59 protein-coding genes and 3 pseudogenes (2 of these 62 running past the window's edge) are annotated in these 54,746 nt (G+C 71.4%); 31 read left to right on the top strand and 31 right to left on the bottom strand.

The features are described from left to right. Positions 1–168, top strand: partial view of a dephospho-CoA kinase gene (coaE, locus tag AC0HI0_RS24290; protein WP_480934373.1) — the 3' end only. 993 nt of this gene lie to the left of the window's left edge; the window shows 168 of its 1,161 coding nt (coding positions 994–1,161); the start codon falls outside the window, past its left edge; it ends in the stop codon at positions 166–168. Here the strand turns inward: coaE and AC0HI0_RS24285 are convergent. Next, positions 144–587, bottom strand: a complete 444-nt coding sequence (locus AC0HI0_RS24285; protein ID WP_480925801.1) for a ribonuclease FAU-1 family protein — start codon at positions 585–587, stop codon at positions 144–146. The genes coaE and AC0HI0_RS24285 overlap by 25 nt on opposite strands. 212 nt (positions 588–799) lie before the next feature. Further along, entirely contained in the window at positions 800–1,312 is a 513-nt protein-coding gene (locus AC0HI0_RS24280) for a ribonuclease FAU-1 family protein (RefSeq protein ID WP_480925800.1), read from the bottom strand. Positions 1,313–1,422: 110 nt separating this feature from the next. Between AC0HI0_RS24280 and AC0HI0_RS24275 the strand changes: the two genes are divergently transcribed. From AC0HI0_RS24275 to AC0HI0_RS24265, 3 genes are all read left to right on the top strand, one after another. Continuing rightward, a complete protein-coding gene (locus AC0HI0_RS24275; RefSeq protein ID WP_480925799.1) occupies positions 1,423–2,766 on the top strand; it encodes a DUF5685 family protein in 1,344 nt (447 codons plus the stop codon). A 226-nt stretch (positions 2,767–2,992) separates the two neighbouring features. Then, positions 2,993–5,149: an excinuclease ABC subunit UvrB gene (gene uvrB, locus AC0HI0_RS24270; protein WP_480925798.1), complete on the top strand. Its 2,157-nt coding sequence runs from the start codon at positions 2,993–2,995 to the stop codon at positions 5,147–5,149. 129 nt (positions 5,150–5,278) lie between these two features. Further along, positions 5,279–5,629 (top strand): MmcQ/YjbR family DNA-binding protein, encoded by a 351-nt coding sequence (locus tag AC0HI0_RS24265; protein ID WP_480925797.1) that lies wholly within the window; start codon positions 5,279–5,281, stop codon positions 5,627–5,629. A gap of 87 nt (positions 5,630–5,716) precedes the next feature. Here AC0HI0_RS24265 and AC0HI0_RS24260 read toward each other — a convergent pair whose 3' ends face one another. Continuing rightward, positions 5,717–6,106, bottom strand: coding sequence for a VOC family protein (locus tag AC0HI0_RS24260; RefSeq protein WP_480925796.1), 390 nt, complete (start codon positions 6,104–6,106; stop codon positions 5,717–5,719). Between the two features lie 10 nt (positions 6,107–6,116). Beyond that, complete coding sequence (locus AC0HI0_RS24255; protein WP_480925795.1) at positions 6,117–7,043, bottom strand: NADP-dependent oxidoreductase; 927 nt, start codon at positions 7,041–7,043, stop codon at positions 6,117–6,119. 66 nt (positions 7,044–7,109) lie between these two features. On the opposite strand from AC0HI0_RS24255, the gene AC0HI0_RS24250 reads away from it, so the two are divergent. After that, positions 7,110–7,505: a winged helix-turn-helix transcriptional regulator gene (locus AC0HI0_RS24250; protein ID WP_480925794.1), complete on the top strand. Its 396-nt coding sequence runs from the start codon at positions 7,110–7,112 to the stop codon at positions 7,503–7,505. 9 nt (positions 7,506–7,514) lie between these two features. Here AC0HI0_RS24250 and AC0HI0_RS24245 read toward each other — a convergent pair whose 3' ends face one another. Beyond that, the gene (locus tag AC0HI0_RS24245) at positions 7,515–8,453 is read right to left on the bottom strand and encodes an ABC transporter permease (RefSeq protein WP_480925793.1); all 939 of its coding nucleotides are present in this window, start codon (positions 8,451–8,453) and stop codon (positions 7,515–7,517) included. A gap of 55 nt (positions 8,454–8,508) precedes the next feature. Then, a complete protein-coding gene (locus tag AC0HI0_RS24240; RefSeq protein ID WP_480925792.1) occupies positions 8,509–11,346 on the bottom strand; it encodes an alpha/beta fold hydrolase in 2,838 nt (945 codons plus the stop codon). 299 nt (positions 11,347–11,645) lie between these two features. Here AC0HI0_RS24240 and AC0HI0_RS24235 point away from each other — a divergent pair, with 299 nt between their 5' ends. From AC0HI0_RS24235 to AC0HI0_RS24215, 5 genes are all read left to right on the top strand, one after another. After that, entirely contained in the window at positions 11,646–12,638 is a 993-nt protein-coding gene (locus tag AC0HI0_RS24235) for a TerC family protein (protein WP_480925791.1), read from the top strand. A gap of 227 nt (positions 12,639–12,865) precedes the next feature. Next, positions 12,866–14,770: a S9 family peptidase gene (locus AC0HI0_RS24230; protein ID WP_480925790.1), complete on the top strand. Its 1,905-nt coding sequence runs from the start codon at positions 12,866–12,868 to the stop codon at positions 14,768–14,770. Between the two features lie 142 nt (positions 14,771–14,912). Further along, positions 14,913–15,626, top strand: a complete 714-nt coding sequence (locus AC0HI0_RS24225) for a Crp/Fnr family transcriptional regulator (protein WP_480925789.1) — start codon at positions 14,913–14,915, stop codon at positions 15,624–15,626. Between the two features lie 56 nt (positions 15,627–15,682). Further along, on the top strand, positions 15,683–16,273 hold the full coding sequence (locus AC0HI0_RS24220) for a hypothetical protein (RefSeq protein ID WP_480925788.1): 591 nt from the start codon (positions 15,683–15,685) through the stop codon (positions 16,271–16,273). 70 nt (positions 16,274–16,343) lie between these two features. Continuing rightward, entirely contained in the window at positions 16,344–16,901 is a 558-nt protein-coding gene (locus AC0HI0_RS24215; protein ID WP_480925787.1) for an N-acetyltransferase family protein, read from the top strand. Positions 16,902–16,939: 38 nt separating this feature from the next. Here the strand turns inward: AC0HI0_RS24215 and AC0HI0_RS24210 are convergent. The 3 genes and pseudogenes from AC0HI0_RS24210 to AC0HI0_RS24200 all read right to left on the bottom strand — a co-directional run bounded on the left by AC0HI0_RS24210 (position 16,940) and on the right by AC0HI0_RS24200 (position 18,966). Beyond that, a pseudogene (locus tag AC0HI0_RS24210) lies at positions 16,940–17,526 on the bottom strand (transposase). Positions 17,527–17,696: 170 nt separating this feature from the next. Then, complete coding sequence (locus AC0HI0_RS24205) at positions 17,697–18,353, bottom strand: RES family NAD+ phosphorylase (protein ID WP_480925786.1); 657 nt, start codon at positions 18,351–18,353, stop codon at positions 17,697–17,699. A gap of 28 nt (positions 18,354–18,381) precedes the next feature. Further along, positions 18,382–18,966, bottom strand: a complete 585-nt coding sequence (locus AC0HI0_RS24200; protein WP_480925785.1) for a DNA-binding protein — start codon at positions 18,964–18,966, stop codon at positions 18,382–18,384. Between the two features lie 190 nt (positions 18,967–19,156). Here AC0HI0_RS24200 and AC0HI0_RS24195 point away from each other — a divergent pair, with 190 nt between their 5' ends. Then, entirely contained in the window at positions 19,157–20,350 is a 1,194-nt protein-coding gene (locus AC0HI0_RS24195; protein ID WP_480925784.1) for a glycosyltransferase 87 family protein, read from the top strand. Here AC0HI0_RS24195 and AC0HI0_RS24190 read toward each other — a convergent pair. The 3 genes from AC0HI0_RS24190 to AC0HI0_RS24180 all read right to left on the bottom strand — a co-directional run bounded on the left by AC0HI0_RS24190 (position 20,337) and on the right by AC0HI0_RS24180 (position 22,271). Then, positions 20,337–21,164 (bottom strand): hypothetical protein, encoded by an 828-nt coding sequence (locus tag AC0HI0_RS24190; RefSeq protein ID WP_480925783.1) that lies wholly within the window; start codon positions 21,162–21,164, stop codon positions 20,337–20,339. The genes AC0HI0_RS24195 and AC0HI0_RS24190 overlap by 14 nt on opposite strands. A 110-nt stretch (positions 21,165–21,274) precedes the next feature. After that, complete coding sequence (locus AC0HI0_RS24185) at positions 21,275–21,814, bottom strand: YbaB/EbfC family nucleoid-associated protein (RefSeq protein ID WP_480925782.1); 540 nt, start codon at positions 21,812–21,814, stop codon at positions 21,275–21,277. A gap of 88 nt (positions 21,815–21,902) precedes the next feature. Then, positions 21,903–22,271 (bottom strand): FKBP-type peptidyl-prolyl cis-trans isomerase, encoded by a 369-nt coding sequence (locus AC0HI0_RS24180; RefSeq protein WP_480925781.1) that lies wholly within the window; start codon positions 22,269–22,271, stop codon positions 21,903–21,905. 118 nt (positions 22,272–22,389) lie between these two features. On the opposite strand from AC0HI0_RS24180, the gene AC0HI0_RS24175 reads away from it, so the two are divergent. Beyond that, the gene (locus AC0HI0_RS24175; protein WP_480925780.1) at positions 22,390–24,306 is read left to right on the top strand and encodes a beta-propeller domain-containing protein; all 1,917 of its coding nucleotides are present in this window, start codon (positions 22,390–22,392) and stop codon (positions 24,304–24,306) included. On the opposite strand, the gene AC0HI0_RS24170 is transcribed toward AC0HI0_RS24175, so the two are convergent. The 6 genes from AC0HI0_RS24170 to AC0HI0_RS24145 form a co-directional block, all read right to left on the bottom strand. Then, positions 24,299–25,051 carry an EI24 domain-containing protein gene (locus AC0HI0_RS24170; protein ID WP_480934372.1) on the bottom strand — a complete coding sequence of 251 codons (753 nt, stop codon included), beginning with the start codon at positions 25,049–25,051 and terminating at the stop codon, positions 24,299–24,301. The genes AC0HI0_RS24175 and AC0HI0_RS24170 overlap by 8 nt on opposite strands. A 63-nt stretch (positions 25,052–25,114) precedes the next feature. After that, entirely contained in the window at positions 25,115–25,744 is a 630-nt protein-coding gene (locus tag AC0HI0_RS24165; RefSeq protein ID WP_480925779.1) for a Pr6Pr family membrane protein, read from the bottom strand. Between the two features lie 94 nt (positions 25,745–25,838). Then, entirely contained in the window at positions 25,839–26,021 is a 183-nt protein-coding gene (locus AC0HI0_RS24160) for a hypothetical protein (RefSeq protein WP_480925778.1), read from the bottom strand. A 115-nt stretch (positions 26,022–26,136) separates the two neighbouring features. Continuing rightward, on the bottom strand, positions 26,137–26,595 hold the full coding sequence (locus AC0HI0_RS24155; RefSeq protein ID WP_480925777.1) for a DUF309 domain-containing protein: 459 nt from the start codon (positions 26,593–26,595) through the stop codon (positions 26,137–26,139). Positions 26,596–26,631: 36 nt separating this feature from the next. Beyond that, positions 26,632–27,039 carry a VOC family protein gene (locus AC0HI0_RS24150; RefSeq protein WP_480925776.1) on the bottom strand — a complete coding sequence of 136 codons (408 nt, stop codon included), beginning with the start codon at positions 27,037–27,039 and terminating at the stop codon, positions 26,632–26,634. A gap of 22 nt (positions 27,040–27,061) precedes the next feature. Further along, a complete protein-coding gene (locus AC0HI0_RS24145; RefSeq protein WP_480925775.1) occupies positions 27,062–27,469 on the bottom strand; it encodes a helix-turn-helix domain-containing protein in 408 nt (135 codons plus the stop codon). Positions 27,470–27,501: 32 nt separating this feature from the next. Between AC0HI0_RS24145 and AC0HI0_RS24140 the strand changes: the two genes are divergently transcribed. Together AC0HI0_RS24140 and AC0HI0_RS24135 are read left to right on the top strand one after the other, a co-directional pair. Next, positions 27,502–28,545, top strand: coding sequence for a DNA polymerase IV (locus AC0HI0_RS24140; protein WP_480925774.1), 1,044 nt, complete (start codon positions 27,502–27,504; stop codon positions 28,543–28,545). 126 nt (positions 28,546–28,671) lie between these two features. Next, on the top strand, positions 28,672–30,282 hold the full coding sequence (locus AC0HI0_RS24135) for a choice-of-anchor A family protein (protein ID WP_480925773.1): 1,611 nt from the start codon (positions 28,672–28,674) through the stop codon (positions 30,280–30,282). Between the two features lie 155 nt (positions 30,283–30,437). On the opposite strand, the gene AC0HI0_RS24130 is transcribed toward AC0HI0_RS24135, so the two are convergent. Further along, complete coding sequence (locus AC0HI0_RS24130; protein WP_480925772.1) at positions 30,438–31,148, bottom strand: S1 family peptidase; 711 nt, start codon at positions 31,146–31,148, stop codon at positions 30,438–30,440. Between the two features lie 315 nt (positions 31,149–31,463). Here AC0HI0_RS24130 and AC0HI0_RS24125 point away from each other — a divergent pair, with 315 nt between their 5' ends. After that, positions 31,464–32,297, top strand: a complete 834-nt coding sequence (locus tag AC0HI0_RS24125) for an ADP-ribosylglycohydrolase family protein (protein WP_480925771.1) — start codon at positions 31,464–31,466, stop codon at positions 32,295–32,297. Here AC0HI0_RS24125 and AC0HI0_RS24120 read toward each other — a convergent pair. Further along, positions 32,264–33,133 carry an SRPBCC family protein gene (locus AC0HI0_RS24120; RefSeq protein ID WP_480925770.1) on the bottom strand — a complete coding sequence of 290 codons (870 nt, stop codon included), beginning with the start codon at positions 33,131–33,133 and terminating at the stop codon, positions 32,264–32,266. The two genes, AC0HI0_RS24125 and AC0HI0_RS24120, sit on opposite strands and share 34 nt — an antisense overlap. Then, the gene (locus tag AC0HI0_RS24115) at positions 33,130–33,438 is read right to left on the bottom strand and encodes an ArsR/SmtB family transcription factor (RefSeq protein WP_480925769.1); all 309 of its coding nucleotides are present in this window, start codon (positions 33,436–33,438) and stop codon (positions 33,130–33,132) included. Before AC0HI0_RS24115 ends, AC0HI0_RS24120 begins: the two co-directional genes overlap by 4 nt. 133 nt (positions 33,439–33,571) lie before the next feature. Here AC0HI0_RS24115 and AC0HI0_RS24110 point away from each other — a divergent pair, with 133 nt between their 5' ends. Both AC0HI0_RS24110 and AC0HI0_RS24105 read left to right on the top strand, forming a co-directional pair. Then, complete coding sequence (locus AC0HI0_RS24110) at positions 33,572–34,705, top strand: aminotransferase-like domain-containing protein (protein ID WP_480925768.1); 1,134 nt, start codon at positions 33,572–33,574, stop codon at positions 34,703–34,705. Positions 34,706–34,798: 93 nt separating this feature from the next. After that, positions 34,799–35,404, top strand: coding sequence for a response regulator transcription factor (locus AC0HI0_RS24105; RefSeq protein ID WP_480925767.1), 606 nt, complete (start codon positions 34,799–34,801; stop codon positions 35,402–35,404). Between the two features lie 12 nt (positions 35,405–35,416). Here the strand turns inward: AC0HI0_RS24105 and rnhA are convergent, their stop codons facing one another. Beyond that, positions 35,417–35,869 (bottom strand): ribonuclease HI, encoded by a 453-nt coding sequence (gene rnhA, locus AC0HI0_RS24100; RefSeq protein WP_480934371.1) that lies wholly within the window; start codon positions 35,867–35,869, stop codon positions 35,417–35,419. 8 nt (positions 35,870–35,877) lie between these two features. Then, positions 35,878–36,282, bottom strand: a complete 405-nt coding sequence (locus AC0HI0_RS24095; RefSeq protein ID WP_480925766.1) for a DUF1801 domain-containing protein — start codon at positions 36,280–36,282, stop codon at positions 35,878–35,880. A 106-nt stretch (positions 36,283–36,388) separates the two neighbouring features. Here AC0HI0_RS24095 and AC0HI0_RS24090 point away from each other — a divergent pair, with 106 nt between their 5' ends. After that, complete coding sequence (locus AC0HI0_RS24090; protein WP_480925765.1) at positions 36,389–37,981, top strand: methyltransferase domain-containing protein; 1,593 nt, start codon at positions 36,389–36,391, stop codon at positions 37,979–37,981. 24 nt (positions 37,982–38,005) lie between these two features. On the opposite strand, the gene AC0HI0_RS24085 is transcribed toward AC0HI0_RS24090, so the two are convergent. Further along, entirely contained in the window at positions 38,006–38,857 is an 852-nt protein-coding gene (locus tag AC0HI0_RS24085) for a dihydrodipicolinate synthase family protein (protein ID WP_480925764.1), read from the bottom strand. A 71-nt stretch (positions 38,858–38,928) separates the two neighbouring features. On the opposite strand from AC0HI0_RS24085, the gene AC0HI0_RS24080 reads away from it, so the two are divergent. After that, the gene (locus tag AC0HI0_RS24080; protein ID WP_480925763.1) at positions 38,929–39,810 is read left to right on the top strand and encodes a LysR family transcriptional regulator; all 882 of its coding nucleotides are present in this window, start codon (positions 38,929–38,931) and stop codon (positions 39,808–39,810) included. 18 nt (positions 39,811–39,828) lie between these two features. Here AC0HI0_RS24080 and AC0HI0_RS24075 read toward each other — a convergent pair whose 3' ends face one another. Next, positions 39,829–39,954: a hypothetical protein gene (locus AC0HI0_RS24075; protein ID WP_480925762.1), complete on the bottom strand. Its 126-nt coding sequence runs from the start codon at positions 39,952–39,954 to the stop codon at positions 39,829–39,831. A 101-nt stretch (positions 39,955–40,055) separates the two neighbouring features. Between AC0HI0_RS24075 and AC0HI0_RS24070 the strand changes: the two genes are divergently transcribed. From AC0HI0_RS24070 to AC0HI0_RS24055, 4 genes are read left to right on the top strand one after another with little or no spacing between them, the layout of a single operon-like run. Continuing rightward, positions 40,056–40,325 carry a hypothetical protein gene (locus AC0HI0_RS24070; protein WP_480925761.1) on the top strand — a complete coding sequence of 90 codons (270 nt, stop codon included), beginning with the start codon at positions 40,056–40,058 and terminating at the stop codon, positions 40,323–40,325. A gap of 11 nt (positions 40,326–40,336) precedes the next feature. Beyond that, positions 40,337–41,143 carry a sensor histidine kinase gene (locus tag AC0HI0_RS24065; RefSeq protein WP_480925760.1) on the top strand — a complete coding sequence of 269 codons (807 nt, stop codon included), beginning with the start codon at positions 40,337–40,339 and terminating at the stop codon, positions 41,141–41,143. After that, entirely contained in the window at positions 41,140–41,580 is a 441-nt protein-coding gene (locus tag AC0HI0_RS24060) for a response regulator transcription factor (RefSeq protein WP_480925759.1), read from the top strand. The genes AC0HI0_RS24065 and AC0HI0_RS24060 overlap by 4 nt, the downstream gene beginning before the upstream one ends. A gap of 58 nt (positions 41,581–41,638) precedes the next feature. Continuing rightward, positions 41,639–42,160: an O-acetyl-ADP-ribose deacetylase gene (locus tag AC0HI0_RS24055; protein ID WP_480925758.1), complete on the top strand. Its 522-nt coding sequence runs from the start codon at positions 41,639–41,641 to the stop codon at positions 42,158–42,160. Positions 42,161–42,166: 6 nt separating this feature from the next. Here the strand turns inward: AC0HI0_RS24055 and AC0HI0_RS24050 are convergent, their stop codons facing one another. Further along, complete coding sequence (locus AC0HI0_RS24050) at positions 42,167–43,510, bottom strand: MFS transporter (protein WP_480925757.1); 1,344 nt, start codon at positions 43,508–43,510, stop codon at positions 42,167–42,169. Between the two features lie 323 nt (positions 43,511–43,833). On the opposite strand from AC0HI0_RS24050, the gene AC0HI0_RS24045 reads away from it, so the two are divergent. Next, complete coding sequence (locus AC0HI0_RS24045; RefSeq protein WP_480925756.1) at positions 43,834–45,123, top strand: hypothetical protein; 1,290 nt, start codon at positions 43,834–43,836, stop codon at positions 45,121–45,123. Positions 45,124–45,138: 15 nt separating this feature from the next. Here AC0HI0_RS24045 and AC0HI0_RS24040 read toward each other — a convergent pair whose 3' ends face one another. Together AC0HI0_RS24040 and AC0HI0_RS24035 are read right to left on the bottom strand one after the other, a co-directional pair. Next, positions 45,139–45,288, bottom strand: coding sequence for a hypothetical protein (locus tag AC0HI0_RS24040; protein ID WP_480934559.1), 150 nt, complete (start codon positions 45,286–45,288; stop codon positions 45,139–45,141). 98 nt (positions 45,289–45,386) lie between these two features. After that, positions 45,387–45,464 (bottom strand): annotated as a pseudogene (locus AC0HI0_RS24035) (hypothetical protein); the annotation flags it as partial. A 77-nt stretch (positions 45,465–45,541) separates the two neighbouring features. Here AC0HI0_RS24035 and AC0HI0_RS24030 point away from each other — a divergent pair. Next, positions 45,542–46,144, top strand: coding sequence for a DUF7711 family protein (locus AC0HI0_RS24030; protein WP_480925755.1), 603 nt, complete (start codon positions 45,542–45,544; stop codon positions 46,142–46,144). Positions 46,145–46,298: 154 nt separating this feature from the next. Here the strand turns inward: AC0HI0_RS24030 and AC0HI0_RS24025 are convergent, their stop codons facing one another. Then, positions 46,299–46,724: a GNAT family N-acetyltransferase gene (locus AC0HI0_RS24025; protein ID WP_480925754.1), complete on the bottom strand. Its 426-nt coding sequence runs from the start codon at positions 46,722–46,724 to the stop codon at positions 46,299–46,301. A 535-nt stretch (positions 46,725–47,259) separates the two neighbouring features. On the opposite strand from AC0HI0_RS24025, the gene AC0HI0_RS24020 reads away from it, so the two are divergent. Both AC0HI0_RS24020 and AC0HI0_RS24015 read left to right on the top strand, forming a co-directional pair. Further along, entirely contained in the window at positions 47,260–47,442 is a 183-nt protein-coding gene (locus tag AC0HI0_RS24020) for a hypothetical protein (protein WP_480925753.1), read from the top strand. Beyond that, the gene (locus AC0HI0_RS24015; RefSeq protein ID WP_480925752.1) at positions 47,435–47,839 is read left to right on the top strand and encodes a PIN domain-containing protein; all 405 of its coding nucleotides are present in this window, start codon (positions 47,435–47,437) and stop codon (positions 47,837–47,839) included. The genes AC0HI0_RS24020 and AC0HI0_RS24015 overlap by 8 nt, the downstream gene beginning before the upstream one ends. A gap of 31 nt (positions 47,840–47,870) precedes the next feature. Here the strand turns inward: AC0HI0_RS24015 and AC0HI0_RS24010 are convergent. Beyond that, positions 47,871–48,062, bottom strand: a pseudogene (locus AC0HI0_RS24010) (MBL fold metallo-hydrolase); the annotation flags it as partial. 33 nt (positions 48,063–48,095) lie between these two features. Between AC0HI0_RS24010 and AC0HI0_RS24005 the strand changes: the two are divergent. Next, complete coding sequence (locus tag AC0HI0_RS24005) at positions 48,096–49,580, top strand: recombinase family protein (protein WP_480925751.1); 1,485 nt, start codon at positions 48,096–48,098, stop codon at positions 49,578–49,580. A gap of 253 nt (positions 49,581–49,833) precedes the next feature. Next, positions 49,834–51,774, top strand: a complete 1,941-nt coding sequence (locus AC0HI0_RS24000) for an ATP-binding protein (RefSeq protein WP_480925750.1) — start codon at positions 49,834–49,836, stop codon at positions 51,772–51,774. A gap of 20 nt (positions 51,775–51,794) precedes the next feature. On the opposite strand, the gene AC0HI0_RS23995 is transcribed toward AC0HI0_RS24000, so the two are convergent. After that, positions 51,795–52,298: a flavoprotein gene (locus AC0HI0_RS23995; RefSeq protein WP_480925749.1), complete on the bottom strand. Its 504-nt coding sequence runs from the start codon at positions 52,296–52,298 to the stop codon at positions 51,795–51,797. A 528-nt stretch (positions 52,299–52,826) separates the two neighbouring features. Here AC0HI0_RS23995 and AC0HI0_RS23990 point away from each other — a divergent pair. Further along, positions 52,827–53,066, top strand: a complete 240-nt coding sequence (locus tag AC0HI0_RS23990) for a hypothetical protein (RefSeq protein ID WP_480925748.1) — start codon at positions 52,827–52,829, stop codon at positions 53,064–53,066. Positions 53,067–53,386: 320 nt separating this feature from the next. Further along, positions 53,387–54,746 carry the 5' portion of an ATP-binding protein gene (locus AC0HI0_RS23985; RefSeq protein ID WP_480925747.1) on the top strand. It continues 491 nt past the right edge of the window, so only the first 1,360 of its 1,851 coding nucleotides appear in the window; its start codon is at positions 53,387–53,389; its stop codon lies off the right edge, out of view.

Here is a 54,746-nt window from a genome sequence, read left to right as displayed (position 1 = left end):
GACTGGCTTCGGGTGGACGCGGTCGCACGGCAGGAGTACGAGGACCTCAAGGTGGAACTCGCGAGCAGGCACACCGACGGGATCGCGTACGGGGACGACAAGGAGCCGTGGATGGAGGCCGCCACGGCTCGGATGGACGCCTTCTACAAGGACGGCCAGACGTCGTAGATGCCCCGGTGGGTCAGCCATGCGCCGAGGTCGTGGCGGTGCAGGCTGACCTCCTCCAACGTGCGGTGCACGGTGCGCAGCGCCTGGTCGGCGTCGTCCGGGTTGAGCACGCGGCCCGCGACGGCGGCGGCGAACTCCTCGGAGCGGACGATGCGGGCCGTCGTGCCGCCGGGCACGGCCAGGCCCAGGAGCAGGTCGGTCGTGCGCCACGAGCGCCCGTCGCGCAGTACGCGCACGGCGGACAGCACGCTCGGGCCGCTGCGCGCGTGCCTCGACCGAGGGCGGTTGTGGGTGAGGCGCAGGCCGAGGTCCGGCATCAACCAGGTGACCTCGGAGTCGGAGAACGGGTCTTCCGGCGTGGGGCATTCCAGGCGCAGTCCCCAGCTCTCCACCCGGCAGGTCGTCAGATGTCGGGACATTCCCGACGAGTAGCTCCGAACTGCGCTGACGGTGTCGACAACGTCGACCAACTGAGGTGTGATGACCGCTCCCACGCGACCCGAGGGTAGCCGTAAGTGTGCGGCCGGTAACACTGCGGGTCGATTCGTTACATCACGGTCTGTAGGTGTATAGGTCTCGTTCCGGTGAACGGGCTCGGATGGCGGTTGACCAGCGGGTGTTACCGTCTGTATTAGGCGTGACGCCAGGTCGTGACGGTCCCCTGCGACGCCAGCCAGCGGACGACGTCGTGCCCGTGCGCGGCGATGCCCGCGACGGCGTTGTAGGCGGTTTCCAGCGCCCACTGCGCGCGGTGTGGCTGGATCAGGTTCTTGCCCATGGCGGCGAGCAGTTCGTCCGTGTCCAACACCGTCACGCTGCGGCCTGTGCGCACGATCAGGTCGAGGTACAGGTCCACGGTCTTCCACACGGACCCGCTGGAGGTGATCTCCACGATGTCCACGTAGAGGTCGTAGTCGCGCTCGTGCCCAGGGTGCCAGGACTGACGTGTGACGCGTAGTCCGTGTGACGGGAGCAGCCACGACTCGAAGTGGGACAGCTGCGGGTGGCCCGGCACGGGGCGGAACATGTAGAGCCCGTGCTGGGTCAGCCGGTACTCGTCGACGCCGCGCAGGTGCCCCTTGGGGTCCGTGTTGCTCTTGGCGTCCAGGTCGAAGTACTCGATCTTCGGCGGGTGGATGTGCATTTGTGAGGTCCCTGCCGCGCTCAGCGTCACGTCGCGCACTTTAGGCACGACGGGCCGCCGAACACCCGATTCTGTCACCCGAAAGTATGATGATCCCTTACTCTTCCGCCATGTTCGGGATCATCCGGCCGTGCCGCAACCGCCTGGGCGCGGACCTGCGCGAATCGTGGCTGGCACACCTCTGTGGACTGTGCCTGGCGCTGCGTGACGACCACGGGCACCTCGCCCGCGTGGTCACGAACTACGACGGGCTGGTCATCTCGGCCCTCGTGGAGGCTCAGACGGCCCGATCCCGGCGTTCGGCGGGTCCGTGCGCGCTGCGCGGCATGAAGTCCGCCGACGTGGCCGTGGGCGCGGGTGCCCGTTTGGCCGCGACGGTGTCGCTCGTGCTCGCGTCGGCGAAGGTCGGCGACCACGTGGACGACCGCGACGGCGCGTTCTCCCGTGCGCCGGTGCGCGGGGTGGGGCGCCAGGTGGCGCGGCGGTGGGCCCGTCAGGCCGCCGAGACCGGGGCCGACCTGGGGTTCGACACGGCGGTGCTGGTCGACGCGGTGCAGCGGCAGGCGTCGGTCGAGGAGGCCGCCGGGCTCGGCAGCTCGGTGTTGCTGGTGACCGAGCCGACGGAGACCGCGAGCGGCGAGGCGGTCGCGCAGACCGCGATCCTGGCCGGGCGACCCGGCAACGCCGTGCCGCTGCGCGAGGTGGGACGCCTGTTCGGGCGGTTGGCGCACCTGATCGACGCGGTGGAGGACTTGGCGGAGGACCGCGCGTCCGGGGCGTGGAACCCGTTGGAGGCGACCGGTACGTCGTTGGACGAGGCGCGGCGGTTGTGCGACGACGCGGCGTTGGGCATCAAGCTCGCCTTGGGTGAGGTGGAGTTCGTGGACGGACGGCTCGTGCACGCGTTGCTGGTGCACGAGGTGCAGGAGTCGATCCGGCGCGCGTTCGGCGAGCCGCATGGGGGTCCGTCACGGGATGCCCACGGGCACCGGCCGCAGGACCCGCCGCCTCCGGAGTGGCAGCCGGGCGGGTACTCGCCCATGGCCGCGCCTTACGGCAGCGTGCCGCCGCCCGGTCCTGTTCCGCCGCCCGCTGCGGGCGGGGCGTACGGGGGTGGCGGGGACGAGCCGCCCTCGCGTCCGACGCGGTGGGACCGCCGGGGCCGGCAGCCCGGACCGGGTGGCGGGCTGTGGTTCTGGCCGGAGCTGGTGTACCCGCCGAAGGGGCGCGGGCTGCTGCTCGGCTGCCTGGCGTTCTTCTACCAGTGCGGGACCTGTCAGTACTGCTGCCGCGACCCGTACCCCGGCCCGTTCAGCGGCAAGTGGCGGTCGGGCGGCTGCGACTGCGGCTCGGGCGGGTGCGATTGCGGGTCGGGCCACAACCACGGTGGTGGGGGCGGTGGTGGGGGCGGGTGCTGTGACTGCTCCTGCTGCGACTGCTGCAACTGCAACTGAGCTGTGGGCTGGGTTGTAATTGAGCTGTCGGCGTGGCTGTGACTGAGCTGTCGGTGGGGCTGTGACTGAGCTGTCGGTGGGGCTGTGACTGAGTGGTCGGTGGGGCTGTGACTGAGTGGTCGGTGGGGCTGTGACTGAGTGGTCGGCGTGGCTGTGAGTGGCTGTTGGCGGGGCGCTGACCTGGGGCGACCGGAAATTGTCGGACCTGGGGCGTACCGTCGTACCCGTGGCTTTCCCTACCGAGATCCCGGTCAAGGCGCACTCGGCGCACCGTCCCGTCGGCGACATCCCGCGCACCGACGGGCAGTTCCGCGTGGTCAGCGACTATCAGCCCGCCGGTGACCAGCCGGCGGCGATCGCCGACCTCGAACGGCGGGTCCGGGCAGGCGAGAAGGACATCGTGCTGCTCGGCGCGACCGGTACCGGCAAGTCGGCCACCACGGCGTGGCTGGTGGAGAAGCTGCAACGCCCGACCTTGGTGATGGCGCCGAACAAGACCCTCGCGGCGCAGCTGGCGAACGAGCTGAAGGAGTTCTTCCCCGAGAACGCGGTGGAGTACTTCGTCAGCTACTACGACTACTACCAGCCCGAGGCGTACATCCCGCAGACGGACACCTACATCGAGAAGGACTCCTCGATCAACGAGGACGTGGAGCGGCTGCGCCACTCGGCCACGATGAGCCTGCTGACCAGGCGGGACGTGATCGTGGTGGCGTCCGTGTCGTGCATCTACGGCCTCGGCACGCCGCAGTCCTACCTCGACCGGTCGATCCAGCTGGAGGTGGGCGGCGAGATCGACCGCGACCTGCTGCTGCGGGCCCTGGTCGACATCCAGTACGCGCGCAACGACGTGGCGTTCAACCGGGGCACGTTCCGCGTCCGGGGCGACACGGTGGAGATCATCCCGGCGTACGAGGAGCTGGCGCTGCGGGTCGAGTTCTTCGGCGACGAGATCGACAAGCTCTACTACCTGCACCCGCTCACCGGCGACGTGATCAGGGAAGTGGACGAGCTGCGGATCTTCCCCGCCACGCACTACGTGGCCGGGCCGGAGCGCATGGAGCGGGCGATCGGCAACATCGAGGCCGAGCTGGCCGACCAGCTCGCCAAGATGGAGCGCCAGGGCAAGCTGCTGGAGGCGCAGCGGCTGCGGATGCGCACCTCGTACGACATCGAGATGATGCGCCAGGTCGGGTTCTGCTCGGGCATCGAGAACTACTCCCGGCACATCGACGACCGGGGTGCGGGCACCGCCCCGGCGACCCTGATCGACTACTTCCCGGACGACTTCCTGCTGGTCATCGACGAGTCGCACGTGACGGTGCCGCAGATCGGCGGCATGTACGAGGGCGACGCCTCCCGCAAGCGCAACCTCGTCGAACACGGCTTCCGCCTGCCAAGCGCGCTCGACAACCGGCCGCTGACCTGGGAGGAGTTCGCCGACCGGATCGGCCAGACGGTGTACCTGTCGGCGACGCCCGGCCCGTACGAGATGGGCCAGGCGGGCGGCGAGTTCGTGGAGCAGGTCATCCGCCCGACCGGCCTGATCGACCCCGAGGTGATCGTCAAGCCGACCGAGGGCCAGATCGACGACCTGGTGCACGAGATCCGGGCGCGGGCCGAGCGCGACGAACGCGTCCTGGTCACCACGCTCACCAAGAAGATGTCCGAGGACCTCACCGACTACCTGCTGGAACTCGGCATCCGGGTCCGCTACCTGCACTCCGAGGTCGACACCCTGCGCCGGGTCGAGCTGCTGCGCCAACTGCGGCTGGGCGATTTCGACGTGCTGATCGGCATCAACCTGCTGCGCGAGGGCCTCGACCTGCCGGAGGTCTCGCTGGTCTCCATCCTGGACGCCGACAAGGAGGGCTTCCTGCGCTCCGGCACCAGCCTCATCCAGACCATCGGCCGCGCGGCCCGCAACGTCTCCGGCCAGGTCCACATGTACGCGGACCGCATCACCGACTCGATGCAGCACGCGATCGAGGAGACCAACCGGCGGCGGGCCAAGCAGATCGCCTACAACGAGGAGCGCGGCCTCGACCCCCAGCCGCTGCGCAAGAAGATCACCGACATCCTGGAGCAGGTCTACGCCGAGGCCGAGGACGCCATCGAGCCGGGCGGCTCTGGCCGCAACGCGTCCCGGGGCAAGAAGCCGACCGGCGACCCGGGCGCGAGCGGCCGCAGTTCGGGAGTCCTGGCCGACCGCGACACCAGCACCATGGCCAGGTCCGAGCTGGCCGACCTGGTCCAGCAGCTCACCGACCAGATGATGAACGCGGCCCGCGAACTCCAGTTCGAGCTGGCGGCCCGCCTCAGGGACGAGATCCAGGACTTGAAGAAGGAACTCCGGGGCATGGACGCGGCCGGCGTCAAGTAGCGGGGATGTTGGCCGGCGGGCGTCGGGTGGCGGCAGCGGGGCGTCGAGAGTGAGGGCACGGCTGGGGTTCGCCGGGGACGTTGAGCGGCCGGGGCTGTTTGTCGGTGGGGTGGCCTAGCGTGTCGGGCTATGACGTTGGACGACGTGATCGCGCACTGCCTCGGCAAGCCGGGTGCCGAGGAGAGCTACCCGTGGGGTGACGAGGAGCTGGTCTGCAAGGTGGGTGGCAAGGCGTTCGCGTTCGTCGGGCTGTCCACGGCGTCGGTGGGGGTGAAGTCGGGTGTGAACGCCGAGGAAGCGGCCGAGTGGCGGGATCGCTTCCCCGACGACATCACGACCAGTGCCTACATCGGCCGCTACGGCTGGAACCGGTTGCGGCTCGGTGGCCAGGTGCCCGAGGACGACGTGCGCGAGCTGATCGACCGGTCTTACGACGCGATCGTCGCCAAGTTGCCGAAGGCCAAGCGTCCGGTGGGGTGAGGCGCGGTGGAGTGGGCGCGGTGGAGTGGGCGCGGTGGGTGAGGGTGTGGTGGGTGAAGGTGTGGTGAACCGGGTGAGGCTGGGGAGCTAGGAGGGGGTCATGCCTGGTTCGGGTTGCAGGACGCCGAACAGGTTGCCCTCGGTGTCGCGGTAGTACGCCAGGGTGCCCACGCCGGGCATCGCTTCTTTGGGTAGGGCCACCGTGCCGCCTGCCTGTTCGATGGCGGCGATGGTTTTGTCGATGTCCGGCACGCCCGTCGTCATCACGTAGCCGTTGACGGGGGCGTCCGGCGCGGGGTCTGGGCCGTGGCGGGGGAGTAGGCCGCCGTTGACGCCGGGGCCGTCCTCGCCGGTGGTGATCAGCCAGTAGGAGGTGTCGCCCCACTGTTCGAAGCGCCAGCCGAACACCGACTGGTAGAAGGCGATTGCCCGGGTCGGATCGGCCGCGTGGATCTCGAAGTGCACTGGTCGCACCATGCGCGAGAGGCTACGCCGGACCTCCCGCGTCGGCCGGCGGGAGCAGTACGACCTTGCCGCCCGGTGCGGAGTGCGCCCGTGCGACGTCGGCCAGTGGCAACGTGGACGGGATCGGGAGGTGGAGTTCGCCCCGGTCCACCAGGTCCACCAGCGACGCCAGTTGTCGGCCGTCGGCTTGGATCCACACGTTCGCGACCCGGATCCCGCGCAGCGCCACGGGCGTCGCCGAACCCAGCACTGCGACGAACGATCCGCCGCCGCGTACCGCGTCCAGCGCCGTCACGCCGAGTGCCGCCGCGTCGACCACGCCGTCCACTCCGCCGGGCACGTGCGCGCGGACCGCTTCGCCGAGGTGCGCGACATCGCGTGGCACGAACCAGGTCGCGCCCGGTACTGGTTTCCGGCCTAGCGCGACTACCCGCAGGCCCCGGATCGCCGCCAGTTGCACGGCGAACCCGCCCACCGCGCCGCTCGCGCCGGTCACCAATACGGTGCCGCCCGGCGGGAGGTCGAGCAGGTCCAGTGCCTGGAGTGCGGTCGAACCGTTGAGCGGCAACGTGCTTGCCTCGATCGGTGACACCGTGCGTGGTGCGTGTGCGATTGCCGAGGCGTCCAGCACGACGTACTCGGCCTGCGTTCCCAACGGCAACGGCAGCCGGTCCCGCAGGCCGACCACCGCGTCGCCCGCCGTGAACGGCCCGGTGGTCGGAGGGGTGTCGATCACGCCGGCGACGTCCCAGCCGATGCCGACGACGGGGAGGGCGGGCAGCAGCCCGGCGGTGTGCAGGGCTCCCGAGCGGGTGGCCAGGTCGACCGGGTTCACGGCTGCCGCCGTCACCCTGATCCGCACCTGGCCGGGGCCCGGTTCGGGCACCGGCACGTCCGTCACTTCCAGCACTTCCGGTCCGCCGAAGGACCTCACGACCACAGCTCGCATACCGCGAACCTAGGGAGAGCTACTCTCTTCCGGGAAGTACGTACCCGCAAGTGCGTAGGAGACGTGATGGTGACCAGGACCGCGGCACAGGCCCGTGCCGAGCAGCGGCTCGCGTACGACGCGTACCTGGCGGTCTGCCCGACCCGCAAGCTGCTGGACCGGATCGCCGACAAGTGGGTCGGCCTGATCCTCGTGGCGCTGGCGGACGGGTCCCGCCGCTACAGCGAGCTGAACCGCACGATCACCGGGGTCAGCCAGAAGATGCTGGCGCAGACGCTGCGGTCGCTGGAGCGCGACGGGCTGGTGACCCGCGAGGTGACGGCGTCGGTGCCCGCGCGGGTGGACTACGAACTCACACCCCTGGGCCGCAGCCTGCTGCCGGTGATGGCGGCGATCAAGTCGTGGGCGGAGACGAACATCGAGCAGGTGCTGGCCCACCGGGAGCGGTACGACTCCCGGTGAGCCGCCACCTCAGCTCGTGATGTCCTTGCGGGCGAACTTGCGGGCCGCCAGCAGGGTGAAGAACGCGCCGAACGCCAACGCCGAGAACACGCCCTTGGCCATCTGCGACCAGTCCACATCGGACGAGAGCAGGTCGGCCCAGGCCAGCGCGTAGTGCGTCGGCAGGTAGTTGCGCAGGTCTTCCAGGGCGGTGATCTGGTCGAGGATCTGCGACAGGATCGACGCCAGCACGGCACCGCCGACCGCGCCGAGCGGCGCGTCCGTGGACACCGACAGGTACAGCGCCAGCCCCGCCACCCAGAACAGGTGGATGGAGATGTAGCAGACCGCCAGGGCGATCCCGTACACGCCGGACCCGAACGACGCCGCCTCGCCGGTCGGGCTGACCGCCTCGCCCGCGCCGTACCAGGCCACGCCCACGCCCAGCGCCACGGCGGGCAGCAGGACCAGCGCGAACACCGACAGCAGCCCGGAGGCCAGCGCCTTGCGGCGCAGCAGCCGGTGCCGGGGCACGGGTGCCGCGAGCAGGTACTTCAGGCTCGACCAGGACGCCTCGGACGCGATCGTGTCGCCGAAGAACAGCGCCACGATCATCGGCAGCAGGAAGCTCCCGCTGACGAACAGCGTCAGGATCACGAAGTTCACGCCGCTGGCCGTGGCCAGGTCGACGAACCCGCCGGAGCGGCGGTTCGGCGAGGACTGGCCCAGCTCGAACGACACCACCAGGATGAACGGCAGCAGCACCAGGAAGCCCAGCACCAGCTGGGTCCGCCGGCGGCGCAGCTGCCGGATCAGCTCCACCCGGATCGGCAGCGTCCGGCCGGCCTTGTAGCCGACCTTCGAGCCGTCCGGCGCGACCGACGAGTGCTCGTGCTCGGCCGCGTCGGTCAGGTCGGAGATCGCCGACGGGTCGGTGTGCACGCCGCCGCTGTCGCCGGTGGCCTTCATGCGCCCGCCTCCTTCCGCTCCGGGACCGGTCGGGCCGGCCTCGTGCTGGTCGTGGTCATTCGCCCACCAGTTCCAGGAACGCGTCTTCCAGGCGGCGGCGCGGACCGGCCTGGTCGACCGCGACGCCCGCGGCCACCAACGCCTGCAACGCCTCGGCGCGCGGCGTGCCGTTGAGGCCCGCGTGCACCTGCTCGCCGTCCACCGACACGCCCTGCACGCCGGGCAGGCCGCGCAGCACGTCGGCCGCCTCCTCGGGCCGGTCGACCCGGAAGCTGGCCTCGCCGCTGCCGGTCGCGATCTCCTCGACCGGGCCGGCCGCGACCAGGCTGCCCTTGTGCATCACGACGACGTGGCTGCACGTCTGCTCGACCTCGGCGAGCAGGTGCGAGGACACCAGCACGGTGCGCCCGGCCGCCGCGTACCGCCGCAGCACCTCGCGCATCTGGTGGATCTGGGGCGGGTCGAGCCCGTTGGTCGGCTCGTCGAGCACCAGCAGGTCCGGCAGGCCGAGCATGGCCTGCGCGATCGCCAGCCGCTGCCGCATGCCCTGGCTGTAGGTGCGCACCCGGCGGTGCACCGCGTCGCCCAGGCCCGCGATCTCCAGCGCCTCGTCGAAGTGCGCCTGCTCCTCGGGCCGGCCGGTGGCCGCCCAGTACAGGTGCAGGTTGGCCCGGCCGGACAGGTGCGGCAGGAAGCCCGAGCCCTCCACGAACGACCCGATCCGGGACAGCACCGGGGCGCCGGAGACGATCCGGTGGCCGAACACCCGGATCTCGCCCTCGCTGGGCTGGATCAGGCCCATCAGCATCCGCAGCGTGGTGGTCTTGCCCGCGCCGTTCGGGCCGAGCAGGCCGAGCACCTGGCCGTGCTCCACCCGGAACGACAGGTCCTTCACCGCGGTCAGGCCGCCGGGGTAGGACTTGGTCAGCCCGGAGATCACCAGCGGCACGCCGGACAGCTCCGGGTCGACGTCGGCGGTCAGCCGGCGCCGGAACCACGCCACCACGCCCGCCAGGACGCAGATGATCAGCACGATCGCGATGCCCCACAGCGCGGTGGTCGGCACCTCGCTGGTCGCGTTCACGCCCGGCACCACCGGCACCGAGAGGTCCGGCGCGGCCAGGCCGACCCGGTACGTCGCGGGCTCGTTCGCGTTCTGGTACGCCTGGTCGGTCGTGGAGACCACGAGCTGGAAGCGGTGTTCGCTCTCCACCGGGCGCACCGCGCCCGGCAGCGTCACGGTCACGTCGACCGGCGTGCCGTCGGCGGGCAGGTTGCGCACCCGGATCGGCGCGACGGCCGAGCCGGGCAGCGTGCGCACGCCGTTGGCGTCCGCGTCGTACAGCTTCGCGAACAGCACCGCGCCCTCGGCCGGCACCGGCTGGCCGGGCACCGCCGAGACGCGCAGCCGCACCGTGGCCGCGCCGGTCAGCAGCACCTGCCCGGTGAGCGGCGCGGAGTTGAACACGGCGGCCTGGCCGGGCAGGTCGAGCGAGAGCCGGGACGACAGCGAACTGGACCGGGACAGCGCCGAGCCCAGGCCCGGCAGGTTGCTCACCGCGGCCGGGTTGCCGCCCGCCGGGTTGACCACGGTCTGGTCCCGGCCGGTGAGCGCGATCGGGCGGCGGTCGATCGGGTCCGCGCCGGGCAGCCCGGGGTAGTGCGGCGCGACGACGGTGCGCAGCGACGGCGTCCCGCTGCTGCGGAACGCGCCGATCACCGTGTACTCGAAGCCCACGCCCGGGTCCGCGCCCTTGCCCTCCAGGTGGAAGGCCATCCAGTCGGCGATCTGCGAGCGCAGCTCGGGACCGGGCGAGCCGCCGTCGTGGCCGCCGGAGTACCAGACGACCTTGACCTTCGCGCCGTTCGCGGCGATCTGCCGGGCGTTGGCGTCGGCCTGGTCGAGGCCGAACAGGGTGTCCTGCTCGCCCTGCACGATCATCGTCGGCTGGGTGATCCGGTTGGTCACCGTCGCGGGTGAGGAGCGGCGCAGCACCTCCAGCGTGCGCTCGCTCGCCCGGCCGGTGGTCGCCACGTCGGTGTAGGCGGCGCAGACGTCGGCCTGGAACCGGCCGCAGGCGCCGTTGACGGGCCCGGCCGGCCGGGAGCCGCCGGGCTGGTCCGCCGACGCGTCGGGCACGCCGGCGTCGGTGCGCTGACCGGGTTCCTGCGCCTCCTGGCCGGGGCTGGCCAGGTCGCCGCCGGACAGGCCCGCGGAGAAGAAGATGCCCGCCCAGGACCGCTTGAACACGCCGTCGTCGCCGAACGCGCCGGGCGCGGGCGAGGCGGTGTCGACCGCGTCGGGGCGGGCCGAGTTGGGCAGCAGCGCCTGGCCGAGGTCGTTGAACGTGATCACCGGGGCGATGGTGTCCACCCGGCGGTCCACGCCCGCCAGCGACAGCGCGAGCGCGCCGCCGTAGGACCCGCCGGTCACGCCGACCTTCGGGTCGCCCGCCGCGTCGGTGAGCACCTCCTCGCGGGTGGCCAGCCAGTCGAGCAGCTTCTGCGCGTCGCGGACCTCGTGGTCCAGCGAGTTGAGCGCGATCTGGCCGCCGCTGCTGCCGAAGCCGCGGGCCGAGTAGGTCAGCACGACGAACCCGCGCCGGGCGAGTTCGGTCGCCTGGCCGGCCACGCTGTCCTTGCTGCCACCGAAGCCGTGCGGGAGCAGCACGGCCGGCGCTGGGGTGCGTTCCGGCAGGTAGAGCGTGGTGTCGAGCTGGATCGTCCGATCGCTGCCGGGACTTTCCGGCACGTCGATCAGCGCGACGCGGTTGGCCACCGGGGGTGGTTCGCCGTCCGACCGCGTCCAGACCACGACGGCGCCCACCAGGGCGACCAGCACGACCAGCGCGGGGAGCGACCACCTGCCGCGGAGGCGGGAGGGGAGGGCCACCTTGTTGACCTTAGGCGGAAGCGGGCGCGGTGGCCGATTTTGCTGAGAACGGGCCGTCACCGGGGTTCGTCGTTCTCAGCGAAAACTCCCACGTGCGGGTGGGACCGATCACCAAGACTGGCGCGAACCCGCAATCATGCGTGAGACTGTGCGCAGTGTGGAGGGGAGTACTCCCTAAAGCGGCGGTGTCGTCAGCACGGAGCCCAGCGTGGGGTTCCCGGTGCCGCCGGTCGGTTCCCTGAGCCGACGGAGGAGACCTCCGGTCATTGGCGTGCGCGCGATGTACCGGAGGTGTTTCGATGGCTGTTCCCGCGTGGTTGTGGATCGCGACGATCGCAGGTCTGCTCGTCCTGCTTGCGATCGACCTGTTCATCGTCGACCGCAAACCGCACGAGGTCACCATCGGCGAGGCCGGTCGGTGGGTCACCTTCTACGTCGCGGTGGCGGTCGCGTTCGGTCTGGGCATCTGGTACTTCGCCGGTGGGACGTACGCGGGCGAGTTCTTCGCCGGGTACATCACCGAGTACTCGCTCAGCGTGGACAACCTGTTCATCTTCCTGATCATCATGACCACCTTCAAGGTGCCCGCGATCCACCAGCACAAGGTGCTGCTGGTCGGCATCGTGATGGCGCTGATCATGCGCGGTATCTTCATCGCCGTGGGCGCGGCGGTCATCGCCCAGTTCAGCTGGGTTTTCTACCTCTTCGGCGCGTTCCTCATCTACACCGGCTACAAGCTGGCGCGGACCGACCACAACGAGGAAGAAGAGGATTACAAGGAGAACGCGGCGCTGCGGTTCGTGCGCAAGGTGTTCCCGGTGGCCGACCAGTACCACGACGCCAAGTCGTTCGTGAAGATCGACGGCAAGCGGTTCGTGACGCCGATGTTCATCGTCATGGTCGCGATCGGCACCACCGACCTGCTGTTCGCGCTGGACTCCATCCCGGCGATCTTCGGCCTGACCAAGGAGCCCTTCCTGGTCTTCACGGCCAACGCGTTCGCCCTGATGGGCCTGCGCCAGCTCTACTTCCTGCTCGGCGGCCTGCTGAACAAGCTGGTCTACCTGTCGATCGGGCTGTCGGTCATCCTCGGGTTCATCGGCGTGAAGCTGATCCTGGAGGCGCTGCACACCAACTCGCTGCCGTTCCTCAACGGGGGCGAGCCGCTGCCGGTGCCGACCATCGGCATCGAGCTGTCGCTGTCGGTGATCGTGGGTGTGCTGGCAATTACCACTATCGCGTCGCTGATCAAGGTGAAGCGCGACCCGGACGCGGCCAAGGTCGTGAAGTGACGATTGCTCTCATTCGTACCGGCGGGTGACCGGCAGGTCTCTCCCCGTGTCGGACGGCCGGTTCTCCCTTGGGCGGGAGGACCGGCCGTTCCGGTTAGCGGGATGGGCGGTCGCGGCGAGTTCTCGGCGTTCGGTGATCGATTGGTGGCGGAGAGTCGTTTAACGAAACTGTGAGCGTCAAATTCTCGTGAGCCTTGCTAAAGAGTTCTGCGGTAACGTCCTGATTCGTGCGCCCCGATGACTTGCAGTCGCTGACCCTTCCCGGCTCCGTGTCGGTTCGAGGGGACCTCGTCCTGGTCAACGTCCAGACGCCGGACGTCGCCGCGAACACCTACCGCGGCGGGCTCAGCGCCGTGCCGCTGGACGGCTCCGGCGCGCGCCCCTACACGTGGGCCGAACGCGATCTGGCCCCCCGGATCTCCCCGGACGGCCAGTGGGTCGCCTTCCTCCGCGTCACGGAGCAGGGCACCGCCCCGCAGTTGCACGTCATGCCCACCGCGGGCGGTGACGCGCGCAAGCTCACCGACCTGAAGTTGGGCGCGGGCGTGCCGGTGTGGTCGCCCGACTCGACCCGGCTCGCGTTCATCTCGCGGGTGCCCGAGGCCGGCCGGTACGGCACCTCCGCCGTCGAGGGCGAGGACGCGCCCGCGCCGGAGGCCGAGGCGGCCCGGCACATCCTGCGGCTGGACTACCGGTTCGACGACATCGGCTTCACCACCGACCGCGCGCCCCGGCTGTTCACCGTGGGCCTGGACGGCGCCGCGCCGGTCGCGCTGACCGACGGCGCGTTCGACGTGTCCGACCCGGCGTGGACCGCCGACGGCACGTCGCTGGTGTTCGTCGCCGACCGCGACTTGGGCGCGGTGGAGACGCTGCACACCGACCTCTACACGGTGCCGGCCGCCGGCGGCGAGCCGACGTTGCTGGTGCAGTCGCGCGGGCAGGCGTCGTGCCCGGTGGCGTACGCGGACGGCGTGGTGTTCTACGCGAGCGAGTTCACCGGCGTGCACAGCGTCGCGCGGAACCTGAGCCTGTGGCGGTACACCGGCGGTTCGCTGACCCGGCTCACCGACGTGGAGACGGTCGACTGCGAGAAGCTCGCCGGACCGCCCGTGGTGGTCGGCGACGGCGTGCTGGTCGCGGTCCGCCACCGGGGCGCGGTGGAGTTGCGGCGGGTGCCGCTGGACGGGTTCGAGTGGGAGCTGTCCGAACTGGACCTGCTGGCCGGGGATCGGGCCGAGGTCAAGTCGTTCGCCGCCGACGGCGACGTGGTCGTGGCCGTGGTGTCGTGGACCGACAACACCGGCGAGGTGGTGCGGGTCGGCGACGGCGGCGGTGTGCTGACGTCGTTCGGCGGCGCGTTGCCGCTGCGGCCGGCGGTCGAGCTGACCGGGTCGGCGTCGGACGGCTACCCGGTGCACGGCTGGCTGGTGCTGCCCGAGGGCGACGGCCCGCACCCGGTGGTGCTGGCGGTGCACGGCGGGCCGTTCATGTACCACGGGTGGGGGTTCTGGGACGAGGCCCAGGTGTACGCGCGGGCCGGCTACGCCGTGGTGCTGCCCAACCCGCGCGGGTCCGCCGGGTACGGGCAGGCGCACGGGCAGGCCGTCATCGGGGCGTTCGGGACCGTGGACGTGGACGACGTGCTGTCGGTGCTCGACGTGGCGTTGGAGCGGACCGACCTGGACGCCGACCGGGTCGGCGTGATGGGCGGGTCCTACGGCGGTTTCATGACGTCGTGGCTGGCCGCGCACCACGGCGAGCGGTTCCGGGCGGCGTGGAGCGAGCGCGCGGTCAACGCGTGGGACTCGTTCTCCGGGTCGTCGGACATCGGGTGGTTCTTCACCGACGCGTACTGCGGGCCGAGCCTGGAGACGCAGCGGGCGATGTCGCCGCTGACCTACGCGGAGAAGGTGTCGCTGCCGTTCATGGTGGTGCACTCCGAGCACGACTGGCGGTGCCCGCTGGAGCAGGCGCAGCGGATGTTCGTCGCGTTGCGGCGCAACGGGGTGGAGGCGGAGATGCTGCTGTTCCCCGGCGAGGGCCACGAGCTGACCCGGTCGGGCAAGCCCCGGCACCGCGTGCAGCGGTTCGAGGCGGTCGTCGAGTGGTGGGGCCGGCACCTGTCCTGAGCGCGGTTCGCGGCCGGTCGTCCGCGGCCGGTCCGGTGTTAGCCGGACGCGGCGAAGTTGGGCGGATCGGGTTCAGCCCGGTCGAACCGCTGAGCCGGTGGTCGGATCGCGGGACAATGGGGTCCTGCGAGGAGGTCGACCCATGACCGTGATCCCGACACCCCGCGCCGGCACGTGGCCCGCGGGGACCTTCCTGGACCTGCTACCCGCCGAGAGCCAGGCCGCGCTGCTGGACCTCGGCGTGCCCAAGGTGTTCCGGCGCGGCGAGGTGATGCTCCGCGAAGCGGAGGAGTCCGACCACGTGGTGCTGCTGGTGCGGGCGGTGGTGAAGGCGACCGTCACGCTGGAGAACGGCCGCGTCGCGCTGCTGAGCATCAAGGTCGGCGGCGACGTGGTGGGCGAGATGGCCGCGCTGAGCGGGGAACCGCGCTCGGCGACCGTGACGGTGTGCGGTGACGCCCACGTCCGGGTGATCTCGTCCGCGCTGTTCCGCGAGTACCTCAACCGGTTCCCCGAGGCGAACCTCGCCCTCACCCGGATGATCATGCACACCCTGCGGTGGGCCGACAAGCGCCGCATCGACTTCAACGGCTACCCGGCGTTCGTGCGGCTCGCGCGCGTGCTGGACGAACTCGCCGACGGGTACGGCCGGCCCGTGCCGGAAGGCGTGACCCTCGACCTCGGCCTCACCCAGCGGGAACTCGGTGCCCTGGTCGGGGCGGAAGAGGACACCGCGCGCAAGGAACTCCGCTCGCTGCGCGACCGCGGCGTCATACGCATGGGGTACCGGACCATCACGATCGTGGATCGCGAGGTGTTGGGCAGTATCGCTTACGACTGGTCGGAAACCCGGTGATACCGCTAGTTGTCGCCGTCGGGCGGGTCGATGCTGTGCTGGTGATGCTGGACACCGTGACACCACTCGACGGACTGGTCTACCGGCTCGTGGTCGCCGTGGACGTCGAGGGCTACAGCAAGCTCGACGCACTGGACCAGTCGCTGGTGCAGTCGAGACTGGGCGAGGTGCTCGACGTAGCCGCCCGCGACGCCGGACTGGACCGTTCCCAGTGGTACCGCCAGTTGCGCGGAGACGGGGAACTGGCCGTGCTGCCCGCCGATGCGGACACGGCCTGGGTGATCGGCCACTTCACCGAGGGGGTGGCGCGGGCGCTGCGCGAGCTGCGGCGGGCGGGCACACCCCTGCGGATGAGGCTCGCCATGCACTGCGGCACGCTCACCGCCGGGCGGTTCGGGCTGGTCGGCCAGGCGCCGATCGTGACCTGCCGGCTGCTCGACTCGCGGGTCGCGCACCGGGCGTTGGCGGCGGGCGACAGCGACCTGGTGCTGGTCGTCTCCGAGCGCCTGTTCGAGGACGTGGTGCTCACCCGGTTCCACGAGCTGGACCCGTCGCGCTTCCACCTGAGCCGGTTCTCGGCGAAGGGCTCCAGCTACGCGGGCTACCTGTGCGCGGGAGCACCCCGGGCGCTGCCGGAGTTGGTGTAGGTCGGCCGGTCCCGGTCCGGAGTTGGTGGAAAGCTAGCGAACCGGACAGCCGGTGGGGCACGCTCACCGAATGCAGTGGACCGTGCGGGCCGGCCGGCCTGACGACGCGCCCGAGATCGCCAGGATCAACGTCGATGCCTGGCAGCACTCGTACCGGGGGATCGTGGACGACCCCGTGCTGGACCGGATGCTGCCGGAGAGCCGGCTGCCCGCCTGGTCGCGGGTGTTGGGACTGCCCGAGCCCAGCCGGGTGTTCGTGGCGGTGGGCGAGGACGGCCGGATCGGGGCGTACTGCTCGGTCGACGCGGTGCGCGAGTCCAAGGACGCGCACCCGGACCTGCACACCGGCGAACTGGTCGCGATCTACGCGGATCCGAGGTACCGGGGCACCGGGGCCGGGCACGTGGTGCACGAGGCCGGGGTCCGGCACCTCATGGAGCAGGGGTTCCGGTACGCGGTGCTGTGGGTCTTCCAGGACAACGCGCGCAGCCGCGAGTTCTACGAGGCCCACGGGTGGCGGCACGACGGGCTGGTGCACCGGTACGAGCTGGGGGAGCAGGAACTGCCGGAGGTCCGGTACGCGCGATTCCTGTCCGCGCCCCGGCGGCGGGCCGCCGCGAGCCGTTGACGTGCCGCGCGGTCGCCAGGAGCTGTTTGGGGTTCGGATCATGTGGTTGGGTTCAAGGTCTTCAGCCACATGATCGCTCCTCGTGAGTGCAGTCCGGCCTCGTAGCTTTGCGGTGTCTTGTCACAGCGGGTGGCCAGGCCACGCCATGTCTTGATCTCCTGGAAGCAGCGTTCGACGGCGTTGCGCCGCTTGTGGCGCTCGGGGCCGACCGACCGGGCCGGGCACCCGGATCCGGTCGAGCACGACCCGCAACCGCGGGCCGTCCGCCGCCCGGCCGGGTGTGAGCACGAACGCCAACGGCAACCCGCCCGCCTCGACCGCAGCGTGGATCTTGCTGCTCGGCCCGCCTCGCGACCGGCCGAGCCCGGCCGCCTCGGTCAGCGCCTGTTCCAACGCGTCGAGAGTCTCCCCGGCGACCGCCGGCCCGGGCGTTGAACCGGGAGTAGACGGTCGACCAGGGTCCGTACCGCTCCGGGACGTCGCGCCAACCAGACCCGGTACGGAACCGCCACAGGATCCCGTTGAACTGCTCCCGCGCCCCACGCGGCAACGGCCCCGTGGCCGCCACCGGCACATGCGACTCGATCAACACCCACTCGGCATCGGTCAGATCAAAACGCGCCACACCCGTGATCTCCAGCCCCAACCACACACCACCGGACCCACCTGGATCCGAACCCCAAGCAGCTCCTGGCTGTACTGTCCTGAGAGGCTGTGAAGGGTCCGGCACGTAGTCGGATGATCCTGGCTCGACGAATGGGCCGGCCGCGTCCTCGACCTCACCGGTCGGTACGGCTAGCCGAGCAGGGTGTAGTTGAGTTCTTCGCACACCCTGGACAGGGGCAGGTCCAGACCCGGGTGCTCCAGCGGCAGCAGGACGTCCGGGGCCGGCGGGAGACCGGTCGCGCCCGGCGGGTCCCAGAGGCAGACGGCCGGGTCGCCGGAGTCCATGGACGAGCGGTACCAGAGGCCGTCCAGTTCCGGGTAGGCGGCCCGGATCGCCCTGGCCCACTGCTGGGTCAGGTGTTTCGGGCCCGCGCTGATCTCCTGGGACGCGCCCACCCGGGTCGGCCACAGCCCCGCCAGGTCCAGCAGCCGCAGGGTCCGGCGCGGGCGCAGGATCACCAGGAACGGGCTCCTGGTGCGGCGGTCCACCACCGAGGTCTGCTGGTAGACCTCGGCGATGCTGGTCCGCACCGTCAGGCCGAAGTAGAGCACGCCCTGGTCGTGCGCGTGGGTCGGTGCGCCGTCCGGTGTCGGCGGCTGGGTGTCGAACCGCGCGTGCGGGAGCGGGCCGGTGTAGCGGAAGCTGTTCCAGCGCTGGGGGTGCAGGCCCTTCGCGGTGAAGATCCGCACCAGTCTGGTCGCGCGGTGCACGGCCACCACGTCCTCGGTGCGGCGCAGGTTGGCCTGGAGCACGGCAGGAGCGGGCGGCTGGGGGAGCCGGGACATTCGGATCCTGTCGGGGAGGCGATGGGGGCTAGGCCGGCGTGCCCAGTTGGGTGGCCAGGTCCGCTACCCGGCGCGGGTCTCCCCCGGCCAGCAGCCAGTCCCTCGGCGACATGCGGTCGTTGTCGACCAGGAGGTCCTCCTGCTCGGTGGTCATGAAACCCGCGACGACGAGGGCCGGCTGGTCGGTCGGGACCGCCGCCAGCACCGCCTCCAGGCCGGGCAGGACGCCCTTGCCGGCGAACTGCCACGCGGGCAGCCGCCACGCGCCCCGGTCCTTCCAGCCGACCAGCCGGCCCACGCCCAGGCGGTGCCGGATGCGGCTGGTGTCCACGCCCAGTTGGCGGGCGGCTTCGGCGACGGTCATGGCCGAGTCGCGCAGCACCGCGTGGGCCACGACGGTGCGCGCGCGGGGCTGGTCGTCCTCGGGGCGGTGCGGGGTGAGGTCCAGGCCGGTGTCGGTCAGCGCCTCGCGCTGGTCCGGGGTGAAGTAGCCGGCCGGGTCGGGGTGCGGTGGGGCGAGTCGCTTGGCCGCGTCCGCGACGAGGGACAGGAACTCGTCGGGGGTGACTTGTAATCCTGCCTTGGCCAAAACCGCCTCCAGCGCCGGACTCATGCGCACAGGGTATCCCGTGCGTGCGCTCTTGTGCGCATAGATGCCCCGAATGTCCCAGACCCTCGACTGTGCGCACACAACTCGCGACTCTACGTACACGAAGGGGGCCGGGGCACGGTGACCTCGGCCTCATCCGGCCGCTCGTTACGATGCCGATCGCACCCGGTCGGGTCGGTTAGGGGAGACAAGCGTGACTACTGCGGCGGCCTCCGGGCCAGTCCGGCTCGACACCCGCGGGCGGTGGGTGCTGATCGGCTGGGCGCTCGTCATGCTCGCCAACGTCGTCTACGTGGCCCTCCGGCCGCTGGGCTGGTCGCTGGACCTGCGCGTGTACCGCGCGGGCGGCGAAGCCTGGCTGCACGGGTTCCCGGTCTACGTCGACGGCTTCGCGGTCCCCATCGGCGGGCCCGACCTGCCGTTCACCTACCCGCCGGTCGCGGTGCTGCTGTTCGCGCTGGTGGCGCTGGTGCCGTTGCCGGTCGCGATCGTGGGCATCGCCGTGGTGAACGTGCTGTCCCTGTCGGCGGTGTGCGTGGTCGCCGCCGTCCGGGTCCACGGCCGCAACCAGCGCGCGCTGGTGTGGGGCCTGGGGGTCGCGGCCGTGGTGTCGGTGTTCGACCCGATCCGCGAGACGTTGTGGTTCGGGCAGATCAACCTGATCCTCGCGGCGCTGGTGATCGTGGACTGCCTGCTGCCCCGCCGGTACGTGCCGCGCGGCGCGCTGATCGGGCTGGCCGCCGCGATCAAGCTGACGCCGGCGGTGTTCGCGCTGTACTTCGTGGCCCGCCGGGAGTGGCGGCCGGTGCTGACCGCGATCGGGTCGTTCCTGGTCTTCGGTGTGATCGGGTTCGTGGTCATGCCGTCGGACGCCCAGCGGTTCTGGCTGCACGCCCTGCTGGACCCGGGCCGGGTCGGGCGGCTGACCTACGCGAGCAACCAGTCCCTGCGCGGGACGTTGGCGCGGCTGGGCCTGTCCGACGGCGGCCAGCTGGTGGCGTGGGTGCTGCTCAGCGCCGTGGTGGTGGGGTTGGCGTGGTTCGTCGCGGCCCGGTTCTCCCGGGCGGGCGACGACCTCACGGCGTTCCTGGCGGTCGCGGTGGGCGGGCTGCTGATCTCGCCCGTGTCGTGGGGGCACCACTGGGTGTGGATCGGGCCGGGCCTGGTGCTGCTCGGCGCGGCCCGGCGCACCGACCTGCGCCACCGGGTGGCCGCGGCGCTGGTGGTGGCGGTGTTCGCGGTCGGACCGCACTGGCTGTTCCCGCGCGACAACGACGTCGAGCGCGACTGGGCGTGGTGGCAGCAGGTCGTCGGCAACGCCTACGTGTGGTGCGGGCTGGCGGTGCTGGTGGGGTGGGCGTGGACCGCCCGGGTCAGGCGCCGGTGATCAGGGCGACCGCGCGTTCCCGGGTGGCCTCGTCGACCTCGGACACCTGGAACTCGCGGTCCCGGATGTGCTGGACCAGGGCGGGCTCCGGGGGCAGGCCGTGCTTGCGCAGGTAGTGCGACACCGCGCCGGCCCAGATCCAGGTGCCGTCGGTGCGGAAGTTCAGCGGCACGTCCTGCTCGCCCGGCGCGAACTCGTCCACGTCGAGGTTGCGGGCGGCCAGCACGACCGGCGCGGCCTCCAGGTAGGCCAGCAGCGCCTCGCGCAGCTGCGGGTCCACGGCCTGCCGGTTCACCACCGGCCGGCCGGTCTCGTCGCGGCCGTCGTAGACGTGCGCGGTGCGCAGCTCGCCCGGCGGCACGGCCTCGACGCGGGGCGGCAGGCCGACCCGCCGGCGCAGCCAGTCCGGGATGCGCTCGTCGGAGCGCGGGAACGTGCGCAGCTCGTCCTGGAAGCCGATCACCGGCGGCGGGTTGCGCCACTGCGGCTCGTCCTCGGCGTTGAAGTCCACCGCGAACGCGGCGGGCGCTTCGAGTTCGTAGACCGCGCTCAGCCAGGTGCCCCGGTCCGCCGCGTACATGCCGGCGCGCAGCTGCCCGAACAGCTGCACCACGTCCATCGGGGGCCGGACCTGGCGCCACTGCCCGTCGGGGCCGGCGAAGGCCAGGTCGACCTCGATGTGCCGGCCGGCCGCCCGGTACTCGGCGCGCACCCGCTGCCACCCCGGCGGGAACGCCGGCAGCATGGCCCGGCCGATCCGCCGGACCAGCTGCTGCTGCTCCTGCTCGGACAGCGGTGTGGCTGGCTGGCTCATGCGTCGAACACCCCTTCGGATCCCCCCGGGCAAGTGCCGCTGATCTTAACGGCCGGGCGGTGCGGGCGTCGGTCGGTCCGCACAGGTCGGCGCACCCGGGGCCGGGGTGCTCAGGACAGGAACGACTGGCCGCCGAAGTCGTCGTCGTCCTGCGGCCGGCGCCCCGGCGGGCGGCGGGTCGGCGGTTCGGGCGGCGGCTGGCGGTGGCGGGCCGGCGGGCCCGGCTCGTCGTCGATGCCGAAGTGCAGCTCGCGGTTCACCGGCGGCGGCACGTCCTCGGCCGGCGGTGCCGGGAAGTTCTTCTTCGCCTCGTCGAACAGCACGTTCGCCGTCTCGTCGCGGGTGCCGATGGTCTCGGCCATGGCCTGCTGGAGCAGCTCCGGGATCCGCGACTGCGCGCGTTGCAGGGTCCGCATCACCTCGGCGGACACCTCGGCCATCCGCTTGCCGGCCGCCTGCTCGGCGATCTCCAGGTTCGTCAGGATGCCGTTCGAGCCGATGGTCAGCCGCACCAGGCCGTCCTTGGACGTCTCGGTGATCGACTGGCCCTGCACCAGCTCCGCCATCCGCTGGTAGCGCTGGGCCTTCTGGTCGATGTCCGCCTGCCACTGGTCGAGCATCCGCTCGGACCCGCCGATGTCCTCCGGCACGGCAGCTTCCCCCCTGGTTCTTCCGTTTCCTGCGGTGATGCGGTGGTGCCCGGCCCGGTTCCGGGCGGAACCGGGCCGGGCGCGGGGCCTAGTTCACGCCCAGCAGGTCCACCACGAAGATCAGCGTCTCGCCGGGCTTGATGGCGCCGCCCGCGCCCCGGTCGCCGTAGCCCAGGTGCGCGGGGATGACCAGCTTGCGCCGGCCGCCCACCTTCATGCCGGCCACACCCCGGTCCCAGCCCTTGATGACCCGGCCGCCGCCCAGCGGGAACGAGAACGCCTCGCCGCGGTCCCACGACGCGTCGAACTGCTCGCCGGTGGAGTGCGCGACGCCGACGTAGTGCACGTGCACCAGCTGGCCGGCGGTGGCCTCGGGGCCGTCGCCGACGGTGATGTCCTCGACCAGGAGGTCCGCGGGCGCCGGACCGTCGTGCGGTTCGACCACGGGCTTGGTCATGTGCGATCTCCTCGTGATTTCGACTGTCAGTCCGGTTGTCCAGTCAATCACGTCGGTCCGCGCGAGGCCGATCGGCCCGCTGTGCAACGCTCCTGCCCGCCGGCTCCGTCCTGTGGGCATGACGCGATGGACCTGGGGTAGGCGGGCGGCGCTGCTCGGCGGGGCGGCCCTGGTGGCGGTGGTGGGCACGGCGTCCGCCGTGCCGGTGGTGTTCGACGTGCAAGAGCCCCTGCCGGTGCGCAACGTGCCGGTCGAACTGGTCGCCTACAACACGTGCGACGCGGCGCTGACCGAGCTGCGCGCGGCGATGGCCCCGCACGTCGGGGCCTACGGGCTGGCCGGGTCGGGCAACTACAGCGTGCTGGAGGGGGACAGCCGCGCGGGCGTGCCGATGGCCGCGTCCGGCGAGAAGTCCGCGCCGGAGCACTCCAAGACGAACGTGCAGGAGGCCGGCGTCGACGAGCCGGACCTGGTCAAGACCGACGGCAAGCGGGTCGTCACGGTCGTGGACGGCAAGCTGCGCGTGGTCGACGTGGCGTCGCGCAAGCTCACCGGCACGCTCGACCTGCCCTCCGGGTACGCGACCCACCTGCTGATGCGGGGCGACCGCGCGCTGGTGATCGCCGGGGCGGCGATGGCGGCCGACGTCGGGTTCGCGCCGGGGTCGTTCGCCCCCGAGGGCGCGACGGTGACCATGGTCGACCTGGCGGACGCGCCCAAGGTGGTCGGCACGCTGAAGCTGGACGCCCGGTACCTCGACGCCCGGCAGGTCGGCGACGTGGTGCGGGTCGTCGTGGCGTCCTCGCCGCGGCTGCCGTGGGTGTACCCGACCGACGGGACCGGTGCGGCGGAGTCGTTGATCCGCAACCAGGAGATCGCGGCCACCGCGCCGATCGAGGCGTGGCTGCCGAAGTACGAGCTGACCGCCGGCGACGGGTCCCGCACGGCGGGCTCGCTGGTGGCGTGCGACCGGATCCGGCACCCGGAGCAGCACTCGGCGACGTCCATGCTGTCCGTGCTGACCTTCGACTTCCCCGGCGAGCTGGGCTCCGGTGACGCGGTGTCGGTCGTCGCGGACGGCGACACCGTCTACAGCACCGACAAGTCGCTCTACATCGCCGACGACCACCACCTGGTGCCGAACCTGAACCGGATGCCCGCGCCGCCGACCACGACGGCCATCCACCAGTTCGACATCTCCCAGCCCGGCCCGCCTCGGCACGTCGCGTCCGGCCAGGTCGAGGGCTCGCCGCTGAACCAGTACTCGCTGTCCGAGCACGACGGCCACCTGCGGGTGGCGACCACGGCGTTCACCGCGCCGGGCATCCCGGAGCGGCCGCCCGCGTCGCAGAGCGCGGTGACCGTGCTCAAGCGGGTCGACACCAAGCTGGTCGAGGTCGGCAAGGTGGACGGGCTGGGCGTCGGCGAGCGGATCTACAGCGTCCGGTTCGTCGGGCCGCTCGGGTACGTGGTGACGTTCCGGCAGACCGATCCGCTCTACACGCTGGACCTGTCCGACCCGGCCAAGCCGCGCAAGGTCGGCGAGCTGAAGATCACCGGCTACTCGGCCTACCTGCACCCGGCGGGCGACGGGAAGCTGATCGGCGTGGGCCAGGAGGCCACCGACGAGGGCCGCGTGCAGGGCACGCAGGTGTCGCTGTTCGACGTCCGCGACGCCGCCGCGCCGACCCGGATCGCGAGCCACCACGTGCCGGGCGGGACCTCCGAGGTGGAGTACGACCCGCACGCGTTCCTGTACTGGCCCCAGCGGGATCTGCTGGTGCTGCCGGTCTTGTCCTACGCGACGGTGGACAAGCCGTCCGGGCAGATCTCCGGCGGGGTGCTGGTGCTCCGGTTGCGGGACAACACCTTCACGTCGCTGGGCACCGTGCAGCACGCGTCCGGGCAGGGTTTCGACCCGGGCGTGCGGCGGGCGCTGGTGGTCGGCGACGACCTGTGGACGGTGTCGGCGGGCGGGGTGCAGGTGACCCGGATCGACGGGCTGGCTCAGCAGGCGTGGGTGTCGTTCACCTGATCTGGTCGTTGAGCAGGCGGTGCGCGAGGACCGTGCCGCCTGCCATCGCCGCCGGGAACACCACCAGCGCGGCCAGCGGGACCAGGCACAGCAGGTAGGTCGGCACGGCGAAGCCGAGCGTGACCGCGCGGCGCTTGCGCAGCACCCGGCGGCGCACGTCGAGCTTGAGCCCGCGCCGGGTGAACGGGATGCCGGTCAGCTCGATGCCGAGCAGGGTGGCGTTCACGCAGACCGCGATCACCGGCACGACGGTCTGCCCGACCACCGGGATGAACCCGGCCAGGAACAGCGGGATCGCGCACAGGACCGCCAGGCCCACCAGCAGGACCGCGTCCCGGATGCCGACCCCGGCGGCGCGCGCCCAGCTCACCCGCTGCGCCTCGGGCACGCCGCCGAGTTCCTCGTCCTCGATCGTCTCGGCGATGTGCTCGTAGAACGGGCCGCCGATGATCAGCGTGATGGCGGAGAACAGCAGCAGGCCGACCGCCACGTACGCGCCGATGATCGACAGGCCGGCGGCGACCCTGGTGGTGGTGCGCAGGGTGTCGTTCCAGCCGTCGGCGAACGGGGTGGCCCACGCGGCGATGTCGTTGATCCACACCCCCAGCGCCACCAGGCTGCCGATCAGCAGCACGCTGGTGATCAGCGCCGGGATCGCGCCGATCAGCAGGAGCTTGGGCGAGCGGAACACCAGCCCGAACCCCTTGGCCAACAACCCGACACCGGTCGCGAAGTCGCGCAGCACCCTGATCACCGGCGGAGCATATCCGCCTGCCGGGCGCGGTCGGGACGATTCGGACAGGCCCGGTCAGCCGGTCCGCTCCCGCGAGGTCAGCCGGTCCAGCCCGAGTGCGCCGTACGCCAGGGCCAGGAACAGGGCCGAGACGCCCAGGCAGTTCAGCAGCACCCGGCCGTAGCCGAGTTCGGCGACGTCGACGAACGGGTACGGGTAGTAGTCGACGAGCGCGCCCCGGACGAGCGTGAAAGCCAGCCACGCCAACGGGTAGATCACCGACCAGCCGATGATCCGGGAGGTGATCGCGCCGCGCGGTCCGAACGCGAGCCAGCCCACCACGCAGAGCACCGGCGAGGCGGTGTGCAGCAGGAAATCGGCCACCGCCGCGCCGCCGTCGAGTTCGTGCAGGCCCTTGAGCACGGTGTGGAAGACCACTCCGGTGACCGCGATGCCGAGCAGGCCGTCCAGGCGGAGGGTGCGGAACAGGGTGGTGGGGCGGTCCGGGTTCGCGGCGAGCAGCGCGTTGGTCAGCAGGACCAGGACGTTCGACTGGATCGTGAAGTAGCAGAAGACGTTGAACAGGCGCGGGCCGAGGTCGGGGAAGCGGCCGGTGTCGTCCTGCCAGGACACCACGACCTGCACGACCAACCCGACCAGCGCCACCAGCGCGGTGAGGGCGAACCACAGTCGACGCGCGTTCATGAGCGCGCACGCTAGTGGCCGGCCGGGCGCCTCGCCGGGTCAGCCGCCCTCCACTTCGGACGCCGGGGGACGGGCGTCCGAAGTGGAGCGGGGGCTAGCGGCGACGGCGGAACGAGAACGCGCGCGCGCCCGTGCCGACGCCCGCCAGGTGCAGCGCCACGCACAGCAGACCCGCCACGAGGAGCGTGCCGCCGTCGATGACGGAGCCCAGCGACACGTTGGCGAGGTCCAGCAGGAGCGCGAGCCCGAAGATGACCGCGGCGATGATCGCGAACACAGGAGCCTCCTAGGGAATCAGGTGTCCTGTCGATACCCCGGGCGCACCGGCCCCAAGCGGGCATTCGGCCCAATTCCCCGGCCGATTCCACGGCGTTCGGGTCGGGCGGCCGGGTTCAGGGCCGGCCCGGGTCGGCGACCAGGCGGGGCGGGGCGGGGGTGGCGGTGCGGGCCCAGTCGACCAGGCCGGCGACGTCCACGCCGTACGGCGGGTCCGCGCGGAACGGCTCGATGTTGCGCGCGCCCCGGTCGAGCAGCGAGTGCGCGCCCTTGGCGTTGCCGCGCGCCAGGTGGGTCAGGCCGACCGCGAGCTGGGCCAGGCCCCGCCACAGCTCGCGTTCCGGCTCGGGCGCGGTCTTCCACGCGTCCTCCAGGACTTCGTGCGCGTGGAACGGTTTGCCGTCGTCCAGCAGGCGTTGCGCCTCGACCAGCGCCTGCTCGGGCGGGCGCGGCACGCCCTCGGGCTGGCGTTCGACGCCCGGCGCGCCGTAGGGCAGGGGACGGCCCAGGCCGTCGCGCGGGCGCGCGTTGCGGGCCCGGCCGGTCTCGTCGCGGTCGCGGGGGCTGCCTTCCACGAAACCGATCGTGTCACGGAAGGCAGCCCGCACGCATCACGCCCGCTTGCCGGCGAACCGGAGCTGGTTGCCCGACGGGTCGCGGAACGCGCAGTCCCGCGCGCCGTAGAACTGGTCGATCGGCTCCTGCACGACCTCCGCGCCGGCCGCCCGGATCCGCTCGAAGGTCGCGTCCAGGTCGTCGACCTGGAAGATCGCGCTGTCCAGCGCGCCCTTGGCCATCAGCGCCCGGACCGCCTCGGCGTCCTGCGCGGACCGGCCCATCTCGGGCAGGGCGAGCACGATCTGGACGTCGGGCTGGGTCGGCGAGCCGACGCTGAGCCAGCGCCAGGTGTCGAACGGCGCGTCGCTGCGGACTTCGAGGCCGAGCACGTCGCGGTAGAAGGCCAGTGCCACGTCCTGGTCGTGCACGTGGATGAAGGTGTAGGAGAACGTGATGCTCATGGCGCGAACCTATGCCCGCCGGTCAGGGGCGCGCTTCTCGAACTCTGCTCGGTCGCGACGCGTTCTTCGCCCAGCACGCGGGCACCCTGGCGACCGCCGAGTGGTCCCGGGCGCGGTAGGCGCTGGGCGACTCGCCGACCAGCTCGGTGAACCGGGTGCTGAACGAGCCGAGCGACGTGCAGCCGACCGCCAGGCACACCTCGGTGACGCTCAGGTCGCCGCGCCGCAGCAGTGCCTTGGCCCGCTCGATGCGGCGGGTCATCAGGTAGTTGTAGGGGGTCTCGCCGTACGCGATCTTGAACTGGCGGGCGAAGTGCGAGGTCGACATCAGCGCGGCGCGGGCCATCGTGGGCACGTCCAGCGGCCGGGCGTACTCGCGGTCCATGAAGTCGCGGGCCCGCCGCAGGTGGGCGAGTTCCTCCGGGGTCACGCGGACAGCATTTCACGCACATACTGGTGGACGTGTCCGAACAGGACTGGGTGCTGCACGTGGACCTCGACCAGTTCATCGCGGCGGTCGAGGTCGCGCGCCGGCCCGAGCTGCGGGGCAGGCCGGTGGTCGTCGGCGGGAACGGCGACCCGACCGAGCGCGCCGTCGTGGCGACCGCGTCCTACGAGGCCCGCGCGTTCGGCGTGCACTCGGGGATGCCGCTCAAGACGGCCGTGAAGAAGTGCCCGGACGCGGTGTTCCTGCCCTCCGACGCGCCCGCGTACGAGGCGGTGTCCGCGCAGGTCATGGACGTGCTGCGGGAGCTGCCCCTGGTGGTCGAGGTGATCGGCTGGGACGAGGCGTTCCTGGGCGCGCGCACCGACGACCCGGAGGCGCTGGCCGCGCTGGTCCGGGCCCGGGTGCGGGAGGAGACCGGGCTGTCCTGCTCGGTCGGGATCGGGGACAACAAGCTGCGCGCCAAGCTCGCCACCGGGTTCGCCAAACCCGCCGGGATCTACCGGCTGACCGCGCGGAACTGGGTCGAGGTGATGGCCGCGCGGCCGGTCGTGGCGCTGTGGGGGATCGGCGGGCGGACCTCGGCGAAGCTCGCCGAACTGGGCGTGCGCACGGTGGCCGACCTGGGCCGGGCGGACCCGGAGGTGCTGGCCCGGCGGTTCGGCCCGGCCACCGGGCCGCACCTGCGGCGGCTCGGGCTGGGCGCGGGCGACACGGCGGTCAGCGCCACGCCGTGGGTGGCGCGGTCGCGGTCCCGGGAGACCACGTTCCAGCAGGACCTGTCGGACGAGGCGGAGATCCGCGAGCAGGTGCTGGTGATCGCGCGCCGGGTGGCCGAGGACGCGCGGGCCGAGGGGCGGCCCGTGCTGCGGGTCGCGGTGAAGGTCCGGTTCGTCCCCTTCTTCACCGGCACCCGGAGCGTGACGCTGCCCGAGCCGGGCGAGGACGTCGAGGCGGTCGAGCGGGGCGCGCTGGCCGCGCTGGCGAAGTTCGAGCTGACCCGGGCGGTCCGGCTGCTGGGCGTCCGCGCGGAGTTCGGACTACCGCCGGAAGGCCCCTGAGCTGCGCGGACAGGGTGCCGGCTGTGATCTGTGTTTCACTCGGTCGAGCGGTTCTCCTTACCCTTGTGGGTTACCCCAGCACGTGTCGTCGCGCGGTTCACGAGCCGCGCACAGAGCATCGTGCGCATGTCCCGCACGCGTGCTCACCTACTCGGCGTCTTCGGCGCGGTGGCCCTCGTGGCCGCAGTCGGTCTTCAGGGGATCGGCTCGGCCGACCCGCTGCCCGGCGGTCTCGGCCCGTGCGTCGGGTCGCAGTGCCCCGGCACGTTCCCGCCGGTGAACAACGGCGACTTCGCGGGGCGCGACGAGGGCATCAACGTCTACGTCGGCGGCGACATGCTGGTGCGCTTCGGCGCGGCCGAGGCCGAGGGCCTGGTGGTCGTCGGCGGCGACTTCGACCAGAACAAGGCACCCGGCGGCTCGCCCATCTACAACATCGGCATCGTCGGCGTCGGGTCCCGGGTGCCGCCGCCCGACGGGTCGGACTTCCTGGTCACCGGCGGCGGGGTGACCATCGCGAACGAACAGCGGCTGGTCGGCGAAGGCGGTGTCGTGCACCACGCCGGCCCGCTGACCGGCACGGTCGTCGGCGACACCAACGCCGACCCGAACGCGTTCGCGCCGTACACGAACCTGACGGCGCAGCTGAACACGGCCAGCCAGTGCTACAAGACCGCCGTGGCCACCGGCACCGCCGTGAACCAGGGCTACCAGACGCTGTTCACCGGCGACGGCACGTCCGCGCTCCAGGTGTTCAACGTCGACTTCGACATCGCGAGCGCGTCCGGCGGCGCCCAGGGCATCGAGTTCGTCGGCATCCCGCCCGGCGCGACCGTGCTGGTCAACATGCTCGGCGCGGACCGCAAGATCGTCACCTTCACCGGCGAACTCGCCGACGGCAGCCCGGTCAACGCGCTGCGTGAGCGTTTGCTGTGGAACTTCCCGGACGCGACCGCGGCCGGCATCAACGGCAGCGCCCAGTTCCAGGGCAGCGTGCTGGTGGGCAACCCGGCGAGCATGACGACGGTGACCGTGCCGGGCCTCAACGGCCGGTTCTTCTCGGCGGGCTCGCTGACGCACGGTGGCGCGAACACGGGCGGCGGCCAGGAGTTCCACGCGTATCCGTTCAACGGCGACCTGCCGAGCTGCGCGGAGCCGACCACGACCACGACGACCACCACGACGACCACCACCACCACGACGACGGAACCGACGACGACCACGACGGAACCGACGACCACGACCACCACCACGGAACCGACGACCACCACGACGGAACCGACGACCACCACGACGGAACCGACGACCACCACGACGGAACCGACCACGACCACCACGACCACCACGACCACCACGACGACTGAGCCGACCACGACGACCACCGAGCCGACGACCACGACCACGACCACCGAGCCGACGACCACGACCACGACGACCGAGCCCACGACCACGACGACCACGACGGCACCGACCACGACCACCACGATCGGCGGACCCAGCTCGACCACGACCACCACGGCGACGGGGTCGACCACGAGCGGGTCGGTCACGTCCACCACGGCGGTCGGACCCGGGACCACGGTCGGGCCCACGACCACGACGGACGTGGTCGGCGGCGGGTCGGACGACCTGGCGCAGACGGGTGCGAACGTCGGCTGGACGGTCGTCGTCGGCGGGCTGCTGCTGGCCGGCGGCACGACGTTGCTGGTCCTGCTGGGACGCAGGCGGCGGAGCTGAGCTGACGTGCCGGTGACCTGATCGCGGGGTCACCGGCACGGAAAAGGCTCACGGCCCGGATCGCGCCGGGCCGTGAGCCTTTTCACTTGGGGAGCCCGCCCGCGCGGCCAGGTTCGCCGTCGAGGCCGCGCGGACGGGCCGTCCGGGTGCGGGGATCAGACCCCGGCGACGGACTGGATCCAGGAGCGGTACCGGGTCACGTTGGTGTACGCGGTGGTGGTCTGCCGGTCGCTCGTGGAGGCCACGCCGATCTGCTGGCCGTTGTAGACCATCGGGCCGCCCGAGTCACCGCCGGCGGTGATGCCGTTGCCGTAGCGGGCGCAGATCGCCGTGCCGCCGTACGCGTCGGTGCAGCTGCCCGACACGGTGACGTTCGCGACCTTCAGCCGCTGCGACTGGCAGTTGATCTCCGAGCCGCACCGGGACGTCGCGCCCCAGCCGTAGACCTGCACCGAGCTGCCGGCGCCGGGGGAGGTCGTGGCGAGCCGGGCGTACGTCGCGGTCACCGAGCGGTCGAGCTTGACCAGCGCGAGGTCCGACGAGTGGGTGACCGTCTGGATGCCGTTGGCCGTGGTGCCGCCGCTGGTCTGGTCCAGGCTGCCGATCCGGAACGACAGCCCGCCACCGCTCACGCAGTGCTTGGCGGTCAGGATCCAGGTGGGCGCGATGATGGTCGACGTGCAGGTCTGCCGACCGTTGGAGAACAGTCGAGCCGCCCACGGGGCGCTCGTCGCGTAGCCGCCGCCGATGATGTACGGCGTCACACCGCCGTCCGTGCCGGCCGGCGCGGCCGACGCGGACGGCATGACGGTGAGCAACGAGAGGGCGGCGGCTGCGAGCGCAGGGATCAACCTGGTGATTCGCAAGGTTCCTCGATTCCGAAGACACGCGATTTCTCGCGCACAGGGTGTCTTTGGTCACGAAATTCGTACCACCCAATTGGGGTAAAAGGGATATACCGAACCGGTTATAGCTCGACGTTAGGCCGACTTTCGGATGGTGTCCTACCTGCGCTTGAGCTGGGCCGACGGGTCGTTCAACAATGTCCGGGGTGTGAATGGCGGCGGGCGGTTCAGCCGTTCTGCTGCGGCCATTGGAATCAATGCGGCGCACCCCGACGCAGAACCACCGGGAGGGTCGGATCGCCGGACCGGCGGCCGTTCGGCGGTCATCATCGGGTCATGTTGGTCGAACTCGCGATCGGCGACGCGTACGGCGCGGGCTTCGAGTACGCCGCCGCCGACTTCGTCGCCGCGCACAACACCCTGGCGGGGTACGTGCAGCACCCCACCCACCTCGGCGTCGCGCCCGGCGCGTACACCGACGACACCCAGATGACGCTCGCGCTGGCCGAACTGCTGGTCGACGGCGGCCCGTGGACGCCGGCGGCGATCGCCGACCGGTTCGTGGACGCCTTCCACCGCGACCCGCGCGACGGCTACGCGCGCGGCTTCCAGGCGTTCCTGGGCGAGGTCCGGACGGGCGCGGACTTCCTGGCCCGCATCCGGCCGGACAGCGACAAGAGCGGTGCGGCCATGCGCGCGGCACCGCTCGGCCTGCTCCCCGACGTGGACGAGGTGCTGCTGCGCACCGAGGTGCAGGCGCGAGTCACGCACGACACGCCGGACGGGGTGGCGTCCGCGTCGGCCGCCGCGCTGGCCGTGCACCACTGCCGGTACGACCTGGGCCCGGTGGCCGAGGTCGGCGACTGGATCGCGGACCGGCTCGGGTCGCCGGTGTGGGCCCGGCCGTGGTCGGGGGAGGTCGGGTCCAAGGGCGTGATGAGCGTGCGGGCGGCGCTGACCGCGTTGGCCGGGCACGGTTCGGCGAGCGGGGTGCTGCGGGCGTGCGTGGCGTTCACCGGGGACGTGGACACGGTCGCGACCATCGCGCTGGCCGCCGCCGCCACGTCATCGCGGGTCGCCGCCGACCTGCCGGCGGTGCTGCGCGACGGTCTGGAGAACGGGCGCTACGGCCGCGATCACCTGGCCCGGGTGGACGCTCGGCTCCCGTAGTCGCGCTCCAGTTCGGCGAACCGGTCCGCCGGCCACCGGCGGACCTCGCCGAACGTGGCCGCGAACAGCAGGTCGAGGTGCACGTGCCAGGCGGCGAGCGCGGTCGGCGCGAACGCCGGGTCGGTCACCGCGTGGGCGAGTTCGACGGACGTGCCGCGCTCCGGGTCGTGCCGGAACTCCCAGCGCACGGTCCCGGTGGGCGAGGCGAACTCCAGCAGCCGGGGCGCCTCGATCGCGGTCACCGGGCCGGGCGGGACGTGCGGGTTGGTCGCGCGGGCGGGCAGCACCGGGGCTCCGTCGGCGAACAGCGCCCACACCTCGTCCAGCGGACGCCACACCAGGTCCCGGACGAACCGGACGACCCCGTCCTCGACGCGGCCCTCGTCCAGGCCGAACGCGCGGACGTAGCGCTCCATCGGCTCCAGCCACCCGGCCGGCGGCTCGGCGGTGCGCCCGTCGAGGCCCGCCTCCAGCGCGGACAGGCACGAGTCCCAGCCGGCGGCGGTGCGGCCGGCCGCCGGTTCGGCGTCCAGGGCGTGGGTGAACACCAGCAGGCAGCCCTCCTCGTGCGGGTGCAGCTCGAACCGCAGCACGTCGGTGTTCCAGCGGAACGCGAACACCTTCGGCGGGTCGAGTTCGAGGATCTCGCCGGCGCTCTCCGAATCGGGGAAGGCGAACCGCAGCGCGGTCCCGTCGACGGTCACCTCGGCCGGGAACCAGTGCTTCAGCTCGGCCGGTTCGGTCACCGCCCGCCACACCTCGGCGGGCGCGTGCCGCAGCACGCGTTCGAAGCGCAGCACCGGCTTGCCGTCGACCCGTCGCAGTTCGGCGTTCATCGGTCCATCCCGTCCAGTCGTCGTTCCAGGGCGTCCAAGCTGTGCTCCCACAGCAGCCGGTAGGGGGCGAGCCACGCGTCCACGGCGGCCAGCGGTTCCGGGCACAGCCGGTACCACCGCCGCTGCGCGTCCCGCCGCACCTCCACCAGCCCGGCCTCGCGCAACACCTTGAGGTGCTTGGAGACGGTCGGCTGGGTCAGCGTGAGCCGGTCCACCAGGTCGTTGACCGGCCGCTCGCCCGCGCGCAGCGCGTCGAGGATCTCCCGGCGGCGCGGGTCCGCGAGCACCGCGAACGTAGATTCCATCTCGGCAATATAGCCCGAACGGCATATACGGCGCAACGGCTAGGCTTGGTCCCGGGCGCCTCGACCCCCAGCGCGACCTGCTCGCTCGCGGCACGACCGCGACCTCCCCGCTCCTGAGTCCCGAGGAACCACCATGCCCCGCACCTTCGCCGGTTCGCCCGTCCGCGACCTGCTCGCCCTCACCGCCCGGCCCGAGGTGATCTCGTTCGCGGGCGGGCTGCCCGCCCCCGAGCTGTTCGACCTCGACGGCCTGCGCGCCGCGTTCGACCGGGCGGTGACCCGGCGCTCGCTCCAGTACGCGCCCACCGAGGGCGACCCCGACCTGCGGGCACTGGTGGCCGGGCGGATGACCGCCCGGGGGCTGCCCACGACCGGGGACGACCTGCTCGTCACCACCGGGTCGCAGCAGGCGCTGACCCTGGTCGTCACGGCCCTGCTGGAGCCCGGCGCGGTGGTCGCCGTCGAGGAGCCCACCTACCTGGCCGCGATCCAGGCGTTCCAGCTCGCGGGCGCGCGGGTCGTGTCGGTCGCGAGCGACGAGCACGGGCTGGTCCCGGCGGCGCTGGCCGACGTGCTCGACCGCGAGCGGCCCGAACTGCTCTACCTGGTGCCGACCTTCGCCAACCCCACCGGCCGCACGCTCACCGCCGAGCGCCGCGCCGAGGTCGCCGCGCTCGCCGACCGGCACGGCCTGTGGGTCGTGGAGGACGACCCGTACGGCGAGTTGCGCTACCGGGGCGACCACGTGCCCGCGCTGGCGTCGATGAGCGCGCGGGTGCTGCACCTGGGCAGCTTCTCCAAGATCGGCGCGCCCGGCCTGCGCCTGGGGTGGCTGCGCGCCCCGGCCGGGCTGCTGCGCACGCTGACGATCGTGAAGCAGGCCGCCGACCTGCACACGTCCACCGTGGACCAGGCCGCGGCCGCCGCCTACCTGGCCGCCAACGACCTGTCCGCGCACGTCCGGACGCTGTGCGCGGCCTACCGGGAACGCCGGGACGCGATGGTCGCCGCCCTGCCCGGCACCCTGCCGGCGGGCTCCCGGTGGACCGACCCGGACGGCGGCATGTTCGTCTGGGCCACCCTGCCGGGCGAGGTCGACACCGCCGACGTGCTCGCCGCGGCGCTCGCCCGGGACGTGGCGTTCGTGCCCGGCGCGTCCTTCTACGCCACCACCCCCGACCCGGCGACCCTGCGCCTGTCGTTCACCACCAACACCGTCGAGCGGATCGCGGAGGGGATGCGGCGGCTGGCCGGCATCTGGGGATGAGGCCGGGACCGGCAACTGAACGGTCCGCATCTTCGCGCGGTGATGCACGATCGACCCGGCCCGGTCCCCGTTCCCGGTCCGCGGGAGGCCGTCTTGATCAGGGTGCTGGTCGCCGACGACGAAGACCTCGTCCGGGTGGCGCTGGCGTCGCTGCTGGGCCTGGAGATCGACCTGGAGGTCGTGGCGCTGGCCTCGGACGGCGCGTCGGCGCTGGCGGCGGCCGTCGCGATCCGGCCGGACGTGGCCGTGGTCGACGCGGTGATGCCCGGCCTGGACGGCTTCGCGGTGGCCGCCGAACTGGCCCGGGTGCTGCCCGGCTGCGCGGTCGTCGTGCTGACCGGCCAGGGCAAGCCGCCGCACCCGCAGCGCGCGCTGGCCGGCGGGGCGAAGGGCCTGGTGCCCAAGGGGTCGCCGGCGGGCGCGCTGGCCGACGTGATCCGCAAGGTGCACGCCGGCGGCCGGTACGTCGACCCGGCGATCGCGGCGAACGCCCTGCTGCCGCCCGCGTGCCCGCTGACCCCGCAGGAGCTGGAGGTGCTGCGGCAGGCCGAGTACGACACGCCGGTGGCCGAGATCGCCCGCCGGATGGGCCTGTCGGTCGGGACCGTGCGGAACTACCTGTCGGCGGTCGTCGGCAAGCTCGGCGCGACCGGCCGCTGGGACGCCTTCGCGACCGCCCACGACAACGGCTGGCTGTGAGCCGGCCCCGGCCTAGCGCCCCGAGACCTCGCGGACGCCGCGCACCGCGAGCTGGTCGGCGCGCTCGTTGTCGACGTGCCCCGAGTGGCCCTTGACCCAGTGCCACTCGACCTCGTGCCGCGCCGCGGCCTCGGCCAGCCGACGCCACAGGTCGGCGTTCTTGACCGGCTGCTTCGCGCTGGTCAGCCAGCCGTTGGCGGCCCACTTCGCCATCCACGACGTGATGCCGTTGCGCACGTAGGTGCTGTCGGTGTAGATCCGCACGACCGACGGCCGGGTCAGGCTCTCCAACGCCTGGATGGGAGCCATCAGCTCCATCCGGTTGTTGGTGGTCGGCCCGGCGTCGCCGCCGTACAGGTCCTTCTCGTGCGTCCCGTACCGCAGCACCGCACCCCACCCGCCCGGTCCGGGATTGCCGCTGCACGCGCCGTCGGTGTAGATCTCGACCACCACGCCCGGCAACATACAGGTGATCACCCGGACGCCGCGTCGCGCTTGAGCTTGCGCCACCCGCCCGCCCGGTTGTTCGCGATGATCTGCCGGAACATGGCGACCAGCGCGGGCGCGTTGATCGGGTCGTCGCGCCGGAACGCCACCGTGCGCGCGGTCTTGTTGTCGTGCCCGGCGGTGATGATGCCCTCCGGGTCCGGCACCATCGCCCCGTCGTAGAGGAACACGTTGACGTGCGTCTTGGCCGCGAGCAGCGCGCAGACGTTGCCGTCGAGCACGAAGTACGGCCGGTTGGTGAACTTGATCGTCTCGACCACGTCCGGGTCGGCCTCGTGCACCAGGTCGCGCACCGCGCGGCAGATCTCCCGCTGCCACGGCGGCAGCGCGTCGATGTACTCGTCGACCCGGGAATCGGTGGTGTAGGACATGGCGGACCTCCCGTGCTGGTGGACCCGGCACCCGTGACCCCGGGGGAGCCGGGCGTTGCTCTCGACCTCGCCGGAGCGGGTTCCCGGCCGGCTACGATCCCAGGTCGTGGACCAGTCCGTGCCGGACCCCGCCGCCCCGGACCTCGCCGGCGTGCTGCGCGGGCTCGCCGAGAACCCGGCGCTGCCCGCCGACCTGCGCGCCGACCTGGCCGCCCGCCGCCCCGACCTGGCCGCGGACCAGCCGCAGGCCGGGCCGCCGGACCTGACCGCCGCGGACCTCGTGGCGCTCGCCACCGACCCGTCCCCGACCAACCGCTGGACCGCCGCCGAACACCCGGACCTGCCCGCCGACCTGCACCGCCGGCTGGCCCGCGACCCGGTCCCCGGCGTGCGCGCGGCGCTGGCCCGCAACCCGGCGCTGGCCGAGCCGCTGATCCGGGAGATGGCCGTCGACCGCACGCACGACGTGCAGCGCAGTCTCGCCCACAACCCCGCCGTCCCGCTCGACGTGCTCGCCGACCTGGCCGCCGCCACCCCGATCGGACCCACCCTGCTGCCCCGGGTGGCCGCCGCCGACCCGGACGAACTGCGCGGCCTGGCCGCCGCGCCCGACCCGGCGGTGCGGGTGTTCGTCGCCGAACGCCCGGACCTGCCCGGTGACGTGGTGCGCGCGCTCGCCGTCGACCCGGACCTCAAGGTGCTCAAGTCGATCGCCCGCCACCCGGCGGTGCCGGCCGAGCGCCTGCGCGCCCTGCTGGACGAGCACGGCGCCCGGATCGCGGCGTCCGTCGCGCGCAACCCGGCGTGCCCGCCGGACCTGCTGGACCGGCTGCTGGAGCTGGACGTGCCGAAGGTGCGCCGGGCCTTGGCCGGGCACCCCGCGCTGCCGACCTCCCGCCTGCTCGCGCTGCTGCACGACCCGGACTGGGGCACCGCCCGCGCGGCGGCGGCCAACCCGGCGCTGCCCCGCTCCGCGATGGCCGCCCTGCTGGCCGGCCTGCCCGCGTTCCCGGATTTCGCCCGCGCGCCCAACATCGCCGGCCACCCCGACGTCTACGAGCGGGAGAACGAGGCGATCGACCCGTCCGGCGCGCTGTGGACCGCGCTGCGCGCCGAAGCCGACTGGGCCGGCCGGACGTTGCTGGACCTGGGCTGCGGCACCGGGTTCTGGCTGCCGCGCTACGCCGACGCGGCCAGGGTGGTCGGCGTCGAGCCCGATCCCGACCTGCGCGCCCGCGCGGTGGCCCGGGGCGGCGGGGAGGTGCTGGCCGGCTCCGCCGAGCACATCCCGCTGCCGGACGCGTCGGTCGACGTCGTGCACGCCCGGTTCGCGTACTTCTTCCCGCCGGACTGCGAACCCGGCCTGCGCGAGGTGCTGCGGGTGCTCGCGCCCGGCGGCGCGCTGGTCGTGATCGACAACGACTGGCGGGCCGGCGAGTTCGCCGGGCTGCTGACGGCGAGCGCGTGGGCGACCGCTCAGGGCGCGGGCGAGACCACCGACGCCTGGTGGGCCGGGTTCGCCGCCCGCCGCACGCCGGTGATGTCCGCTTGGCGCTGCCGCGACGCGGCCGAACTCGACGCCGTGCTGCGCATCGAGTTCCCCGCCCACCTGGTCGACGCCTGGGTGCGCGAGCACCCGGACCGCCGCGAGATCAGCTGCGGCTACGTCCTGTTCACGGTCCGCCGCCCGCCCCGGTGACGGCGCCGGCGCGTCCGGACGAGGTCACCAGTCCTGGCACGCCTTCACCGCGTCGACCACCAGGTCGGGGTCGGCGGCGAGCAGCGGCAGCCGGACGTCGGGGGTCGGGATCCGGCCCTGCGCGTGCAGCAGGGCCTTGACGACGGTCGGGTTGGGCGCGGTGAACACCGCGTCGGACAGCGCGGCCAACCGGCCGCCGAGTTCCCGCGCGCGGGCCGGGTCGGTGCGCCACGCGTCGACCAGTTCGACGAACGACCTGGTGGCGAAGTGCGCGGACGCCAGGATCGCGCCGTGCGCGCCGAGCGCGAGCAGCGGCGAGATGAACAGGTCGTCGCCGCCCAGCACGGCGAACCCGGGGGGCGGGTCGGCGAGCAGGTGGACGGTGTCCGCGTCGATCCCGCCGACCGCGTGCTTGACGCCGACCACGTGCGGCAGCGCGGCGATCCGGCGCAGGGCGTCGGCGGACAACGCCTGCCCGGTCCGGTAGGGGATGTGGTAGACGACCAGCGGGACCGGGCCGGTGAGGTGGGCGAAGTGCGCGACCACGCCGGCCTCGCCCGGCCGGACGAACGGCGGCACGACGGCCAGCGCGGCGGTGGCCCCGGTGCCCTCCAGCGCGTCGAGGGCGTCCTGGGTGCTCGCGCCGACGATCAGCGGTGCGGACCGCTCCCGGCACACCCCGCCCACCACGTCCAGCACCCCGAGCCGCTCGTCGGCGGTCAGCGAACCGGGCTCGCCGGTGGTGCCCAGCGCGACGATCCCCGCCGCGCCGTCGTCCAACACCTCGTGCGCCAGGCGCTCCACCGCGTCGAGCGCGACCCCACCGGCGGCGTCGAACGGCGTGACCAGTGGGACGAATACCCCGGAAAGCGTCATGGGTACCAGGATCAGGCCGCAAAAGCGTAAGGTCCAGTTCACATTTCTGACGAGAACCGTAAGCTGTGCCGATGCTCGACGTCCGCCGCCTGCAACTGCTGCACGACCTGCGCCGCCTCGGCACGATCGCCGCCGTCGCGCAGGCCCACACCTACACGCCGTCCGCGGTCTCCCAGCAGCTGTCCACCCTGGAGCGCGAAGCGGGCGTGCCGCTGCTGGAGCGCACCGGCCGCCGGGTCACCTTCACCACCGCCGGCGAGGTGCTGGTCCGGCACGCGGAGACGGTGCTGACCGCGCTGGAGCGGACCTCGGCGGCGCTCGCCGCGTTCGCCGGCGGCCTGACCGGGCCGCTGCGCATCGGCGCGTTCCCGACCGCCGTGCGCACCGTCCTGCCGCCCGCCCTGGTCGAACTGGGCCGCCGGCACCCCGGCCTGGAGCTGATGGTCACCGAACTGGACCCGGTGGACGTCCCGGCCGCCCTGCACGACCGCCGGCTGGACACCGGCCTGCTCCAGGACTACGACACCCACCCGGTGAGCCCCGACCCGGCGCTGGAGAGCGTGCCGCTGCTGGACGAGACGGTCTACCTGGCCACCTCCGGCGCGGCCGGCACGCCCGCCGACTTCCGGGACGCCGCGTGGATCATGGGCAGCCCCGGCACGCTGTGCCACGCGGTCGCCGCGCAGGTGTGCCACGACGCCGGCTTCACCCCGCGCACCCGCCACCACGCCGACGACTACACCACCGTGCTCGCGCTGGTCGCGGCCGGTCAGGGCGTGTCCCTGGTGCCGCGCCTGGCCGCCACCGACCCGCCCGCCGGCGTCCGCCTGCTCCCGCTGCCGATCCGCCGCCGCACCCGCATCGCCTACCGCCGGGGCACCGCCGACCACCCGGCGATCGCCGCCTGCGTCGCGGCCCTGCGCACGTCGGCCGGCACCTACGCCGACCGCTGACCGCGCCCCACCTCGCGATCAGACCCCCAGAGCGCGGCGGGCGGTCACGTCCGGGGCGTGCGATCCGCACGGGATCCCGATGACAGCGCGCACGTCCCGGTTGCCCGGGGCCGGCACCACCGTGGTCGTCATGAACCCGCTCATCCTGGATCTCCCTGGCCGTCTCGACCGCCCTGGGCATCGCGATCGTCGCGGACGGCGACGACTGGACCGGCTTCGGCACGTGGGGCCTGGCCGGGTGCGCGTTGGCGTACCTGGTGATCGGCCTGGCGCGCGGCTGCGCCCGACGCCCGGCCGTGCTGACGGCGCAGGCGGCGGGCGCGCTCGCGTTCGGGGCCCTCGCGGGCACCGCGCTGCTCGCCCCGGACGTCGGCCGGTACGCGGTGGCCGCCGGGTGGCTCGCGCACGCCGGCTGGGACCTGTTCCACTACCGCGCGAACCTGGTCGTGCCCCGCTGGTACGCGCTCGGCTGCATCGTGGTCGACGCGTTCGTGGGGGTGTCGCTCGCGTGGTGAGGGGGCAGGCGGTGCGCCGTGCGCGCGTGCTGACGTCGGTGTCGCTGGGCGTGGCCTGGTCCACCAGTCTGATCGGGCCGGGCATCGGCCTGCTGCTGGAGACCCGGCCGACGCGGGTGGTGTTCGGCGCGGTCGGGCTCCTGCTGTTCACCGCCGCGCACGCCGGCGTCCTCTGCTCGACGGTGTTCCGGCGCGGCCGGACCCGGTGCGCGGTGGCGCTCGGCGCGGCGGGCGCGTCGCTCGTCCTGTCCGCCGACCCGGTGCACGGGCTGCTGATCACCGCCGGCATCGGGTCGGGTCTGGCGTTGGCGCACGTCCTGCCGGTGTGGTTGTGGGACCTCGTGGTGCAGGCGCAGGACGGGCGGGAGGCGCGGGCCCGGCTCGCGGTGATCGAGGAGCGGCTGCGGTTCGCGCGGGACGTGCACGACCTGCTCGGCCACCGGCTGACCGTGATCGCGCTCAAGGCCGAACCCGCCGAGCGGCTGGCCCCGGTGGACGCCTCCCGGGCCGCCGCCGAAGCGGGGGAGGCCCGTGCGCCGGCCGCGTCCGCCCTGGTCGACCTGCGGGAGGCGGTCGACGGCTACCGGGCGGTCGACCTCGCCGAGCAGGCGTCGGCGATCGAACAGGTGCTGACCTCCGCCGGCGTGCGCTGCGCGGTGACCCTCCCGACCGAGCTGCCGCCCGCCGCCCGTGAACTGTCGTGGGCGTTGCGGGAGGCGGGCACGAACGTGCTGCGGCACAGCTGGGCGCGGTGGTGCGTGATCGACGTCACGCGCGAGGACGGGGTGTTCACGCTGGTGGCGACGGTGCCCACGTGATCCGCGTGCTGCCGGCCGACGACGAGGAGCTGATCCGGGTCGCGGTGGCCGCGCTGCTGGGCTTGGAGCCCGACATCGAGGTGGTGGCGCACGCGGCGGACGGCCGCGCGGCCGTGGCGGGCGCGAAGGCGTTCCTGCCCAAGGGTTCTCCCGGCGGGGCGCCGGCCGACGTGATCCGCCGGGTGCACGCGGGCGGCCGGTACGTGGACCCGGCGTTGGCCGCCGACGCCCTCACCACCTCGCCGTGCCCGCTGACCCCGCGCGAGCTGGAAGTGCTGCGGCCGGCCGAGTACGACACCCCGGTCGCGGTGATCGCCCGGAAAACCCACCTGTCCAACGGAACCGTGCGCAACCACCTGTCGGCGGCGGTGGCGGAACTCGGCGCGGCGGGCCGCGCCGAGGCGTACCTGACGGCCCACGACAACGGCCCGCTCTGACATCCGCCCTGCGCGAAACAGCGCCGGCAACCGTTCCCCGGTGTCGGATGCTTGGCGGATGGTCACGATCGAAGTGGTTCAGGGCGACATCACCCGCCAGGCCGTGGACGCCATCGTCACCGCGGCGAACGAGTCGCTGCTGGGCGGCGGCGGGGTGGACGGGGCCGTGCACCGGGCGGCCGGTCCGCGCCTGGCCGAAGCCGGGTCGCGGGTCGCGCCCTGCGCGCCCGGCGATGCGATCGCCACCCCGGCGTTCGACCTGACCCCGCCCGTCCACCACGTGATCCACACCGTGGGCCCGGTGTGGGAGGGCGGCCGCCACGGCGAAGCCGAGGTGCTGACCTCGTGCTACCGCCGCAGCCTGGAGGTGGCCGGCGAGCTGGGCGCGCGCAGCGTCGCCTTCCCCGCGATCGCCACCGGCATCTACGGCTTCCCGTCGGCGGAGGCGGCCCGCATCGCCGTCACCACCATCGCGAACGCCGACACCGAGGTGACGTCGGTCCGCCTGGTCGCCTTCGACCCCGAAACCCACGCCGCCCTCGCCGACCACCTCAACCAACTCAACCGTCTCGACCGCTGACCTACGTCACCGGCCGTTCTGCCGCCGCAGCAACACGTTCGCCCCGATCGCGGCGGCGAGACCGGCGAACCCCAGCACCACGACCACGACCCGCACCGCACCGGTGAACCCGGCGGGCTCCCCGCCGCCCAGCAAGGTCAACGCCGAGCCCACCGCCGCGAGCGAGACCGTCTCGGTGGTCAGCCGCGCGGTGTTGAACAGCCCGGCCGCCGTCCCGGCGCGGTCGGCGGGCACGCTCGCCAACGCCAGCCCGTCGACCACCCCCGTGGTGAGCCCGACCCCGATTCCGGTCAGCAGCAACGCGATCCACGGCACGCCGGCCGGCCCGACCGCCACCAGCCCGACCACGCCGACCGACGTGGTGAGCACCGCGCCGGTGGCCAACAGCCGGGGCGACCGCCGCGCGACCGCCGCGCCCAGACCCGGCAGCAGCACGGAGGGCGCGGTCGGCACCAGCATCCACAGCCCGGCCCGCGTCGGGTCGAGCCCGACGACGTCGATGAAGTACGACGGCAGGTACACCAGCAGCGGCACGAGCAGCCCCATCATCGCCGCCGCCACCAGCGAGTAGCCGAGGAACGCCCGGTCGCCGAGCAGCGCGAGGTCGAACACCGGCACGGCCGTCCGCCGTTCCACCCGGACGAACCCCGCCACGGCCACCACCGCCGCCAAGCCCACCGCGAGCACCGCCGGGTGCCCACCCCCGAGCGCCGGGGCCTCGACGAACACCCAGATCAACGCCCCGAGCCCGACCGTGAACAGCAGCCCGCCGGCCCAGTCGACCCGCTGCCCGCTGCCCCGGCCCGGCGGCAACGCGGGGCACAGCACCAGCGCCAGCCCCGCCAGCAGGGCAGGCACCCAGAACACCGCCCGCCACCCCGCGAGGTCCACCAGGAACCCGGACACCGCGGGCCCGAACGCCACCCCGACCCCCAACACGGTCCCCAGCGCCCCGAACGCCCGGCCGCGCGCCGCGCCGTCGAACGCGGAGGCGAGCAACGACTGCCCGGTGGCCGTGGCGACCGCCGCCCCGACCCCGGCGAGCAGACGTGCCACGACCAGGACCCCGACGTCACCGGCGACCGCGCACAAAGCGCTGCCGACCAGGAACGCGGAAACCCCGACGACGTAGAGCCGCCGCCGTCCCAGCACGTCGGCGAGCGAGCCGCCGAACGCCAGGAACGCGGCGAAGCACAGGTTGTACCCGGCGACCACCCACTGCGCGGCGGTCGGCGAGGCGGCCAGGTCACCCGTGAGGGCGGGCAACGCCACCGAAGCGCCGGTGATGGTCAACGGGAAGGACAACGACGACAACAGGACGGCCGTCACGACGAAGGCACGACGATTCACACCGACCACCGGCCGGTGACGTCACAGCGGAAGTGCACGGAAGGCTCCGGATCTCCAGGAGAGGGAGCCGGGTAGCGCTCAGAGGCCACACCGGCGAGGACTCGCGGTGCGACGGCGCGATGCGCGGTTGTCTACTGGTTCACGCCGCCGCGAGGGCGGCGAAGCGGTCCGAGGCGGGCACGCACCCGAGCGTATCCGATCACCGCCCCCGCTCCGGCCCGGTTTTCCCCCCGGCGAGCACATCGGGAACTGGGACGTGCTCGGGTCTCCCGCCTTGGACAAAGCGCCGTCGGACGGGCCACACGTCGGCTACCTTGCGGTTCGTGGAGCACCCTGTGAACCGCGACGCGACCGGCTGGACCTGCGGTGCCGTGGCGCTGTCCCTGGTCGCCCTGCTCAACGTCAGTGCCGCTGCCCAGGACCTGATCACCAGCGAAGGCGCGGAGTTCCGGGTCGACGGGTACGCGTTCGTGGTGCTGGGCTTCGCGGCTCTCGCCGCCGTCGTCGGGCTGCGGGAGACCGCGCGCTGGCCGTGGCTGCTGCTCGTGGGGTCGCTGAGCACCGTGCCCGGGGTGGTGGTGCGGCACTGGACGTTGCTCGACGGCGGTTCGCTGGTCGACAGCGTCGTGCAGGGCACGTGGGTCGCGGGTGCGGTGCTGATCGTCCTGGGCGCGCTGGCCGCAGCGTCGACCGTTCCCCGCTGGGGCCCCGCCCTGGCAGGTGCGGCGGTCGGGATCCAGGTCGTCGCCGCGGTGCTGGTCGCCCTGCCGTGGCTGGAACTCAAGGACCGCCCACCCCTGGTGGACCTGGCCCTCGCCGGTGCGGGCGTGCTCGGCGGCCTGCTCGCCGTCCTGAAGACCGCACACCGAGCCGACCCGTCGAGCCGGAAGTCCGCCCGGGTCGGGGCGTGGGCGGCGGCCCTGCCGATCGTGCTGATCATCGTCGGCTACCCGCTCGGCGCGGAGTACCCCGTGCTCGCGGCAGGCGTGGCGGGACTGGTCGTGCTGGCCTGCGCCGCCAAGCAGGCCACCGCCCTGGCCCCCGGAGTACTGCTCCGCACCGGAACCGCCGCACTGGTCCTCTACGCCATGGCCGCGCCCCTGGCGGTGGCGGCCTACTTCTCCGTCGGCCGGCTCGACTCGCTGTGGCCACCCGCCCTGGCCGGTCTGGCGGCCGGCGTGGCAGCGAGCCTGGCGGGCCGCCCCCTGCTCCTGGCCGTCCCCGCCACCGCCCTGGTCTGCTTCACGATCGCGACCGCAGCCCCCACCACCGGCACCTACGAGGAGATGGAGACCGCCGCGCCCCTGGTCCTGCCCGCCGCCGTGCTGCTCGGCGCGGCCGTCGCGGCGGTGACCTCCACAGCGGCGGCGGTAGCCCCGTCACTGATCGCCGCGCACGCCCTGCCGATAGCCCTGGGGCCGCTGCTGATCGCGGCCGACCTGGGGATCCGCAACGCGCTGCAACTGGTCTTCCAGTACACGTTCGACGAGTACAAGCTGCCCGAGCTGGCGCGCATGCCGGGGTGGGCCATCGTGTCCGGCGCGGCCACCGTCATGCTGCTGGTCGTCTGGGCGGTGGACCGCCGACGCGCGCCCGTAGACGTGCGGAGCTGAACGCCTAACGCCGCGCTACCCCGTCGTGAGGTCGAGAAACGGGCCGATCAGGGCGGCGACGATATCCGGTGCGTGTTCGATGCCGTAGTGGCCGACCCCCGGCAGTTCGGTAACGAGGCCCTTCGGGAAGGCGGACTTGAACAGCGGGAGGACGTGCCGGGCCACGGCTCTCCTCGGGGTGGGGAAGGCCGAGGCGTACGCGTCGATCCGCCGAAGTCGTGCACGACCGGCGTGATGTCCCGCAGTCCGAGGTCGAGCACCAGGGCTTCGAGGTCGTCGAGGTGGTCCTGCAACCAGTACGTGCCGGTCGGCGGGTGTCGCGCGGTCTTGCCGAAGCCCATGTGGTCGGGCACGACGACCCGGTGGGTCGCCGACCCCGGCCGGACGCGCCCCGCCCGGCGTGGACGAGGATGGCGCGGTGAAGTGGACGCGTGCGGTGCACCACCTGCGGGAACTGGCGGAGAAGTGCGCGGAGCTGCACGAGCGGCCCAACCCGATCCACCGGCTGGACGTCGTCGGGCTGTGGGCGGTCGGCGACATCCTCGGCGTGGCCCGTGACCTCGACCGGGTCACCGTCGCGCTCGCCGTCGACCTGCCCGTGGACGAGGTGCCGTGGCTCAGCGAGCCGATCGGCGCGGAACACTGGAGCAACTCGACCCGCCTGTCCCGCAGTCCCGTCACGCCCCTGTGGCGCTCGGCGCACGGCCCGGTCTGGAACCACCGCGTCGACCGGCCTGTCCTGGTGTGGGACGCGGAAGGTGGCGTCGCGGAGGACGCCCTGTCGGCGTTGACGGAGGGCCGTGGCGATCAAGTCCGCCCGACCGCGCCGAGCCCGGACGCCCTGCGCGAGCGGCTTGCCGACGAGCTGGCGCTGAGCCTGCGCGCACTACGCGACCGGACCCGCGTCTACGAGGAAAAGCGCTGGCAGCCCGGCAAGCTGGAGCCCGTCGCGGACAACCTGTGGCGCGCCGGCGAGGGCTACCTCGACGTGCTGGACGCCGTCACGCGCGCTTCCGGGTGATTCGGGCCTTCCCCGTGGTGGGCGGAATGTCGGTTGGGGGTTGGCTGGTCGCTGCCCAGCGTCGGGCGGGTGGAGGTCTTCGTCCTGTGGCACGTCCGCCATGCCAGGTCCGCCGACGGCTCGGGCGAGCACGTCGACCGGGTTCGTGCGCCGGTCAGGACGGGGTCGGCGGTGCGTCCGGGGTGGCGTGCAGGGGGATCAGTCCGGCGTCGGTCGGGCGGAAGCCGCAGCTGTCGAAGTAGAACGGGCGCAGGTGCGGTTCGAAGTCGACGTGCAGCCACTCGCACCCCGCGGTGCGGGCACCTTCCGTGGCGTGGCCGATGAGCTGCCGCCCCACCCCCTGACGCCGGACCGCGCTCGCGACCAGGGTGTCGAGCACGAACGCGTGACACGCGCCGTCCCACGCCACGTTCACGAAACCGACGAGAACGTCCTGCTGCCGGGCGCAGACCCAGCCGAGGCTGTGCCGGTTCACCTGCGTCCACCAGTCGTCGTCCAGCACCGGGTGGTCGAACCCCTCGGCGTGCAGGACGTTCACCTCACCGTTGTCGAACCGACCGCGCCACTCGTAGGTGATCATCGCGCCAAGCTACGACGGTGGTCGACCCCGTGTCCTGGCCATTTCCGTCCGCCCGGCGGACGGTCTGTCCTACTCGATCGGGTGATTCTTCACGGAGGGCGGCGGGGGTCTGCCCGACGTCCTGATCCAGGGCGTCCACGACTCGGTGGCCCGGAAACGTCTCTGGCCCCCCGCTGTTGGAGGGCGGGCACCCCGAGATCGTCACCGACGCCGAGGTCCGGTTGGAGGCCGAACCGCAGAAGCGGCTCCGTCTCTTGGCCGCCCGTACCCGTCAGGACCGACCCGCCGGGTACCTGCCCAACGCCGAGTCGTCGCCGTGCAGCGACGCGAAGTCCTCCAGCGACGTGGTCTGCCCCACGCCGTCACGACGAATCACGCGAGCGGTGAACAGGCCCAGCGCATGTAGCTCGCTGTGCTACGCGGGGCTACATTCGGTCGGTGAAGGTCATCAGTCAGCGGGAGTTCCGCAACAACTCCGCTGCGGTCATGGACGCGGTCGAGGCCGGGGGAGACCTTCCACGTCACCCGCAACGGCGTGGAGATCGCCGAGGTCCGTCCCCTGGCCCGCCGCCAGCGGTGGACGGCCGAGGAACTGGTGGAGCGGCACCGGGGGCTGCCGCAGGTCGGTCACGACCGCCTGCGGCGTGAGGCCGACGACCTCTTCGGTGGTGAAGACCGGATCGGTGGGGACGACCCGTGGGAGCGCAGTCGTGGCTGAGCGGCGCGAGTCGGGTGTGCTGGACACCTGCACCTACATCGACCTGGGACTGCTCGATCCGGCGGTGCTGCCGAAGATTCCCGAGTTGACCGCGATCACCCTGGCCGAACTGCACCGGGGCGTGGCGATGGCGAAGGGCGCTGCCGCACGTGCCGCGTGGATCGAGAAGTTGGGCGCGGCGCTCGTGGAGTTCGAGCCGTTGCCGTTCGACGGTCGGGCCGCCGCCCGTTTCGGCACGCTGGTTGCGCTGGCCCTGGACGCGGACCGCGACCCGAAGCCGCGTCACCTGGACCTGATGATCGCCGCCATCGCCTCCGCACGCGGACTGCCGCTCTACACGCGCAACGCGAAGGTTTTCATCGGGCTCGACGGCGTGGTCGAGATCATCGAGGTGTGAGGAGCGGGGCCGGGTCAGGCCCCGCTCGGGTTCACCAGCCGCGTGCGCGCCACTCGTCGAGGTGGGGTCGTTCCTTGCCGAGCGTCGAGTCGTCGCCGTGGCCGGGGTAGAACCAGGTGTCGTCGGGCAGTTCGTCGAAGATCCGGGTCGACACGTCGTCGATCAACGACGTGAAGTCCTCCGGCGACGTGGTCCGCCCCACACCACCCGGGAAGAGTAAATCACACTAGCGGTGAACACGCGCTAGCCTTGGTGCATGGACGAGGCGGTGGGGGTCTACGCCCGTATCAGCGAGGATCCGCTCGGGCTGGAGAAGGGCGTGAAGCGCCAGGTCGCAGACGGTCTGACCTTGTGCGAACAGCGTGGCTGGACGGTCTACGACAAGTTCGTCGACAACGACCTGTCGGCGCTTAAGGGCGGTCCTAGACCCGAGTACGACAGGCTGATCGAGGCAGCGGTTTCCGGCAGGATCACGAAGATCGTGGCGTTCCAGATGTCCCGGCTTTGGCGCAACCGCCGGGAGCGGGCCGATGCGATCGAGAAGCTGTCGAAGGCCGGAGTGTCGGTTGTCCTGGTGAAGGGCTCCGACATTGATCTCACGTCCGCCTATGGCCGCGCGCTGGCAGGTCTCCTCGGTGAGTTCGACACGATGGAGTCAGAGGTCAAGGCCGAGCGGGTCGAGGCCGCAGCCAAGCAACGTGCCGAGGAGGGCAAGGCCAACGGCGCGGTGCTGTTTGGCTGGCGGCGGGTGAAGATCCGCAACAACAGCGGTGAGGTCGTGGACTGGTACGACGAGGTCGAGCCGGAAGAGGCGGCCATCGTCCAGGAGATCGTGGAACGACTGTTGTCGCGTGAGTCGCTCAACGCGATCACTGCGGACCTGAACGAGCGCGGAGTTCTGACACCACAGGGCGGCGGTAAGCCTTGGCGGACGAGTTCCGTGCGCAAGCTGGCGCTGCGCCTGGCGAACATCGCCAGGCGGCCACGAGGCCGGCAGGACTTCGGCCCGGCCGCGTGGCCACCCATCATCGACCGCGCCCGGCACGACCAGGTTGTCGCGTTGCTGAACGACCCGTCACGAGTCACTACACGCGGTGGGGCGCGGCAACATCTACTGACGTTCGGCATCGGTCAGTGCGGTAGGCCGGGTTGCGGCATCCGGCTTCGTGTCGTCATGAGATGGATCAACCCGCGTCACAAGGAGAAAGGCAAGGTTCCTCTCTACGTCTGCGACGGCCCGTCATCGTGTGTCGGTCGACGCCAGAGTTGGGTGGACGACCTTGTAGAGCGTGTGGTCGTCCGACGCCTGCAAGAGCCCGATGCCCGTGACTTGCTGGCTCGGGACGACGACAAGGCACGAGCCGCCCGTGAGCAGGTGGAGACCATCCGCGCCCGGCTTGACGGTGCCGCCGACGACTATGCAGACGGGACCATCGACCGCGAGCAGATGCGGAGGATCACGGCGACCCTGCGTCCGGAGTTGGAGAAAGCCGAGCAGGAGTCGATGCGTGCCGTTCGAGGAATCCCTCAGGACATGCTGGGAGACATCATCGGTGCCAAGGCCCAGGAGCGTTGGCGTGCGCTGAAGGTGACTCAGAAGCGAGCGCTGCTTGAAGCGATGGGCGTTGTGGTGACGATTCTGCCTTCACGCGGCGGTGCTGGGTTCAAGCCTGAGTTGGTCGACGTGCGGTTCATGCCAGGGGAGAAGCGCGACGCGGCGGCCGTGGAGAATCTCAAGTAGGCGGCCGTCACCATCTGTAGTCGGTTGGGGCATCTTGGTGATCAGTAGGTGGAGGGCAGGCCGCCGCTGGATGCGGATGACATCGCTGCTTGGCCGAAGTGATCATGTATGCACATGGCTGACATGGTGGTGCATTACTCCTCCCGGATGGTGTTCACGGCGTTTGGTGGATCAACCACGGCATCGCAGTTAGCCTCGACTTGTGACTGCCGTCCAAGCTGGTTCTCGGGAACGCGACTTCGCCATTAGGGTAATGGGGCGCACGCTGGAACACCTCGGTGTCCAGATGTACAAGCGGCGCGACGCAGCCCTGGCGGAGTTGGTCGCAAATGCGTGGGACGCTGGCGCGAGTCGTGTGGAGATTACGCTGCCACAGCCTTCCGAGTACGACACGGAAACTAGCTTCATGACGATTTCGGACGACGGAAGCGGCATGGACGAGAGCGGTGTCGAGAACCACTACCTGGTCATTGGCAGGAATCGTCGGGCCATGGGTCAAGGGGATCCTAGTGGTCGTCGAGTGATGGGTCGCAAGGGTATTGGAAAGCTTGCGGCGTTCGGTTTGGCGAAGAGTATGAGAGTGACCACTTGGCGGAACGGCGAGGTGACCGAGTTCGAGTTGAACTCGGAAAGCCTGAAGACGGACGCAGGGCAGGTTGCCAATGTGACAATTAAAGGTTCCGTCCGTTCTACGGGTGATGATGTCAAAAGTTCCTCGGGGACGATCTTGAACCTGTCCGGGCTGAAGCATAAAACACCATTGGATCCAGAGGAGTTGAGGCGCAATCTCGCTCGGCGGTTCAGTCGGACTGTTCTTGGTCGGATGGCCATTGTCGTCAACGGCGAACCGGTGGCGGAGCCGATCACGGACCTGGAGTACCGCGAGCCCGCTGCCGATGAGATCACAGCTCGGCTGGACGATGGCAACGAAGTGAAGTGGTGGGCAGGGTTCAGTCGTACTGTGCTGCCGACCGAGTTGCAGGGACTTACCATCCTTGTCCGGGGAAAAACGGCTCAGGTTGGACCATTCTTCTTCCATGTTGAGAGTACGGCCTCTGGTCAGCACGGCACCAAGTACCTGACCGGGGTGATCGAAGCCGACTATTTGGACGACGGCGACGACGACGGATCGGACAAGATCTCTACAGATCGACAGGAGATCGACTGGGCCGACGAGGGTACCGCGCCTCTCCATGAGTGGGGCGATGCCCTCGTGCGCAGACTGCTCCGTGAACGTGCGAATCAGCGAGGCGAAGCCGCAGTGTCCGAGGTCCGGGCCGACCGTGGATTGTACGAGCGAATCGAAATTCTCGACCCTCCTTCGAAGCAGCGTGTACTTGAGTTCGTGACCAAACTGGGTGGCGCAAATATTCCTACTGACAAGATTCGGGGCCTCGCGGAGACCGTCGTACGCGTGTACGAGTACCGGCACTTCCATGACTATATCCAAGAATTGGATGCGGTTGCCGAAGATCCGGACCTGCTGGCTCAGACGCTCGACTACCTGCATGGTTGGAAGGTGGTCGAGGGGCGGGCGATCCTTGAGATCGTCAAGGGTCGAATAGACATCCTCGACAAGTTTCACTCAATGATCGTGGACAACGCTCCGGAGACCGCCCCGTATCTCGGTTTCGAGAACATGCACGACCTTCTGGGCGACTATCCTTGGCTCATCAATCCTGAGTGGCAAGTCTTGGCTGAAGAGAAGCGGTTGACAACGCAGTTGCGTGAGTGGGGCGACCAGGACATCGATTCGACCGACCGTCGCCGATACGACTTCCTTGCGCTCGAAGGTGATGAAACCCTCGTCGTCGTCGAGATTAAGAGGTCGGGTCACCCGGTCACCCTTAAAGACTTGCAGCAGGTCGAAGGGTATGTCGACGCTCTTTCGGAAGCCAGTCGCAATGTTCGGGGTGCATTCATTACGGGTGAGAGGTACGCGCTTTCGGATCGGGTTTTGAGAGACTGGAAGGCGCGTGAGACCGTTGAACTACTGCTCTGGCGGGATATCTACCAGCGAGCTCGCTCCTTCTACGACCACTACCGGTCTGTATTGGAAGGAGATGCGACCGACGACTTCTTCAGCAGGAAGATGCGGGAAGTCGCTCGCACCCGTAGCGTGCTTGACACTGGCGCGTACCGCGGTGTGGAGCGGCGCAGCGAAGGCTTGGGTCCACAGGACGTCGGCGGCTGAACGCACGAGCATCAACGGGCTCACTCCACCGCATCAAGGGCCAGGTGCCACGGGTAGTTGGCCATGACACGACCTCCGTGCCTAGGCGGATGGGGCTGGAAGCCACCTTCACCGAAGAGAACCTTCACGCCTGCTGCTCGCAACGCGCTGATGCTGCGGTCCAGCACTGCGTTCGCGGCGAGGGCAGTGTTCACGAACGGTAGGACCGCGATCGGCACACCGAGACCGGTCAACTCCGCGAGCTGGGTCAGGACGTAGGTATCGGCGATACCGGCCGCCCACTTGTTGATCGTGTTGTAGGTGGCCGGAGCCACGATGACGGCGTCGGCGCGGGAGAGTGCGGCCTGACCTTGGCGCTGGTAGCTGGTACGGACGGGGTGACCGGTGAGGTGTTCGAGCTTGTCGAGCGCGAGGAAGTGCTCGACGGCGGCAGGCGTGGCGACGCAGTAGACGGACCAGCCTCGCTCGTGGGCCAAGGTGATGACCTTGTCGACGTGGTCGGCCGGGCCTGCGCCGCAGATCATCAGGTAGAGAACGTGCTCGGTCGTCGCGTTGGACGAACGCCTCGAACCCGGCCGCTATACCTCGCGTCCACTGCTCGTCGGGAGGCTCGGTCTGCGCGAGGCGAAGCGCGCGAAGGCCGCCGACGGCGCGTCGAATCTCGCCGACCGAATAGGAATCCGGTGCGGCGGACGACGGCACGGCCAACCGTTGCGGCGGTCGTTCCCCCGCGATTCTGGTGTTGTTGCCAGCCCCCACGAGACCACGTTAGATCATGTAGGGCGCTTGGTCGAACTACTCACGAACAGTGCGGCGATAATTACTCATCGGCCTTAGCGACGGACCGTAGCGGTCAAATGACAGCAATCGGGCTTCGAAGTTGGGTAGGGTTGAGGAATCCGCATCCTCGGTGGGCTGCGGCGCAGCGAGGGCTCAGTCGTTGGTTGAACGGATTACGGAACCCATAGGCGGTGCGGGCTTTGTGCTTGACGACCCGGTTGATGCCTTCGCCTGCGGCGTGGTGAGGCCGGTGAGGATGAACGCCCTGATCTATGGCGACCAGGCTGGACGGTCCTGGCCAGACGCTCGACCTCGCCGACGCCGCTGTCGGCGCAAGTCCCATCCGTGCAGCCACGCGCCGCCAGGGCGGCCTGCTCACCTCCCGCCGCGAGGGCAAGACCGTCTACTACCGCGCCAACCCGACCGGCCTCACCGCCGCCCTCGCCGACTTCAGGCAAATCTGGCAACCTGCTGTCCGCCCACTACCAATAGGCGCGACGTCGGCGGAATGAGTGTGCGCCTCACATGCTGTCGCCGTGCCTCCGGTGACAGCATTTCGTAACTGCCTGCTCTCAGCCTGTGCGTTCACGCCTCGATCCAGCCCAACTGGCTGCTGCAGCTGGGTGGTTGTGCGTGCGGATGTGTGACTATTCACGCAGGATCTCCGGATGGCGTGGAAACCGGTGCACACAGGACGTGACTTCCTGGGGAGACAGACCTACACCAAAGCCAGCGCGGTGGACGCGATCAGCGAGTTGATGTGGAACGGTCTCGACGCCGAAGCCGATGAGGTCGACATCGACATCGAGACCACGACAGCGGGGCCAGGGAGATGCGGTACGTCACGCGGGTTGTCGTAACCGACAACGGCCACGGCATGAGCCACGAGCGGGCCGAGTCGGCGTTCCTGTCCCTTGGCGACTCGTGGAAGCAGTCGCTGAACCGCCGCACCGTCAACAACAAGCGGGCGTTGCACGGCGAGAAGGGCGTGGGACGGTTCTACGTCTACTCCATCGGCGGACACGTTCGTTGGACCAGCGTGAGCGCGGATCCCGGCGGCCAGTGCAACATCAGGGTCGAGATCGTCGGGGAACAACACCGGTGGGAAGGCTGCTCGATCGAGGACCCGGTTCCCACCGAGGAGACCACTGGCACGCGGGTGGTAATCCATGTCGAGCAGGGCCGTTCCAACACAGCGCTGCTGCGCGAGGACTTCCCGCTTCAGCTCACCGCGCGTCTCGCGAGCCACTTGTTGGCCGACTCCGACATCGTGATCCGTGTGAACGGTTTCGCTCTGGACCTGGTGGGGTTGATCGAAGGCGAACCGTTCGACGTTGCCCTGGACCAGCTTCCAGCCGGGCAACTTGGCGGGCATGAGGTGCCGAAGCTGACGATCGTGGACTGGACCGACCGCATGGGCAGAGTCCCGGCACTGATGCTGTGCAACGAGAACGGCATGGCGTTGGTGGCTGCGGATCGCCCGAAGGCGAATCCGGCGGTGAAATCGACTGGTTACCTGTGCTGGTCTGGATTCGTCGACTCGCCCGCCGACCTGGCGCTCGCCCACGTGCACCACCACGACCTCCTGGAGGAGGCGACCAGGGTCTACGAGGAACACGTACGTGAGCGCCTCGGCGCGACCACAGCCACGGTCGTCGCCCGCATGCAGGCCGAGGGCATCTACCCGTACCCGACAGACCGGGTGGACGACCCGATCCTCAGCGTCGAGCGGGACATGTTCGACCTTGTCGCCGTGACCGCCCGCGGCACGTTGACCGGCGGCAACCGCCAGCAGCGTGAGATGAACTCCCGACTGATCAAGCTGGCGCTGGAGGAGCGCTCGGAGAGCTCGGACACCGTGTTGGCCGCCACGCTGGAGATGTCGCACGAAGAAAGGGACCAGCTGGCCTACATGCTGCGCCAGTCATCCCTCGGCCACATCGTCGGCGCGGCGACCGAGGTCACCCGGCGCGTCGACTTGATCCTGGCGCTGCGACAGGCCATCTACGGCAGCGACATGCGCAGGCGGATGCGTGAGGTCGACCAGCTGCACCCGTTGGTCAAGGACAACACGTGGCTGTTCGGCGAAGGGTGGCGGCTCAGCCGCAGTGAACCCGGCCTGACCACCGTCCTCCGCGACGACGTCCTGCTCGAAGCGGATCTCATAGCATCAGGAGGTCGGGTTCTCCGTG

This window comes from Saccharothrix sp. NBAS 001 (assembly GCF_056640475.1).
This window is presented reverse-complemented; position numbering and strand designations above follow the sequence as displayed.

What these genes read in the sequence shown, in the direction of transcription:
- AC0HI0_RS24205 (WP_480925786.1), bottom strand. Translation starts at nt 18,353, where the DNA reads ATGTCCCGGCTCCCCCAGCCGCCCGCTCCTGCCGTGCTCCAGGCCAAC.
- AC0HI0_RS23995 (WP_480925749.1), bottom strand. Translation starts at nt 52,298, where the DNA reads ATGATCTGCGGCGCAGGCCCGGCCGACCACGTCGACAAGGTCATCACC.
- AC0HI0_RS24085 (WP_480925764.1), bottom strand. Translation starts at nt 38,857, where the DNA reads ATGACGCTTTCCGGGGTATTCGTCCCACTGGTCACGCCGTTCGACGCC.
- AC0HI0_RS24055 (WP_480925758.1), top strand. Translation starts at nt 41,639, where the DNA reads ATGGTCACGATCGAAGTGGTTCAGGGCGACATCACCCGCCAGGCCGTG.
- AC0HI0_RS24165 (WP_480925779.1), bottom strand. Translation starts at nt 25,744, where the DNA reads ATGAACGCGCGTCGACTGTGGTTCGCCCTCACCGCGCTGGTGGCGCTG.
- AC0HI0_RS24255 (WP_480925795.1), bottom strand. Translation starts at nt 7,043, where the DNA reads ATGCGAGCTGTGGTCGTGAGGTCCTTCGGCGGACCGGAAGTGCTGGAA.
- AC0HI0_RS24260 (WP_480925796.1), bottom strand. Translation starts at nt 6,106, where the DNA reads ATGGTGCGACCAGTGCACTTCGAGATCCACGCGGCCGATCCGACCCGG.
- AC0HI0_RS24110 (WP_480925768.1), top strand. Translation starts at nt 33,572, where the DNA reads ATGCCCCGCACCTTCGCCGGTTCGCCCGTCCGCGACCTGCTCGCCCTC.
- AC0HI0_RS24175 (WP_480925780.1), top strand. Translation starts at nt 22,390, where the DNA reads ATGACGCGATGGACCTGGGGTAGGCGGGCGGCGCTGCTCGGCGGGGCG.
- AC0HI0_RS24115 (WP_480925769.1), bottom strand. Translation starts at nt 33,438, where the DNA reads ATGGAATCTACGTTCGCGGTGCTCGCGGACCCGCGCCGCCGGGAGATC.
- AC0HI0_RS24250 (WP_480925794.1), top strand. Translation starts at nt 7,110, where the DNA reads ATGGTGACCAGGACCGCGGCACAGGCCCGTGCCGAGCAGCGGCTCGCG.
- AC0HI0_RS23990 (WP_480925748.1), top strand. Translation starts at nt 52,827, where the DNA reads ATGGCGACCAGGCTGGACGGTCCTGGCCAGACGCTCGACCTCGCCGAC.
- AC0HI0_RS24235 (WP_480925791.1), top strand. Translation starts at nt 11,646, where the DNA reads ATGGCTGTTCCCGCGTGGTTGTGGATCGCGACGATCGCAGGTCTGCTC.
- AC0HI0_RS24265 (WP_480925797.1), top strand. Translation starts at nt 5,279, where the DNA reads ATGACGTTGGACGACGTGATCGCGCACTGCCTCGGCAAGCCGGGTGCC.
- AC0HI0_RS24285 (WP_480925801.1), bottom strand. Translation starts at nt 587, where the DNA reads ATGTCCCGACATCTGACGACCTGCCGGGTGGAGAGCTGGGGACTGCGC.
- AC0HI0_RS24005 (WP_480925751.1), top strand. Translation starts at nt 48,096, where the DNA reads ATGGACGAGGCGGTGGGGGTCTACGCCCGTATCAGCGAGGATCCGCTC.
- AC0HI0_RS24135 (WP_480925773.1), top strand. Translation starts at nt 28,672, where the DNA reads ATGTCCCGCACGCGTGCTCACCTACTCGGCGTCTTCGGCGCGGTGGCC.
- AC0HI0_RS24225 (WP_480925789.1), top strand. Translation starts at nt 14,913, where the DNA reads ATGACCGTGATCCCGACACCCCGCGCCGGCACGTGGCCCGCGGGGACC.
- AC0HI0_RS24215 (WP_480925787.1), top strand. Translation starts at nt 16,344, where the DNA reads ATGCAGTGGACCGTGCGGGCCGGCCGGCCTGACGACGCGCCCGAGATC.
- AC0HI0_RS24180 (WP_480925781.1), bottom strand. Translation starts at nt 22,271, where the DNA reads ATGACCAAGCCCGTGGTCGAACCGCACGACGGTCCGGCGCCCGCGGAC.
- AC0HI0_RS24275 (WP_480925799.1), top strand. Translation starts at nt 1,423, where the DNA reads ATGTTCGGGATCATCCGGCCGTGCCGCAACCGCCTGGGCGCGGACCTG.
- AC0HI0_RS24245 (WP_480925793.1), bottom strand. Translation starts at nt 8,453, where the DNA reads ATGAAGGCCACCGGCGACAGCGGCGGCGTGCACACCGACCCGTCGGCG.
- AC0HI0_RS24025 (WP_480925754.1), bottom strand. Translation starts at nt 46,724, where the DNA reads ATGATCACCTACGAGTGGCGCGGTCGGTTCGACAACGGTGAGGTGAAC.
- AC0HI0_RS24000 (WP_480925750.1), top strand. Translation starts at nt 49,834, where the DNA reads ATGGGGCGCACGCTGGAACACCTCGGTGTCCAGATGTACAAGCGGCGC.
- AC0HI0_RS24280 (WP_480925800.1), bottom strand. Translation starts at nt 1,312, where the DNA reads ATGCACATCCACCCGCCGAAGATCGAGTACTTCGACCTGGACGCCAAG.
- AC0HI0_RS24075 (WP_480925762.1), bottom strand. Translation starts at nt 39,954, where the DNA reads ATGAGCGGGTTCATGACGACCACGGTGGTGCCGGCCCCGGGCAACCGG.
- rnhA (WP_480934371.1), bottom strand. Translation starts at nt 35,869, where the DNA reads ATGTTGCCGGGCGTGGTGGTCGAGATCTACACCGACGGCGCGTGCAGC.
- AC0HI0_RS24200 (WP_480925785.1), bottom strand. Translation starts at nt 18,966, where the DNA reads ATGAGTCCGGCGCTGGAGGCGGTTTTGGCCAAGGCAGGATTACAAGTC.
- AC0HI0_RS24125 (WP_480925771.1), top strand. Translation starts at nt 31,464, where the DNA reads ATGTTGGTCGAACTCGCGATCGGCGACGCGTACGGCGCGGGCTTCGAG.
- AC0HI0_RS24150 (WP_480925776.1), bottom strand. Translation starts at nt 27,039, where the DNA reads ATGAGCATCACGTTCTCCTACACCTTCATCCACGTGCACGACCAGGAC.
- AC0HI0_RS24080 (WP_480925763.1), top strand. Translation starts at nt 38,929, where the DNA reads ATGCTCGACGTCCGCCGCCTGCAACTGCTGCACGACCTGCGCCGCCTC.
- AC0HI0_RS24190 (WP_480925783.1), bottom strand. Translation starts at nt 21,164, where the DNA reads ATGAGCCAGCCAGCCACACCGCTGTCCGAGCAGGAGCAGCAGCAGCTG.
- AC0HI0_RS24095 (WP_480925766.1), bottom strand. Translation starts at nt 36,282, where the DNA reads ATGTCCTACACCACCGATTCCCGGGTCGACGAGTACATCGACGCGCTG.
- AC0HI0_RS24120 (WP_480925770.1), bottom strand. Translation starts at nt 33,133, where the DNA reads ATGAACGCCGAACTGCGACGGGTCGACGGCAAGCCGGTGCTGCGCTTC.